55 protein-coding genes, 1 tRNA gene and 1 pseudogene (1 of these 57 cut by a window edge) are annotated in these 56306 nt (G+C 68.1%); 18 read left to right on the plus strand and 39 right to left on the minus strand.

Going from position 1 to position 56306, the window contains the following annotated elements; all coding sequences use genetic code 11:
- Positions 1 to 38: 38 nt before the first annotated feature.
- On the plus strand, positions 39 to 1475 hold the full coding sequence (locus CJ226_RS15265) for an APC family permease (RefSeq protein ID WP_062634290.1): 1437 nt from the start codon (positions 39 to 41) through the stop codon (positions 1473 to 1475).
- A 118-nt stretch (positions 1476 to 1593) separates the two neighbouring features.
- Here CJ226_RS15265 and CJ226_RS15270 read toward each other — a convergent pair.
- From CJ226_RS15270 to dusB, 5 genes are all read right to left on the minus strand, one after another.
- Positions 1594 to 1669, minus strand: a tRNA-Asn gene (locus tag CJ226_RS15270).
- 97 nt (positions 1670 to 1766) lie between these two features.
- Positions 1767 to 2540 carry an ATP-binding cassette domain-containing protein gene (locus CJ226_RS15275; RefSeq protein WP_025103667.1) on the minus strand — a complete coding sequence of 258 codons (774 nt, stop codon included), beginning with the start codon at positions 2538 to 2540 and terminating at the stop codon, positions 1767 to 1769.
- A 36-nt stretch (positions 2541 to 2576) separates the two neighbouring features.
- On the minus strand, positions 2577 to 4445 hold the full coding sequence (gene dnaG / locus CJ226_RS15280) for a DNA primase (RefSeq protein ID WP_102209713.1): 1869 nt from the start codon (positions 4443 to 4445) through the stop codon (positions 2577 to 2579).
- Entirely contained in the window at positions 4445 to 5830 is a 1386-nt protein-coding gene (locus CJ226_RS15285; RefSeq protein WP_060922172.1) for a deoxyguanosinetriphosphate triphosphohydrolase, read from the minus strand. Before CJ226_RS15285 ends, dnaG begins: the two co-directional genes overlap by 1 nt.
- Positions 5820 to 6974: a tRNA dihydrouridine synthase DusB gene (dusB, locus tag CJ226_RS15290; RefSeq protein ID WP_102209714.1), complete on the minus strand. Its 1155-nt coding sequence runs from the start codon at positions 6972 to 6974 to the stop codon at positions 5820 to 5822. Before dusB ends, CJ226_RS15285 begins: the two co-directional genes overlap by 11 nt.
- A 59-nt stretch (positions 6975 to 7033) precedes the next feature.
- On the opposite strand from dusB, the gene CJ226_RS15295 reads away from it, so the two are divergent.
- Positions 7034 to 7528, plus strand: a complete 495-nt coding sequence (locus CJ226_RS15295) for a glutathione peroxidase (RefSeq protein ID WP_025103671.1) — start codon at positions 7034 to 7036, stop codon at positions 7526 to 7528.
- 143 nt (positions 7529 to 7671) lie between these two features.
- Complete coding sequence (locus CJ226_RS15300; RefSeq protein WP_180964617.1) at positions 7672 to 8868, plus strand: metallophosphoesterase family protein; 1197 nt, start codon at positions 7672 to 7674, stop codon at positions 8866 to 8868.
- Between the two features lie 64 nt (positions 8869 to 8932).
- Here the strand turns inward: CJ226_RS15300 and CJ226_RS15305 are convergent, their stop codons facing one another.
- The gene (locus CJ226_RS15305; RefSeq protein WP_102209715.1) at positions 8933 to 9607 is read right to left on the minus strand and encodes a DsbA family protein; all 675 of its coding nucleotides are present in this window, start codon (positions 9605 to 9607) and stop codon (positions 8933 to 8935) included.
- A 52-nt stretch (positions 9608 to 9659) separates the two neighbouring features.
- Here CJ226_RS15305 and CJ226_RS15310 point away from each other — a divergent pair, with 52 nt between their 5' ends.
- A complete protein-coding gene (locus CJ226_RS15310) occupies positions 9660 to 10268 on the plus strand; it encodes an AAA family ATPase (RefSeq protein WP_102209716.1) in 609 nt (202 codons plus the stop codon).
- Here the strand turns inward: CJ226_RS15310 and CJ226_RS15315 are convergent.
- Entirely contained in the window at positions 10211 to 11011 is an 801-nt protein-coding gene (locus CJ226_RS15315) for an isoprenyl transferase (RefSeq protein WP_062634275.1), read from the minus strand. The two genes, CJ226_RS15310 and CJ226_RS15315, sit on opposite strands and share 58 nt — an antisense overlap.
- The gene (recO, locus tag CJ226_RS15320) at positions 11008 to 11751 is read right to left on the minus strand and encodes a DNA repair protein RecO (protein ID WP_102209717.1); all 744 of its coding nucleotides are present in this window, start codon (positions 11749 to 11751) and stop codon (positions 11008 to 11010) included. Before recO ends, CJ226_RS15315 begins: the two co-directional genes overlap by 4 nt.
- A gap of 34 nt (positions 11752 to 11785) precedes the next feature.
- On the opposite strand from recO, the gene CJ226_RS15325 reads away from it, so the two are divergent.
- Positions 11786 to 12478, plus strand: a complete 693-nt coding sequence (locus CJ226_RS15325) for a trimeric intracellular cation channel family protein (RefSeq protein ID WP_025103677.1) — start codon at positions 11786 to 11788, stop codon at positions 12476 to 12478.
- A gap of 66 nt (positions 12479 to 12544) precedes the next feature.
- On the opposite strand, the gene CJ226_RS15330 is transcribed toward CJ226_RS15325, so the two are convergent.
- A complete protein-coding gene (locus CJ226_RS15330; protein ID WP_102209718.1) occupies positions 12545 to 13258 on the minus strand; it encodes a TetR/AcrR family transcriptional regulator C-terminal domain-containing protein in 714 nt (237 codons plus the stop codon).
- Positions 13259 to 13331: 73 nt separating this feature from the next.
- Here CJ226_RS15330 and CJ226_RS15335 point away from each other — a divergent pair, with 73 nt between their 5' ends.
- Positions 13332 to 13619, plus strand: a complete 288-nt coding sequence (locus CJ226_RS15335) for a glyoxalase/bleomycin resistance/extradiol dioxygenase family protein (RefSeq protein WP_102209719.1) — start codon at positions 13332 to 13334, stop codon at positions 13617 to 13619.
- A gap of 73 nt (positions 13620 to 13692) precedes the next feature.
- Here CJ226_RS15335 and leuA read toward each other — a convergent pair whose 3' ends face one another.
- The 15 genes from leuA to CJ226_RS15410 form a co-directional block, all read right to left on the minus strand.
- The gene (gene leuA / locus CJ226_RS15340) at positions 13693 to 15447 is read right to left on the minus strand and encodes a 2-isopropylmalate synthase (protein WP_025103680.1); all 1755 of its coding nucleotides are present in this window, start codon (positions 15445 to 15447) and stop codon (positions 13693 to 13695) included.
- Between the two features lie 234 nt (positions 15448 to 15681).
- Positions 15682 to 16623, minus strand: coding sequence for an NADP-dependent oxidoreductase (locus CJ226_RS15345; protein ID WP_102209720.1), 942 nt, complete (start codon positions 16621 to 16623; stop codon positions 15682 to 15684).
- Between the two features lie 43 nt (positions 16624 to 16666).
- The gene (locus CJ226_RS15350) at positions 16667 to 17137 is read right to left on the minus strand and encodes a hypothetical protein (protein ID WP_062634265.1); all 471 of its coding nucleotides are present in this window, start codon (positions 17135 to 17137) and stop codon (positions 16667 to 16669) included.
- The gene (locus CJ226_RS15355) at positions 17134 to 18114 is read right to left on the minus strand and encodes a hypothetical protein (RefSeq protein ID WP_102209721.1); all 981 of its coding nucleotides are present in this window, start codon (positions 18112 to 18114) and stop codon (positions 17134 to 17136) included. Before CJ226_RS15355 ends, CJ226_RS15350 begins: the two co-directional genes overlap by 4 nt.
- A complete protein-coding gene (locus tag CJ226_RS15360) occupies positions 18114 to 18635 on the minus strand; it encodes an RNA polymerase sigma factor (RefSeq protein ID WP_102209722.1) in 522 nt (173 codons plus the stop codon). The genes CJ226_RS15355 and CJ226_RS15360 overlap by 1 nt, the downstream gene beginning before the upstream one ends.
- A gap of 54 nt (positions 18636 to 18689) precedes the next feature.
- Entirely contained in the window at positions 18690 to 19586 is an 897-nt protein-coding gene (era, locus tag CJ226_RS15365; protein WP_180964618.1) for a GTPase Era, read from the minus strand.
- Complete coding sequence (locus CJ226_RS15370; protein WP_025103687.1) at positions 19579 to 20871, minus strand: hemolysin family protein; 1293 nt, start codon at positions 20869 to 20871, stop codon at positions 19579 to 19581. The genes era and CJ226_RS15370 overlap by 8 nt, the downstream gene beginning before the upstream one ends.
- The gene (ybeY, locus tag CJ226_RS15375; RefSeq protein ID WP_025103688.1) at positions 20868 to 21329 is read right to left on the minus strand and encodes an rRNA maturation RNase YbeY; all 462 of its coding nucleotides are present in this window, start codon (positions 21327 to 21329) and stop codon (positions 20868 to 20870) included. Before ybeY ends, CJ226_RS15370 begins: the two co-directional genes overlap by 4 nt.
- Positions 21326 to 22351, minus strand: a complete 1026-nt coding sequence (locus tag CJ226_RS15380) for a PhoH family protein (RefSeq protein WP_231919667.1) — start codon at positions 22349 to 22351, stop codon at positions 21326 to 21328. Before CJ226_RS15380 ends, ybeY begins: the two co-directional genes overlap by 4 nt.
- 46 nt (positions 22352 to 22397) lie before the next feature.
- Positions 22398 to 22745 carry an HIT domain-containing protein gene (locus CJ226_RS15385; protein ID WP_060922187.1) on the minus strand — a complete coding sequence of 116 codons (348 nt, stop codon included), beginning with the start codon at positions 22743 to 22745 and terminating at the stop codon, positions 22398 to 22400.
- 37 nt (positions 22746 to 22782) lie between these two features.
- Positions 22783 to 23511, minus strand: coding sequence for a 16S rRNA (uracil(1498)-N(3))-methyltransferase (locus CJ226_RS15390; RefSeq protein WP_102209724.1), 729 nt, complete (start codon positions 23509 to 23511; stop codon positions 22783 to 22785).
- A 2-nt stretch (positions 23512 to 23513) separates the two neighbouring features.
- Positions 23514 to 24626, minus strand: coding sequence for a molecular chaperone DnaJ (dnaJ, locus tag CJ226_RS15395; RefSeq protein ID WP_025103692.1), 1113 nt, complete (start codon positions 24624 to 24626; stop codon positions 23514 to 23516).
- A 36-nt stretch (positions 24627 to 24662) separates the two neighbouring features.
- The gene (gene hrcA, locus CJ226_RS15400) at positions 24663 to 25694 is read right to left on the minus strand and encodes a heat-inducible transcriptional repressor HrcA (RefSeq protein ID WP_025103693.1); all 1032 of its coding nucleotides are present in this window, start codon (positions 25692 to 25694) and stop codon (positions 24663 to 24665) included.
- Between the two features lie 109 nt (positions 25695 to 25803).
- Entirely contained in the window at positions 25804 to 27021 is a 1218-nt protein-coding gene (gene hemW, locus CJ226_RS15405) for a radical SAM family heme chaperone HemW (protein WP_102209725.1), read from the minus strand.
- On the minus strand, positions 27021 to 27674 hold the full coding sequence (locus tag CJ226_RS15410; RefSeq protein ID WP_102209726.1) for a DUF1990 family protein: 654 nt from the start codon (positions 27672 to 27674) through the stop codon (positions 27021 to 27023). The genes hemW and CJ226_RS15410 overlap by 1 nt, the downstream gene beginning before the upstream one ends.
- A 295-nt stretch (positions 27675 to 27969) precedes the next feature.
- Here CJ226_RS15410 and CJ226_RS15420 point away from each other — a divergent pair, with 295 nt between their 5' ends.
- The gene (locus CJ226_RS15420) at positions 27970 to 28371 is read left to right on the plus strand and encodes a GIY-YIG nuclease family protein (protein WP_102209727.1); all 402 of its coding nucleotides are present in this window, start codon (positions 27970 to 27972) and stop codon (positions 28369 to 28371) included.
- A 48-nt stretch (positions 28372 to 28419) separates the two neighbouring features.
- On the opposite strand, the gene lepA is transcribed toward CJ226_RS15420, so the two are convergent.
- On the minus strand, positions 28420 to 30288 hold the full coding sequence (gene lepA, locus CJ226_RS15425) for a translation elongation factor 4 (protein ID WP_025103696.1): 1869 nt from the start codon (positions 30286 to 30288) through the stop codon (positions 28420 to 28422).
- 242 nt (positions 30289 to 30530) lie between these two features.
- Here lepA and CJ226_RS15430 point away from each other — a divergent pair, with 242 nt between their 5' ends.
- The 5 genes from CJ226_RS15430 to CJ226_RS15450 all read left to right on the plus strand — a co-directional run bounded on the left by CJ226_RS15430 (position 30531) and on the right by CJ226_RS15450 (position 37031).
- Entirely contained in the window at positions 30531 to 31514 is a 984-nt protein-coding gene (locus CJ226_RS15430; RefSeq protein WP_101845332.1) for an ABC transporter permease, read from the plus strand.
- A gap of 1 nt (position 31515) precedes the next feature.
- Positions 31516 to 32454: an ABC transporter permease gene (locus CJ226_RS15435; RefSeq protein ID WP_062634247.1), complete on the plus strand. Its 939-nt coding sequence runs from the start codon at positions 31516 to 31518 to the stop codon at positions 32452 to 32454.
- On the plus strand, positions 32451 to 34379 hold the full coding sequence (locus CJ226_RS15440) for an ABC transporter ATP-binding protein (RefSeq protein ID WP_062634245.1): 1929 nt from the start codon (positions 32451 to 32453) through the stop codon (positions 34377 to 34379). Before CJ226_RS15435 ends, CJ226_RS15440 begins: the two co-directional genes overlap by 4 nt.
- A gap of 129 nt (positions 34380 to 34508) precedes the next feature.
- Positions 34509 to 36224 (plus strand): ABC transporter family substrate-binding protein, encoded by a 1716-nt coding sequence (locus tag CJ226_RS15445; RefSeq protein WP_062634243.1) that lies wholly within the window; start codon positions 34509 to 34511, stop codon positions 36222 to 36224.
- A 75-nt stretch (positions 36225 to 36299) separates the two neighbouring features.
- Positions 36300 to 37031: an alpha/beta fold hydrolase gene (locus tag CJ226_RS15450; protein ID WP_102209728.1), complete on the plus strand. Its 732-nt coding sequence runs from the start codon at positions 36300 to 36302 to the stop codon at positions 37029 to 37031.
- Here the strand turns inward: CJ226_RS15450 and CJ226_RS15455 are convergent.
- Positions 37023 to 38261 (minus strand): MFS transporter, encoded by a 1239-nt coding sequence (locus CJ226_RS15455; protein ID WP_257996692.1) that lies wholly within the window; start codon positions 38259 to 38261, stop codon positions 37023 to 37025. The genes CJ226_RS15450 and CJ226_RS15455 overlap by 9 nt on opposite strands.
- Entirely contained in the window at positions 38258 to 39631 is a 1374-nt protein-coding gene (locus CJ226_RS15460; protein WP_102209729.1) for a glycoside hydrolase family 1 protein, read from the minus strand. Before CJ226_RS15460 ends, CJ226_RS15455 begins: the two co-directional genes overlap by 4 nt.
- A 220-nt stretch (positions 39632 to 39851) precedes the next feature.
- Between CJ226_RS15460 and rpsT the strand changes: the two genes are divergently transcribed.
- Positions 39852 to 40112 (plus strand): 30S ribosomal protein S20, encoded by a 261-nt coding sequence (rpsT, locus tag CJ226_RS15465; protein WP_025103704.1) that lies wholly within the window; start codon positions 39852 to 39854, stop codon positions 40110 to 40112.
- 68 nt (positions 40113 to 40180) lie between these two features.
- On the opposite strand, the gene holA is transcribed toward rpsT, so the two are convergent.
- Positions 40181 to 41218 (minus strand): DNA polymerase III subunit delta, encoded by a 1038-nt coding sequence (gene holA / locus CJ226_RS15470; protein WP_025103705.1) that lies wholly within the window; start codon positions 41216 to 41218, stop codon positions 40181 to 40183.
- Between the two features lie 252 nt (positions 41219 to 41470).
- Here holA and CJ226_RS15475 point away from each other — a divergent pair, with 252 nt between their 5' ends.
- A complete protein-coding gene (locus CJ226_RS15475) occupies positions 41471 to 42037 on the plus strand; it encodes a DUF5067 domain-containing protein (RefSeq protein ID WP_102209730.1) in 567 nt (188 codons plus the stop codon).
- Between the two features lie 88 nt (positions 42038 to 42125).
- Here the strand turns inward: CJ226_RS15475 and CJ226_RS18500 are convergent, their stop codons facing one another.
- Both CJ226_RS18500 and CJ226_RS18505 read right to left on the minus strand, forming a co-directional pair.
- Entirely contained in the window at positions 42126 to 43100 is a 975-nt protein-coding gene (locus CJ226_RS18500; protein ID WP_257996694.1) for a ComEC/Rec2 family competence protein, read from the minus strand.
- Positions 43089 to 43766, minus strand: a pseudogene (locus CJ226_RS18505) (ComEC/Rec2 family competence protein); the annotation flags it as partial. The gene CJ226_RS18500 and the pseudogene CJ226_RS18505, both read right to left, overlap by 12 nt.
- A 167-nt stretch (positions 43767 to 43933) precedes the next feature.
- Here CJ226_RS18505 and CJ226_RS15485 point away from each other — a divergent pair.
- Entirely contained in the window at positions 43934 to 44881 is a 948-nt protein-coding gene (locus CJ226_RS15485) for a hypothetical protein (RefSeq protein WP_102209732.1), read from the plus strand.
- 383 nt (positions 44882 to 45264) lie between these two features.
- On the opposite strand, the gene CJ226_RS15490 is transcribed toward CJ226_RS15485, so the two are convergent.
- The 7 genes from CJ226_RS15490 to CJ226_RS15520 all read right to left on the minus strand — a co-directional run bounded on the left by CJ226_RS15490 (position 45265) and on the right by CJ226_RS15520 (position 53522).
- Positions 45265 to 45477 (minus strand): helix-turn-helix domain-containing protein, encoded by a 213-nt coding sequence (locus CJ226_RS15490; RefSeq protein ID WP_102209733.1) that lies wholly within the window; start codon positions 45475 to 45477, stop codon positions 45265 to 45267.
- Positions 45474 to 48608, minus strand: coding sequence for a type I restriction endonuclease subunit R (locus tag CJ226_RS15495; protein WP_102209734.1), 3135 nt, complete (start codon positions 48606 to 48608; stop codon positions 45474 to 45476). Before CJ226_RS15495 ends, CJ226_RS15490 begins: the two co-directional genes overlap by 4 nt.
- Positions 48608 to 49780, minus strand: a complete 1173-nt coding sequence (locus tag CJ226_RS15500) for a restriction endonuclease subunit S (protein WP_102209735.1) — start codon at positions 49778 to 49780, stop codon at positions 48608 to 48610. Before CJ226_RS15500 ends, CJ226_RS15495 begins: the two co-directional genes overlap by 1 nt.
- Positions 49773 to 51710: a class I SAM-dependent DNA methyltransferase gene (locus tag CJ226_RS15505; RefSeq protein WP_102209736.1), complete on the minus strand. Its 1938-nt coding sequence runs from the start codon at positions 51708 to 51710 to the stop codon at positions 49773 to 49775. Before CJ226_RS15505 ends, CJ226_RS15500 begins: the two co-directional genes overlap by 8 nt.
- Before the next feature lie 174 nt (positions 51711 to 51884).
- The gene (locus tag CJ226_RS15510; protein ID WP_102209737.1) at positions 51885 to 52163 is read right to left on the minus strand and encodes a hypothetical protein; all 279 of its coding nucleotides are present in this window, start codon (positions 52161 to 52163) and stop codon (positions 51885 to 51887) included.
- Positions 52163 to 53140 carry a caspase family protein gene (locus tag CJ226_RS15515; RefSeq protein ID WP_102209738.1) on the minus strand — a complete coding sequence of 326 codons (978 nt, stop codon included), beginning with the start codon at positions 53138 to 53140 and terminating at the stop codon, positions 52163 to 52165. Before CJ226_RS15515 ends, CJ226_RS15510 begins: the two co-directional genes overlap by 1 nt.
- Positions 53141 to 53150: 10 nt before the next feature.
- Positions 53151 to 53522 (minus strand): TIR domain-containing protein, encoded by a 372-nt coding sequence (locus tag CJ226_RS15520; RefSeq protein ID WP_102209739.1) that lies wholly within the window; start codon positions 53520 to 53522, stop codon positions 53151 to 53153.
- Between the two features lie 145 nt (positions 53523 to 53667).
- Between CJ226_RS15520 and CJ226_RS15525 the strand changes: the two genes are divergently transcribed.
- On the plus strand, positions 53668 to 53868 hold the full coding sequence (locus CJ226_RS15525; RefSeq protein WP_102209740.1) for a hypothetical protein: 201 nt from the start codon (positions 53668 to 53670) through the stop codon (positions 53866 to 53868).
- An 18-nt stretch (positions 53869 to 53886) separates the two neighbouring features.
- Here CJ226_RS15525 and CJ226_RS15530 read toward each other — a convergent pair whose 3' ends face one another.
- Positions 53887 to 54096, minus strand: coding sequence for a helix-turn-helix domain-containing protein (locus CJ226_RS15530; protein ID WP_102209755.1), 210 nt, complete (start codon positions 54094 to 54096; stop codon positions 53887 to 53889).
- Between the two features lie 141 nt (positions 54097 to 54237).
- Between CJ226_RS15530 and CJ226_RS15535 the strand changes: the two genes are divergently transcribed.
- The gene (locus tag CJ226_RS15535) at positions 54238 to 54582 is read left to right on the plus strand and encodes a hypothetical protein (protein WP_146008253.1); all 345 of its coding nucleotides are present in this window, start codon (positions 54238 to 54240) and stop codon (positions 54580 to 54582) included.
- 39 nt (positions 54583 to 54621) lie between these two features.
- Complete coding sequence (locus tag CJ226_RS15540; protein WP_146008254.1) at positions 54622 to 55317, plus strand: zinc ribbon domain-containing protein; 696 nt, start codon at positions 54622 to 54624, stop codon at positions 55315 to 55317.
- A gap of 245 nt (positions 55318 to 55562) precedes the next feature.
- Here CJ226_RS15540 and CJ226_RS15545 read toward each other — a convergent pair whose 3' ends face one another.
- Positions 55563 to 56306, minus strand: the 3' portion of a protein-coding gene (locus CJ226_RS15545; RefSeq protein WP_146008255.1) for a TrlF family AAA-like ATPase. 2004 nt of this gene lie beyond the right edge of the window; 744 of the gene's 2748 nt are visible here — the last part of the coding sequence; its start codon lies beyond the right edge, outside the window; it ends in the stop codon at positions 55563 to 55565.

The following is a 56306-nucleotide window of genomic DNA, read 5'->3' on the forward strand; positions in this document are numbered from 1 at the left end:
CGCGCGGCCCATCCCTGAAACCCGAAACCAGGAGAACCATGTCAGACACCGTCGTCGCCCCGCCCGGCGCTCCGCAGGATGCCGGTCTCCGCACCGGCGTCATGAGCGGACCCGAGCTCGCCGCCCAGGCCATCGCCAACATCGCCCCCAGCGCCGTCATCGCCTTCACGGCCGCCGCCATCTTCCTCGGCGCCGGGAACGGCACCATCTACGCCTTCGCACTGGCCACCATCGTGATCCTGTGCGTCGGCTACTGCGTGGTGGTGTTCGCCCGCAAGCACGCCTCCGCAGGCTCGCTGTACACCTACGTGTCGAAGGGCCTCGGCCCGTTCGGCGCCTTCCTCGCCGGCGTGACGCTGCTGATCGGCTGCTTCGGCATCGCGGCGGCCTCCCTCAGCGGCTCGGTCAGCTACATGGGGCAGTTCCTGAGCATGCTGGGCCTCCCCGCCCAGGGACTCGGCTGGGACATCGGCCTGGCGATCGTGCTCGGCGGGCTGGCGACGCTGTTCACCATCCGCGGCATCCGGCTCTCCGCTCGGGTCTCGCTCGTCCTCGAGCTGCTCTCCGTCGGCATCATCCTCGTGCTCCTCATCGCGGCGCTCGCGTGGGCGGGCCCCTCCGCCTGGGACCCCGCGCAGGTGCTCGCGACCGGCTCGTCGTTCCAGGGCATCGCGTCCGGCATGGTGCTGGGCATCCTGGGCTTCGTCGGCTTCTCCTCTGCAGACGCCCTCGGGCGCGAGGCCAAGGAGCCGTACAAGGCGATCCCCCGCGCGATCATGTGGAGCGCCCTCGGCGTCGGCGTGCTCTACGTCTTCGCCGCCTACACCCAGATCGCGGTCCTCGGAGACGACCTCGCAACCGCCGGGAGCCCGCTGGAGAGCATGTCCGCCCTCATCGGCATGCCGGGCTGGTTCGCGGCCGTGCTCACGTTCGGCGTCTCGGCGTCGTTCTTCGCGGTCGTCGTCGCGCCGCTCAACGTGATCGGCCGCATCGTCTACGTGATGGGCAAGGAAGGCGTCGTCGCGGAGCGCTTCGGCCGCACGCACGAGCAGCACCTCACGCCACACCGCGTGCTCATCCTCGCCGGTGCCGCGGCGATCACGGTCGACATCGTGCTGCTGGTGGCGGGGGCGGCGACGGGCGACATCCTCGTCTGGGTCAACACCTGGGGCACCTACGGCTACATGGTCGCCTACGCCCTGGTCGCCATCGCGTGCGTGGTCTACACGCAGCGGGCGAAGATGCGGAACGGCCTCGTGAAGGTGTGCGCCGCGGTCGCGGTCGTGACGATGGCGTACGTCTTCTTCGCGAACGTGTGGCCCGTGCCGGCCTTCCCGTACAACGTGATCCCGTACGTGTTCCTCGTGACCGTCGCTCTCGCGCTCACCCGGTACGCCTACCTCGCCCGTCGTCGCCCTGACGTGATCGCCCGGATCGGCAACACCGAGACGAGCGCCATGGAGGGCGTCGGCTGAACCGTCCTCCCCGACAGGAAGAGCCCCTCCGCGAGGAGGGGCTCTTCCTGTGTCCCGAGGCGCAGACGAGCGGTCCGGAAACGAGAGAAGCCCCCTCCGTGGAGGGGGCTTCTCTCGTTGGCTCCCCGGCTTGGACTCGAACCAAGAACCTGCCGGTTAACAGCCGGCTGCTCTGCCAATTGAGCTACCGAGGAATGTGCGCCGCGGTGCGGGCAACTCGTCAAGCTTAGCAAACTCGAGACGCTGTTCGTGACACCGGGCCGCCTTCCGCGACCCTCGGGCGTGTCGCGCTCAGCGGCGGGAATCCGACTCCGCATTCGGCACCCAGAGCAGGTCCTTGCCGACGCCCCGCGCGACGACGTGGCCCCCGCGCAGCATGAGCGTCTCGGCGTTCAGCTCCCGGATGAAGTCCGCGTCGTTGGTCACGAGGAGAGCCGCCATCCCCTCCTCCTTGCGGCGCCGGGTGATGGCGTCGAAGACGACAGGTCGCACCTCCAGATCGAGGTTCGCGAGGATCTCGTCGGCGATGAGCACCCGCGGCTCCAGCACGAAGGAACGGGCGATCGCGACGCGCTGGCGCATGCCCGCGCTGAGCTCGTAGGGGAACTTCGCGGCAGTCCCGAGCGGCAGGTGGAGCTCATCCAGGAGCGTCGCCACCCGGATGGAGAGCGCCCGGGTGTTGACGCGCTTCTCCCGGATGAGGATCGGCTCGGCGATGACCTCGTTGACCGTCAGCTGCGGCGGCAGGTCCGCCCCGGCACCCTGCGGCACGAAGCCGGTGCGATAGGTGAGGATGCGGTGCTTGCGACCCGGACGACGGATGTCGATGCCGCAGACCTGCGCCCGGCCGCCGACGACGCGCACCGAGGGATCGGTGGAACCCGCGAGAGCGGCGACGAGGGTCGACTTCCCCGAGCCGGTCGGCCCCGCGACGCAGATGAGCCCGCCGGGGGCGAGCGAGAACGTCACGCCGTCGACCGCGCGATTGGGCGTGCCGTGGCCGATCCGGTCGATGACCAGATCGGAGCACTCGATCGCATTCGAGGATTCGGGCGTGCGGGGCATATGTCCATCCTGCCGTCTCGTCCGGGACCGTTCCGGTTACGACTCGGCGAAGAACCGCTGCCGCTCCACGTCGATGTCCCGCAGCCGCACCCGCAGCGCGCGCCCGCCGTCGGAGTCGGCAGGGACGCGCTGGACCGCGCCCAGCAGCTCTTGCTTCTCGCGCTCGAGCTGCCGCACCACCAGCCGTCGGGCGAGATCCGTCGCCGACGCCACCGCGCCGGCCTCGTCTCGTGCCGGGAACGGCGTCATCAGCAGCTCGCCCGCGAGCGAACGGTACGGCTCGCGCACGCTGTTCACCGCGTCCGTCACCCAGCCGGGGCGGCTGCGGTCGGGGGCCGCGGCGACCGCCTCGCGCACGGCATCGAGGCCGGGCGTGCGGAACGGCTCCGCGAGGGCTCGCGTCAGCAGCGCCGCATCGATCTGGTGACCGTACTGCAGGGCACCCATGAGCGCGTCGCGCTCCACGGCGACGTCGGGCGAACGGGGCAGGCTGGCGAGCGTCACGGCCGCGACGACCGGCCCGCCCGTGGCGGGATCGACCCGCGGCGCGGCCTCTCGACGCGCCTGAGGAGCGGCCGCCTGCGCACCGCGGGCGGCGCGCTCGACCTCCCCATGCACCTCGGTCGGGTCCATGCCGAGTCGGCGTGCGAGCACCCGCTCGTAGCCGGGGCGCAGCAGGCGGTCGCGGATCTCCGCCACGATCGGGGCCGCGGCACGGAGGGCGCCGACCCGGCCCTCGACCGTGGAGAGGTCGAAACCCGCGAGCTTGCGGTCGATGGCGAACTCGAACATCGGCTGCTTCGCGTCCATGAGGCCGCGCACCGCCGCGTCCCCGCGCTGCAGCCGGAGGTCGCACGGGTCGAGGCCGTCCGGGGCGACCGCGACGAAGGTCTGCGCGTTGAACCGGTCGTCCTCCGTGAACGCCCGCAGCGCGGCCTTCTGTCCCGCCTCGTCGCCGTCGAAGGTGAACACCACCTCACCGGACGCGTTGTCGTCGCCCATGACCCGGCGGAGCACCTTGATGTGCTCGGCGCCGAACGCGGTGCCGCAGGTCGCGACCGCGGTCGTGAGCCCGGCGAGGTGGCAGGCCATCACATCGGTGTAGCCCTCCACGACCACGACCCGGCGCGGGTCGCCGCGGGCGATGTCGCGCTTGGCGAGGTCGAGCCCGTAGAGCACCTGGGCCTTCTTGTAGATCGGGGTCTCGGGGGTGTTGAGGTACTTGGGGCCCTGGTCGTCGTCGAACAGCTTGCGGGCGCCGAAGCCGATCGTCTGCCCCGACACGTCGCGGATCGGCCAGACGAGGCGGCCACGGAACCGGTCGTACACACCGCGCTGTCCCGTGGAGACGAGTCCTGCGGTGCTCAGCTCCTCGCGCGTGAAGCCCTGGGCGGTCAGCGCCTTGAGCATGCCGTCCCATCCCCGAGGGGCGAAGCCGACGCCGAAGTGCGCCGCCGCCCCGGCGTCGAAGCCGCGCTCCCCGAGGAACCGGCGGGCCGCCTCCGCATCCGGCGACAGCAGCTGGGACCGGAAGAACTCCGCCGCGGCCGTGTTCGCCGCGTACAGCCGGCTGCGGCCACTGGTCTCCGGCGCCGCGCCTCCGTCCTCGTAATGCAGGGTGTAGCCGATACGGCCCGCGAGCCGCTCGACCGCCTCCGTGAAGCTCACGTGGTCCATCGCGCGGAGGAAGGAGTACACATCGCCCGACTCCCCGCAGCCGAAGCAGTGGTAGTAGCCGACCTGCTGACGCACGTGGAAGCTGGGGCTCTTCTCGTCGTGGAAGGGGCACAGTCCCTTGAGGGACCCGACCCCCGCCGATCTGAGGGCGACGCGCTCCCCCACGATGTCCGCGATGTTGGTGCGGGCCTTGACCTCGTCGACGTCGGCCTGCCGGATGCGGGGCATCAGCGGGCGCCTTCTGCGACGGGCCGCCTCTCGACAGGCGTGCGCGCGCCGGGGCGCGCATGACGCGGCGTCCAGATGCCGACCTCCGCCGGGTCGATCTCCCCGACCAGGCGGTTGTGCCAGTCGATCGCACTCTGATCGGTCAGGCTCGCGATCTGATCCACGACGACCCGCGCCCGCTCCGCGTCGCTCTCGGCGGCGACGAAGTCGGCGGCGAACGCGGGCTCCAGCACATCCGCGCCGGCGGACCACAGGGTGTCGGTCGACCACAAGGCGTCGGCCAAGCGCTTCAGCACTCGGCGCTGCTCCTTGTAGACGCCCTTCCTGGCATCGATCGTGACGATCGCCTGACCCATGATCCCCTTGAGAACCGCGATCTCGACCTCGACGACGCGGGGCACGATCACGTGCGCGTTGTAGCGGACCAGGCGCGTGCCCCCGAAGGCCTCCCGGGTGGCCGCGACCGCCGCGCGCGCGAACCGGCCGATGAGGTCGCTGGTGAGGTTCTTGAGCCGGGCGAGATCCTGTCGGGAACGGTCGAAGGACGCCAGCCACATCGGCTGCGAGGCGAGCCGGTAGAGGGCGTCGGCGAGTTCGTCGCGCGTGAAGTCGTAGCCGACCCACTGCTGGATCCGGCTGAGCAGGGCCTCGTGCGCCGCCGGGTCGGCGAGCTGCGCGACGTCGACGTAGCCGTTGACGATCGCGTCCTCGAAGTCGTGCACCGAGTAGGCGATGTCGTCGGAGAGGTCCATGATCTCGGCCTCGATGCAGCGCAGGCGCCCCGGTGCTCCGTCGCGCATCCAGCGGAACACGGCCTCATCCTCCGGGTACACGCCGAACTTGAGCCGGCCGCCCGGGTCGGGGACGGGGCTGTCGACGGTCCACGGATACTTGCAGGTCGCGTCGAGACTCGCCCGCGTGAGGTTCAGGCCGACGGAGGAGCCGTCGGCGTCGAGCACCTTCGCCTCCAGCCGGGTGAGGATGCGCAGCGACTGGGCGTTGCCCTCGAAGCCGCCGATGGCCGCCGCCCACTCGTTCAGCGCCCGCTCGCCGTTGTGGCCGAACGGCGGGTGGCCGAGGTCATGGCTCAGGCACGCGGTGTCCACCACGTCCGCGGAAACCCCGAGCGCCGCGGCGAGCTCCCGGCCGACCTGCGCGACCTCGAGCGAGTGGGTCAGACGGTTGCGGGCGAAGTCGGCCGTGCTGGCGGGGCTGAGCACCTGCGTCTTCGCGGCGAGCCGTCGCAGAGCCGCCGAGTGCAGCACGCGCGCGCGATCGCGGGCGAAGTCGTCCCGCTCCGAACGATGGGTCTCCGCGATGAAGCGCTCCGCGTCGCGCGGGTCGTAGCCGTCGGCGCGCGCGCCGACCCGGGGGTCATCCGCCACTGTTCTCGATCTCCGCTCCACGCATCATCTCCGACGCCGCCGAGGCGAGCTCGCGCGACTCCAGCCACTTCTCCGGAAGGGCCGTCTTCTTCGGGTGTCCCGCGCGGCCGCGCTGCCCTTCGGCGTCCGCGCCGGGGTACGGAGCCGCACGGTCGAGTCGGCCCAGCAGGTCGTCGATCTCCTGCAGGCTCGACGCGGTGGCGAGGCCCGTGCGGATGTCGCCGCCCACCGGGTAGCCCTTGAAGTACCAGGACACGTGCTTGCGGATGTCGCGGCAGCCGCGGTCCTCGTCCTCGAAGAACTCGACGAGCAGTTCAGCGTGCCGGCGGAAGGCGTCGGCGACGAAACCGAGGGTCGCGTCGACCGTCTTGCCCTCTCCCCCGAAGGCGAGAGCCAGCTGTCCGAACAGCCACGGGCGGCCCAGGCACCCGCGGCCGACGACGACGCCGTCGCAGTCGGTCTCCTCCATCATGCGCACGGCGTCGTCGGCCGACCAGATATCGCCGTTGCCCAGCACGGGAATGCTGGTCACAGCCTGCTTGAGCTCGCCGATCGCGCTCCAGTCGGCGTGACCGGAGTAGAACTCGCTCGCGGTCCGGGCGTGCAGAGCCACGGCGGCGGCTCCGGCATCCTCCGCGGCACGTCCGGCGTCGAGGAAGGTGAGGTGGTCCCGGTCGATGCCCTTGCGCATCTTGACGGTGAGTGGGATGTCGCCGGCGGCCTTGACGGCCTGATCGACGATGTCGGCGAAGAGCTTCGACTTCCACGGCAGCGCCGCACCGCCGCCCTTGCGCGTGACCTTGGGGACCGGGCAGCCGAAGTTGAGGTCGATGTGATCGGCGTGGTCTTCCGCGACGATGATGCGGACGGCCTCGGCGATGGTCTTCGGATCGACGCCGTAGAGCTGGATGGAACGCGGCGTCTCCGACTCATGGTGCCGGATGAGACGCATCGTGGTCTCGTTGCGTTCGACCAGCGCGCGCGAGGTGATCATCTCGCTCACGTAGAGGCCGGCCCCGTACTCCCGGCACAGGCGTCGGAAGGCCGTGTTCGTGATCCCGGCCATCGGCGCGAGGACGACCGGCACGTCGAGGTCGATCGGGCCGATGCGGAGGGGGCGGGCGGGGGCGGTGGCGAGAGTCATGGCGTGTCCATTCTCCCAGACCCGGAGCCGGTGGGGATGCGGCGACCTAAGCTGTGCATATGACCGATCCCGCCCTCCGTTCCATCCCCTTCACCGACGCCCAGGGCCAGCAGAAGACTCTGGACGATCTCGGCGCCGACGTGGTGCTCGTGGTGAACGTCGCCTCGAAGTGCGGGCTCACCCCGCAGTACGAGCAGCTGGAGGAGCTGCAGCGCCGGTTCGGCGACCGCGGCTTCACCGTGGTCGGCTTCCCCTGCAACCAGTTCTTCGGCCAGGAGCCCGGTTCGGTCGACGAGATCCTCGAGTTCTGCTCCACGACGTACGGCGTCTCCTTCCCGGTGAACGACAAGGTCAAGGTCAACGGCAAGAACGCCGCCGAGCTGTACAAGGCTCTCAAGGAGACGCCGGATGCCGGCGGCAAGGCCGGCCGCGTCGAGTGGAACTTCGAGAAGTTCCTGGTGCTTCCGGACGGGGATGTGCTGCGCTTCCGCCCGAAGCAGAAGCCCGACGCTCCGGAGATCGTTCAGGCGATCGAGGCCGCGCTCCCGCGCTGAGCGTCGTTCACCTCCGCGTCACGCGCGCACCGCGTCCCGGCGCTCGACGAGGCCGCCGTCGTTCACCGTCCGGTCTCTCCGCGGACATATGGCGTCCCTAGTCTCACCGCGGCGACACGCGCCGAAGACGAAGGAGACCACGAATGCCCGACCGACTGCCCCTCAGCCGGCGAACTGTCCTCACGGCCGGAGCGCTCGGCGCGCTCGGCACCGCCCTCCCCCTCGGAGCCGCTCCTGCCGCCGCGGTCACCGTCCCGGCATCGCCCGGCGCGGCCCCGGCGCGCACCCTGCGCTTCCGCGCGGACGGCACCTTCAAGCTCGTGCAGTTCAACGACACGCAGGATGACGAGCTCACCGACCGCCGCACCGTCGAGCTGATGGAGAAGGTGCTCGACCAGGAGAAGCCGGACTTCGTGGTCATCAACGGCGATGTGATCACGGGCGGGTGCGAGACGCGGCTGGCGGTGAAGCAGGCGATCAACAACGTCGTCATGCCGATGGAGTCCCGTCGCATCCCGTGGGCGGTCACCTACGGCAACCACGACGAGGACTCGCTGCCGCAGTCCGGCGTCGATGAGGCGGGGATGCTGCAGATCTACCGGTCGTACGAGTACAACGTGAACGCCGAGAACACACGCGGCGTGACGGGCACGAGCAACACGATCGTGACGATCGGCTCCGCCGCGAAGAAGAACCGGGAGGCCTTCGCGCTCTGGCTGATGGACTCGGGCCGCTACGCGCCGGACGCCATCGACGGCCAGGACTTCGCCGGCTACCCGGCATGGGATTGGCTGCGCATGGACCAGGTCGCCTGGTACCGCGACCAGTCGCAGCGGCTGGAGCAGCGCCGAGGGCGCAAGGTCCCGGGCCTCATGTTCCTCCACATCGCCCTGTGGGAGCACCGCTTCATGTGGTGGGGCGGCGTGGACACCCGCACGGCGGCCGATGCCGCCCGCGGCAGGGCCCGCCACGGCATCGTCGGGGAGCGCAACGAGGACGAGTGCCCCGGGCCGTTCAACTCGGGGATGTTCAACGCGATCCTCGAGCGCGGCGACGTGAAGGGCGTGTTCGTCGGCCACGACCACGTCAACGACTACATGGGCGACTACTACGGCGTGATGCTCGGATACGCTCCCGGCACCGGCTTCGGCGCCTACGGTCTGGCCGGCGCGGAGCGCAATCGCCTCCGGGGCGGCCGGGTGTTCGAGCTGACGGAGGCCGGCGAGGAGGTCACGATCGCCACGCGCGTCGTCTATGCGCGGGACCTCGGCATCGACCTGACGGCGAACGATCAGCCGATGGAGCCGCTCCCCCTCGGGCCGCGCCAGCAGCGCCTCTGAGCCCGGGCAGCAGAACGGCGGGGACCCCCGACCCGGGGTCCCCGCCGTCGTCTGTCGATGCGGGTCAGGCCTCGACGGCCGTGCTGCGCTGCGCCCAGAGGTCGCGGATCACGTTCTCGAACGCCGCCGGCGGCTGTGCGCCGCTGATGCCGTACTGACCGTCGACCACGAAGAACGGCACCCCCTGGATCCCGTAGGCGCGAGCCTGCGCCTGATCCTGGCGGACGTCGGCGAGATACTGCTCGCTCTCGAGTGCGGCGCGGGCGCGATCGGCATCGAGGCCCACCTCGGCGGCGAGGGCGACGAGGTCGTCGATGCGTCCCACGTGCTTGCCCTCGGTGAAGTAGGCGGACATGAGCCGCTCCTCCATCTCGTGCTGGCGGCCCTCGGCCTTCGCGAAGTGCAGCAGCTCGTGCGCCTTCACGGTGTTCGTGTGCTGCAGCAGGTCGAACCGGTACTGCAGGCCCGCGTCTGCGGCGACGTTCGTGACGTTGGCCAGCATCTGCTCGACCTGCGTGCGCGGCATCCCCTTGTGCCCGGAGAGGAAGTCGATCTCGTCGCCGTCGAAGTCGACCGGGGTGTCCGGGGAGAGCTCGAAGGAGTGGAAGGTGACCGTGACCTGCGGAGCGTCCTCGTCGGCGGAGACCGCTTCGAGACCCTTCTCGAGGTTGCGCTTGCCGATGTAGCACCAGGGGCAGGCGATGTCGGACCAGATGTCGATGGCGATGGGTTCAGTCACACCGTGGTCAACCGTCCGCGCGTCCGACGTATTCCGTCAGTAGAATCCTCGAATGCTCTCCGCCGACGATCCCCTGCCCTTCCGGCCCACACGGGTGCTCGTCGCGGGCGTCACCGGGTCGGGGAAGACGACTCTGTCCCGACGGCTCGCCGCCCTCTGGGACCTCCGTCAGGTGGAGATCGACGGCCTGTTCCACGGCCCGGACTGGACCCCGCGGGCGGAGTTCCTCGACGACGTGCGCGCCTTCGCCGCGGAGGAGCGCTGGGTGACGGAGTGGCAGTACACGAGCAAGGGCACTGACGAGGTCCTGACCCCGAGGGCGCAGCTCGCGCTCTGGCTCGACTACCCGTACCGCGTGGTGCGGTCGCGTCTGCTCCGGCGCACCCTGAGCCGCAGCCTCCTCCGCACCCGGATGTGGAACGGCAACGTCGAGAAGCCGATCTGGCGGATGCTGGGGGCCCCGCCGGAGGAGAGCATCCTGGCCTGGCAGACGAAGACGCTGCGAACCTGGTCCGAGCGCTTCCCCTCGGTGCAGGAGCGCTTCCCCCATCTCACGATCGTGCGGCTGACGCATCCGCGCGAGACGGAGCGCTGGCTGCGGGCTCAGGCCGAGGTCGGGGTGTCCACGGCGCCGCCGAAGCGTCGGTCGCGGGAGAGGTAGACCCCGATCGCGCGCCAGAGCTCCTCGCGCGAGAAGTCCGGCCACAGCGTGTCGAGGAACACCATCTCGGCGTAGGCCGACTGCCACAGCAGGAAGTTGGAGGTGCGCTGCTCCCCCGAGCTGCGCAGGAAGAGGTCCACGTCCGGCATGTCCGGGACGTAGAGGTGACGACGGATCGTCTTCTCGCTGATCGCGTTCGGCTTCACCCGCCCGGCCGCGACATCGGCCGCGATGGCCCGCATCGCGTCGACGAGCTCGACCCGACCGCCGTAGTTCACGCACATGGTGAGGGTGAGCACGTCGTTGTCGCGGGTGAGCTGCTCGGCGTACTGCAGCTCCTTGATGACGCTCCCCCACAGGCGGGGCTTGCGCCCCGCCCACCGCACACGCACACCCCACTCGTTGAGCTGATCGCGGCGGCGGTGCAGCACATCGCGGTTGTACCCCATGAGGAAGCGGACCTCCTCGGGGGAACGGGCCCAGTTCTCGGTGGAGAACGCATAGACGGAGAGGTGCTTCACGCCGGCCTGGATCGCGCCGGCGACGACGTCGAGCAGCACCTCCTCTCCGGCCTTGTGGCCCTCGATGCGGTTGAGGCCCCGGCGGTTCGCCCAGCGCCCGTTGCCGTCCATGACGATGGCGACGTGCTCCGGGACGGCCGGGAACGCGGGCGGGTACACGCCGGTCCAGTCGATCGGCCGATACGGCACGGCGTCCTTGTGGGTGTAGGGCTTCGGGCTCACCGTGCTCCTTCTCCGGGGGTGAACGACACGTGCGCGAGCGAGCGGATGCCCCGCTCCAGGTGCCACTGGGCGTACGCCGCGACGAGACCCGAGGCGGCGGCGGTGTCGGCGTGCGGGGCCGCGTCGATGAGGTCCCAGTCGCCGCGGATCAGCGCGCGCAGCAGTGTCAAGGTCTTCTCGGCGATCCGCGGGCTCCCGGCGGGTGCATCGGCGTGGCACACGAGACCGCCGAGCTGGGCGACGAAGACGGAGTGCGGCCCCGGAGCCCCGCAGCGCGCGCAGTCCTCGAGGGACGGCGCCCACCCCGAGAGGGACATCACGCGCAGCAGATACGAATCGAGGATGCTGCGCGGAGCGTGCTCGCCGCGGGACAGCGCCCGCAGCCCGCCGACGAGCAGGAGGTACTGCTCCGGGGTGGCCTCGGCGTCGCTGAGCCGATCCGCCGTCTCGACCATGGCGTTCGCGGCGGTGAACCGGTCGTAGTGCGCGGCGATGTCCGTGCCGTAGGCCCCGAGCGACTCGGCCTGCTGCACGATGTCGAGCGAGCGGCCTTCGTAGAGCTGCACGTCGGCGACCATGAACGGCTCGAGGCGGGAGCCGAACTTCGACGAGGTGCGCCGCACGCCCTTGGCCACCGCGCGCACCTTGCCGTGCCGCCGGGACAGCATCGTGACGATGCGATCCGCCTCGCCCAGCTTGTGGGTGCGCAGGATCACCGCTTCGTCTCGGTAGGTGGGCACCCTTCGATTATCCTCCGTGCGCGACAATGGACGCGTGACCGAACCGCTCTTCACCATTCCGCTGTGGGCGGACCTCCTCGGCGTCGGCCTCGGCGGAGTGCAGGGCGCGATGTTCGCCGCCGGGTTCCAGGGCCAGCGCCGGCTCGACTGGCTGGGCGTCGCCATCATCGGGATCATGATCGGCATGGGCGGCGGTCTCATCCGCGACATCCTGCTCGGTCAGACGCCCGCCACCCTGCAGAACCAGTGGTACCTGGTCACGGCCGCGGGTGCCGCCCTGCTCGGCATGCTGCTGGCCGGACTCTTCACGCGGCTCAACACCGCGATCGTGGTGCTGGACGCCGTCGTGATCGGCATGTTCGGCGCCTTCGGGACGAGCAAGGCGCTCGCCTTCGGCATCCCGGAAGTGCCCGCGGTCTTCATCGGGGTCTGCGCCGCGGTCGGCGGGAGTGTGCTCCGCGACATGCTGATGGGCCTGCCGACGGCGATCATGCACGTCGGCTCGCTGTATGCCGTGGCCGCGGCCGCCGGATGTACGTTCATCGTCGTGGCGAACGCCGTCGGGATGCCCATCCCCCTCGCGGCCGTCATCGGCATCGTCGTGACCGCCGTGATCCGGATCCTCGCCGTGACGTTCGACGTCTCGCTTCCGGAGCAGCGCCGTCTCTACCGCCGCAAGGTCGCCGCGGAGACCGGTGCCATCCCGATCGTGAAGCCCCAGGACTGACTTCGAATCGCCCGATTGGCTCCATCCCGCCGCCAAATACGACCAATCGCGCGATTCGAACGACGATCAGGTGGCGGCGAGCCCGTCGATCACGCGCGCGAGGCCGAACTCCCACGCCGTCCGAGCGTCGTAGGGGCCACCCATGGACTCCCCGGCAGCCTGGCCCACCGACCGGGCGAGCGGCAGGTCGTCACCCAGGTAGACCGCCAGACGCGGTGCCGCCTCCGCCCAGGAAGCCGCGAACGACTCGGCACTCTGCTGCTCCCGCATGCGGGCCGCCGCGGAGAGGGTGAAGTCCAGCACGAAACTCAACGCCGCGTCGCGCTCCACGGCGCCGAGGCCGAGACCGTCGAAGGCGTGGAGCTCCCGGTCGTACTTGCCGATGGTGCCGGGGCCGAGTGCGACCCGCGGATCCCGGACGTCGATGAGCCACGGGTGGGTCCGGAAGAGGCGCAGGTTGTCCTCGGCGATCGCCCGGACCCCGTCGCGCCATCCGGAGGCCTGCACAGACGCGACGAGCATCCTGGCATGCATCGCGTCCGCCATCAGGACGAGCAGGTCGGCGCGGCTGTTGACGTGCGTGTAAATCGACATCGGCGTCAGCTCGAGACTCTGCGCGAGAGACCGGATGGTCACCGCGGCGAGGCCGTCGGCGTCCGCCAACGCGACAGCACGGTCGACGACATCATCCGTCGAATGACGCGCCTTCGGTCCGCGCTGTGGGGTCGCGGGAGCCACGGGGCTGTGCCGCCAGAGCAGATCGACGAGGTTCTTGGTCATCGGGAATAGCCTAGACCGCTCACGCCTTAACACTGTACGCTGTACAGACTTTCACTTCGGGTTCGAGGAGGCGATGTCCGCGGAGGGCTTCGTCTCGTTGCAGCATCCGGGGCCGGTGCCGAACGTCATCTTTCTCGAGACGGGGCTGTCGACATTCCGCCCGGAGGAGATCGCCGGGTCCGCCGGTCAAGGCACCCTGATCGTGTTCGTCGTCGACGAGATCGACAAGGAGTTCGCCCGCATCGCCGCCGCGGGCGCTCGCGTGGTCACCCCTCCCGAGACCGAACCCTGGGGCGAGCGGTACTGCCAGTTCGCCGACCCCAACGGCATCATCTGGCAGCTGGTGCAGTGGGTGGACTGACCCTCTACTTCGAATCGCGCGATTGGCCCCATCCGGCGGCCGGAGACAACCAATCGCGCGATTCGAACGAGGATCAGACGGCGGCCAGCTCCTGCTGACGGCTGCGGATCGACCGGTTCACACCGGACACGATCGCCTTGAGCGATGCCGTCGAGATGTCACCGTCGATGCCGACTCCCCACAGGCGCTGGTCTCCGACCTGCAGCTCGACGTACGCGGCGGCCTGCGCGTCCCCACCGGCACTGAGAGCGTGCTCCACGTAGTCGTAGACCGTGATGTCGAAGCCCTGACCACGCAGGACCTCGACGAAGGCGGCGACCGGACCGTTGCCGTTGCCCGACACGGAGACCTCCTGGTCGTCGTCCCGCAGCACGACGTCGAGCACGACGTCACCGGACATGTCGCTCCGGGTCTGCGTGGCGAGCAGTTCGAACCGGCCCCACTTCGCCTCGGTGTCCACGGCGGGCAGGTACTCGTCGGTGAAGATCGACCAGATCTGCTCGCTGGTGACCTCGCCCCCCTCGGCATCCGTCTTGGCCTGCACGACCCCGGAGAACTCGATCTGGAGCTTGCGCGGCAGATCGATCGCGTGGTCGGACTTCAGCAGGTACGCGACGCCGCCCTTGCCCGACTGGGAGTTCACGCGGATGACGGCCTCGTAGGAGCGACCGAGGTCCTTCGGGTCGACGGGCAGATACGGCACGGCCCATTCGATCTCGTCCACCGTCACGCCCTGCGCCTCGGCCCTGGCGGCCATGGCCTCGAAGCCCTTCTTGATGGCGTCCTGGTGCGAGCCGCTGAACGCCGTGAAGACGAGGTCACCGGCCCACGGGCTGCGCTCGGGCACCGGCAGCTGGTTGCAGTACTCGACCGTGCGCTTGACCTGGTCGATGTCGCTGAAGTCGATCTGCGGATCGATGCCCTGCGTGAACATGTTGATGCCCAGCGCGACGAGGTCCACGTTGCCCGTGCGCTCCCCGTTGCCGAAAAGGCACCCCTCGATGCGGTCGGCTCCGGCCATGTACCCCAGCTCGGCCGCGGCGATCGCGGTCCCGCGGTCGTTGTGCGGGTGGAGCGACAGGATCACGTTCTCCCGGTGGTTCAGGTGACGGCTCATCCACTCGATGGAGTCGGCGTAGACATTCGGCGTCGCCATCTCCACCGTCGCGGGGAGGTTGATGATGACCTTGCGGTCCGGCGTGGGCTCGAAGATCTCGATGACCTGGTTGCAGACGTCGACCGCGAACTCCAGCTCGGTGCCGGTGTAGCTCTCCGGGGAGTACTCGTAGTACACCTGCGTGTCCGGGATGGTCTTCTCGAACCGGCGGCACAGCCGGGCGCCCTCGAGCGCGATGTCGATGATGCCCTGCTTGTCGGTGCGGAAGACGACCTCGCGCTGCAGCACGCTCGTGGAGTTGTAGAGATGGACGATGGCCTGCTTCGCACCGGCGATGGCCTCGTAGGTGCGGGCGATCAGGTGCTCGCGCGCCTGTGTCAGGACCTGGATCGTGACGTCATCCGGGATGAGGTTCTCCTCGATCAGCTGACGCACGAAGTCGAAGTCGGTCTGGCTCGCCGAGGGGAAGCCGACCTCGATCTCCTTGTAGCCCATGCCGACGAGCAGCTCGAACATGACGCGCTTGCGCTCGGGCGACATCGGGTCGATGAGAGCCTGGTTGCCGTCGCGGAGATCGACCGCGCACCAGCGGGGGGCCTCGGTGATGCGGGCGTCGGGCCAGGTGCGGTCAGGCAGGTGGACGGCGATCTGCTCGTGGAACGGCCGGTACTTGTGGATCGGCATCGCGGACGGGCGCTGGGTGTTCTGCATGATGGGGCTTCTTCTCTTCGTCACAATGAACGGGCCAACACAAGCGCCGCGACGAGGAAGGCCCTAGTTTGAGGACTCGTCGCGGCAGCTAAGAAGAAGCAGACCGCCAAAAGGCATGGGGTCATGCTAGCAGGATCGATGCAGACATCGCGACGTCGCGGCGTCCGCACCCGATGGAGGGATCGGTCGATGCGAGGGCGTCGTCATCGTGACCGCGGCACTGCGGGAGATCGGCTAGCCCTCGGGGATCAGCGCGAGCTTGCCGCCCGGGTGCCCGGTGGCGAGGAGGCGATGGGCGTCCGGCGCCTCGGCCAGCGGGAAGGTCCGTGCCACTGGGACAACGAGGTCGCCGTTCTGCGCGAGGGCGACGAGTTCGCTGCGCACCTCGTCGCGGAACCGGGCGCTCTCCGGCATCGACCCGGCGATCGCGAGGAAACCCTCGGCGGACGCCCGCGACGGGTTCGCGATCGTGACGATCCTGCGGCGGTCCGTCACCAGGCTCAGGGAGACGTCGACGGCCTCGTCGGTCCCCACGGCATCGAGAGCCGCGGCGACCGGACCGTCCGCCAGCGCGCGCACCCGCTCCGCGAGCCCGGCACCGTGGGCCACGGGGATGCCGCCGAATCGCCGCACCTCGTCGAAGCGCTCCGGGCTCGCCGTACCGATCACCCGGACGTCCCGCAGCCGGGCCTGCTGCAGCACGCTGACCCCCACCGCACCGGACGCTCCGTGCAGCAGGATCGTCTCCCCCGGGGCCGCCCCGGTGACGGCGAGCATCTCGGCAGCGGTCGTGCCGACGAGCAGGAGGTTCGCCGCCTCGGGGTGCGCGAGCGTCGTCGGCTTCGCGAAGACCGTGGCGGCCGGCACCGTGAGCTCCGTCGCGTACCCGCCCCGGACGCGGAAGGCCACGACCTCGTCGCCGACCCCGGCGTCGCCCGAGCCGATGCGGGTCCCAGGGCCGATCGCCACGAGCTCACCCGAGACCTCGTACCCGATGGCGACCGGGAACTCGACCCCCGGCCGAGCGGCCGCCACATGCTTCGCGTCGGCCGGATTCACCCCGGCGGCACGCACCCGGATCGTGACCTCCCCCTGGCGCGGCGGCGCGGGGACGTACTCCTCGAAAGCCCACGACTCGGGAGGTCCGGCCGTCGCCGCCACCCAGTGCTTCGCCATGCCCTCGCCCCTCATCGTCTCCTGTACCGGTCCGCCCCGACGCTCAGAGGAAGCAGCGGATGTTGGTCGCGGAACCCGAGACGTTGCTCCAGGCATTGGCGTTGACGGTCGCGAGCACCGAGGTCCCGTTACGCACCTGCATGTACCCCGAGGTCCGCGCGTTCGCAGCGGAACGTGTGGCGAACGACGAGGGGATGGTGATGGTGGTGCAGCTCCCCCAGCTCAACATGCCACCGCCGAGGTTGGAGGCGTTGTACGCGCAGATCCGGCCGGTCGCACAGGAGCCCACGGAGCGCGCTGCGACCCGCGAGGTCGCCGGGGCCGGTCGGTACTCCATGTCGAGTTTCGGCCAGACGGCGCTTCCGCCGTCGGTCACCACACCGCCGGGAACCTCCTCGAGCAACTGGGAGAGCTGCGGATCGACCGGCTCCTCGGTTGCCGCGACGGCGGGGCCGCCGGTCACGACGAGAGCCAAGGCCACGAGAACCGCGGTCAGCGGGCGCGAGTGCTTCATTGCACGACCTCCTCAGGGATGTCCCACATCCGATAATCCACGACCGCACCGGCCGGGAAGACGCCGTCGTCCTTCAGGACGGTTCGCTCGATGCCGACGATGCGGCCGGTGTCGAGGGACACCAGAAGGTCGTCGCTCACGATGCCGTCCGCGGACAGCACGCGGATACCGGCGACAGGACGCCCGAGGCGGTCTGTGGACTCGCCGAGCGCCTGCGCTCCTCCGGAGGCCTCGATGAGCGTCAACACCTCGGCGTGCTGCGCGTTGGTGAGCGTCCACTGGCCGAAGACCGAGGTGAGTGCGGTCACCACCTCGAAGGCCGTCGGATCGTCCGGCATGCCGAACGCCTCCAGAAGCGCCCGCACGTCGGCGGCGGACTCCCCCGGCGCAGCGACGACCGGGGTCTCGAACTCGCCGGGGGCGAAGGTCACGCGCGAGGCCACCTCGCCGCTGCTCACGATCTCGGAGTCGCCGTTCGCGACCGCGTCCTCGGGATCGTAGGGGACGCCGTTGATGGCGAGGGCCTCCCCGGAGAGGTCTTCCCGCCAGGTGAACGTCGAGAACTGCGGCATGACCTCGGTGCGCCCCGTGTCCATCTCCGCGTTGAACGACCAGGACGCGGTCCGCACCGAGCGCTCCGGGTCGGCGGGCGGCGCGAACACCGTCAGTTCGGTCTCCGCGTCGGCCACGATGTCGCTCAGAGAGCCGGTGCTCTCGAAGACCAGAGGCGACGGAGTACCCGCGACGGCGGACTGCGGCGGAGTGAGGGCCGCGAAGGCGATGACGACCGAGGCGGCGGCGGTCAGCCCTGCTGCCCAGCCGATCGTGCGGGTCCGCCGGCGGCGCTGCGGCGCGGGAGCGGACCGGATGATGCGGTCGCGCGCGGCGATCGCACGCGCGTCCGGCTCGGCGTCGCGCGGCGTGCGCGCGGGATCGGCCTCGACGAGCACGCGCTCGAGCAGGGCATTCTCAGGCATCACGCACTCCCCGTCTCCTCCAGTCCCAGCGTGGTGCGCAACCGTTCCTCGGCCCGCGCCAGCGTCTTCCGTACCCGGGACTCAGAAGTGCGCAGCAGCTCCGCGATCTCCCCCACCGCGAGTCCATCCCAGTACGTGAGCATGATGATACGCCGTTGCCCCGGGGTGAGGACACCCAAAGCTCTGAGGACTTCGCTGCGCCCGAACCCGCCGAGGGTCTCCGGGTCGCCGGAGAGCCCCGCGTGCACGGCATCGATCGCACCGTGCGCGGTGGGAGAACGCCGAGCGCGGGCACGAAGATGGCGGTCCGTCTGTCGGAGCAGCCAGACCTTCCCGGGGGGACGGGTCGGGCGCAGCCGTGACCACGCGACGAGGAACACCTCCGACACGATCTCGCTGACCTCGTCGTCATCGGGGACGGCGCCCTCGATGTGGTGGCGCACCGTCGCCCAGTGCTCGTCGAACACTCGTGTGAAGACCTCGTTCCGCAGCGAGCTCGGGTCTTCGCCGCGGCGGATCATGTCCGTGGGGTCGGCGGTCGGCCCGCCGCCTCCGACGTCCTGCTGCCCGGCATGTCAGAACCCGAGCCGCCCGAGCTGCTTCGGATCGCGCTGCCACTCCTTCGCGACCTTGACATGGAGCCCGAGGAAGACGCGGGTCCCGAGCAGTTCCTCGATGCCGGCGCGGGCGCGCGCTCCCACGTCGCGAAGGCGCTTGCCCTTGTGGCCGATGAAGATCGCCTTCTGGCTGTCCCGCTCCACGACGATGGACGCATGGACGTCGGTGAGGTCGCTGTCCTCGCGCGGGGCGATGTCATCGACGACGACGGCGATCGAGTGCGGGAGCTCGTCGCGCACGCCGTCGAGGGCGGCCTCGCGGATGATCTCCGCGATCCGGTCCTCCGCGGACTCGTCAGTGGTGACGCCCTCGGGGTAGAGCGCGGGCCCCTCCGGCATGAGCTGCAGGATCTCGTCCGCCAGCACCTCGAGCTGATCCCGCGTCAGCGCCGACAGCGGGATCACCGCCGCCCAGTCCTCGCGGAGGGAGTCCACCTCCATCAGTCGCTCGGTGATCTCATCGCGCCCGGCGGCATCGGTCTTCGTGACGATGGCGATCTTCTGCGCCCGCGGGTAGCCGTCCAGCGAGGCGGCGATCCGGCGGTCGCCGGGACCGACCTTCTCGGTGGCGGGCACGCAGAAGCCGATCACGTCGACGTCGCCCAGGACCTGCTCCACGAGATCGTTCAGCCGCTCGCCGAGGAGTGTGCGCGGCTTGTGGATGCCGGGCGTGTCGACGATGACGAGCTGCCCGTCCGGACGGTTGAGGATGCCGCGGATCGCTCGGCGCGTGGTCTGCGGCTTCTCGCTGGTGATGGCGATCTTCTCGCCGACCAGGGCGTTGGTGAGCGTGGACTTGCCCACGTTCGGCCGCCCGACGAAGGTCACGAACCCGCTCCGGGTGTCTTCAGTCATCGCGCCGCTCTCCTTCATCCTGCACTTCTTCGGGCTCTGCCGCCCGTTCCACGAACACCGTCGCGATACCGCGCCCCCGCCCGCGCGAGGCCCCGCCGGTGAGCACGAGGCCGTGGACGGTCGCCGTCGCACCGGGCTGCGGCACCTGGCCGAGCGTCTTGCCGAGCAGGCCGCCGATGGAGTCGACGTCCTCGTCCTCGAGCTCCAGACCGAACAGATCGCCCACGTCCTCCAGCGAGAGCCGGGAGCTCACCCGATAGCGGCCGTCGCCCAGGTCGACGAACTCGGCGGACACCTGATCGTACTCGTCCGAGATCTCCCCCACGAGCTCCTCGATGAGGTCCTCCAGCGTCACCAGGCCGGAGATCCCGCCATGCTCGTCGATCACGAGGCAGACGTGCACGGCGTCGCGCTTCATCTGCTGCAGCAGCGTCTCCGCGCGCATCGACTCGGGGACGAACGTGGCCGGCCGGGCGATCGGACGGATGGAGGCCGCGCGCCAGGCGCTGTCGTCCCGGTACGCGAACTGCACGAGGTCCTTGAGATACAGCACCCCGACGACGTCGTCGGCCTCATCGTCGACGACGGGCATGCGGGACACCCCGCGATGAAGGAAGAGCGACATGGCCTCGTCGGTCGTCGCCTCCGCACCCACGGTGACCATCTCGGTGCGCGGCACCATCACCGCCCGGACGAACTGGTCGGTGAAGTCGAACACCGAGTGGATGAGGTCGCGGTCGTCCTCCTCGATGAGGTCGTTCGACGCGGCCTCATCGACCATGCTCAGCAACTGGTCCTCGCTGGAGAACGAACTGCGTCCGGTGCCCGGCGTGACACGGTTGCCCAGGACGACGAGCCCCTGGGCGATGGGACCCAGGATGATCCGGAGTCCGCGCACGATGGCCGCGCTCCCGCGGATCATGCTCTCGGCGTGCTGGTGACCGAACGTCCGCGGACTCGCCCCGACGAGGACGAAGGTGATGCCGGTCATCAGGATGGCGGCGGCGAGCATCGCCCACCAGATGTTCTCGAAGACGATCGTGAACGCCACCGTGACGAGCACGGCGGCCGTCACCTCCGCGAGGACACGGATGAAGGCGACGGCGTTGACGTGCGCGTCCAGGTCGGCGGCGATGCGCCCGAGGGCCTTCGCACGGCGCCCCTCGGTCGCCATGTCCTCCAGTCCAGCGCGCGAGGTCACGCCGTATGCCGCGTCGATCGCGGCCATGAGGCCGCCGAACGCCACCAGCAGCACCGCGGCGACGAGCAGCAGCAGCTCCGTCATCGCCGGCGGCGCTCGGACGCGGCGAAGCCCTGGATGAGCTGCTTCTGCAGCCCGAACATCTCCCGCTCCTCATCCGGCTCGGCGTGGTCGAACCCGAGCAGGTGCAGCAGTCCGTGCGTGGTGAGCAGGATGAGCTCGTCCATGAGGGTGTGCCCGGCGGCCTGCGCCTGCGTCTCCGCGACCTGCGGGCAGAGGACGATGTCGCCGAGCAGTCCGGGAGGCGTCGGACGGTCCTCGGTGCCGGGCCGGAGCTCGTCCATCGGGAAGCTCAGGACGTCGGTCGGCCCCGGCTCGTCCATCCACTGCACGTGCAGCGCCTCCATGGCGCCCTCGTCGACGAGCACGATGGCCACCTCGGCGTCCGCGCTGACGTGGAGCTGCGCCAGGTTGAAGTCCGTCAGCCGCTGCAGCACGGTCTCGTCGACATCGATGGCCGACTCGTTGTTGATCTCGATCATGAGAGCCCTCGTTTCGGCATGCGGTCGCGTGGTCCGGGTCGCTGGGCGCCGCGGCGCTCGGCGCGGTTGGCGAACTCGTGCGCCTGCTCGCGCTCGGCCCGCTGCGCCACGCGCCGCTCGTCGTACTCGCTGTAGGCGTCGACGATGCGCCCCACCAGGGAGTGCCGGACCACGTCGTCACTGGTGAGACGGGAGAAGTGGATGTCGTCGATGCCGTCGAGCACCCGGGTGACCAGGCGGAGGCCGGAGGCGCCCTGCGGGAGGTCGACCTGGGTGATGTCGCCGGTGACGACCATCTTCGTGCCGAACCCGAGACGCGTGAGGAACATCTTCATCTGCTCGGGCGTGGTGTTCTGCGCCTCGTCGAGCACGACGAAGGAGTCGTTGAGGGTGCGTCCGCGCATGTACGCGAGGGGCGCGACCTCGATGGTGCCCGTCGCCATCAGGCGCGGCACGATCTCCGGATCCATCATCTCGTTGAGCGCGTCGTAGAGCGGCCGCAGGTACGGATCGATCTTGTCGGTGAGCGTGCCGGGGAGGAACCCGAGGCGCTCCCCCGCCTCGACCGCCGGACGGGTGAGGATGATGCGGGTGACCTCCTTGCGCTGCAGCGCCTGGACGGCCTTCGCCATCGCCAGGTAGGTCTTGCCCGTTCCAGCCGGACCGATGCCGAACACGATCGTGTTCTCCTCGATCGCGTCGACGTACTCCTTCTGACCGAGGGTCTTCGGCCGGATCACCTTGCCGCGCGTGGAGAGGATCGCCTCGCCCAGCACCTCGCTGGGCCGCGGGCCGCCGTCCTGACGCAGCATGCGCGCCGAGCTGGACACGTCGCTCGGGGCGAGATCGTGCCCGGCCTTGGTCATCGTGAGGAGCTCGTCGACGAGGGTCTTGGCCTTGGCGACGGCCTCGCGCGCACCCGTGAGCGTGATCTCGTTGCCGCGGACGAGCACCTGCACGTCGCGGTGCTCGCGCTCGAGCATCCGCAGCAGCCGGTCCTGCGGACCGAGCAGCTGCACCATCGCGACGCCGTCGGCGTAGAGCCGTTCGGTGACGTTTTCCTGATCGTCAGAAGCCAACGAGCTTGTTCTCCTCGAGGTTGCCGAGCACATGGGCGTGCACGTGGAAGACGGACTGCGCGACGCTCGCGCCGTTGTTGAAGATGAGGCGGTACTCGCCGTTGGCGTGTTCCTCCGCGATGCGCTTGGCGGCGGCGACCATCTCGGCCAGCAGCGCGGGATCCCCGGCCGCGAGCTCGGTCACGTCGCGGTACTCCTCGGTCTTGGGGATGACGAGCACATGGAGCGGCGCCTGCGGATCGATGTCGCGGATCGCGAAGACGCGGCCCGTGTCGAGCAGGATCTCCCCGGGGATGTCCCCGGTGAGGATGCGCGTGAAGATCGAGGGTTCGCTCATGCTCTCAGCTTACTGGGGGGACGCGCGGTGCGGCCGGTCACCAGCGCCCGAGGGCCGCGGACAGCACGGCGATGGCCGCGGGGCCCGCCGTGGACGTGCGCAGCACGGTGTCGCCGAGCAGCACGCGTTCGGCGCCCGCGGCCGTGAGCTTCTCCAGCTCCTCCGGAGCGATCCCGCCCTCCGGACCCACCACGAGCACGAGGTCACGCTCATCCGGCACCAGGGCGGAGAGCCGCACGGGCGCGGTCGGGTCGAGCAGGAGCACGCGCTGCGTCGCCGCGCGGGTCGCGAGCTGTGCGGTCGTCTCCGGGGCGGCCACCTCGGGTACCCAGGCACGGTGCGCCTGCTTCGCGGCCTCGCGGACGATCGTCGCCCAGCGCTCGCGTCCCTTCACCGCCTTCGGCCCCTCCCAGCGCGACACGCTGCGACCCGCCTGCCACGGCACGACCTCGTCGACGCCGAGTTCGCACGCGGCCTGCACGGCGAGCTCGTCGCGGTCGCCCTTCGCGAGCGCCTGCACGAGCACGAGGCGTGGGCTCGCCGGCTCGTGCTCGACGCGCGCGGTGATCCGGACGTCGACGCGCGACGGCGACACCGCTTCGGCCACGCCGGTCAGCCAGATGCCCCGACCGTCACCGACCGTGACGGCCTCGCCGACGCGCAGCCGCCGGACGACGGCCGCATGCTTCGCCTCGGCCCCGGTCAGGGAGACGAGGCCGCCCACCGCGGCATCACCCGCGGATTCGACGAGGAAGTGCAGCGCCACGATCAGTGGGCGCGGAACCGGTCGCGCAGCTTGGAGAACAGGCCCTGCTGGAACTGCGCGAGCTGCGGGCCCGGCGCCTTGTTCTTCTTGGCGAAGTCCTCGATGAGCTTGCGCTGCGCGGAGTCGAGCTTGGTGGGGGTGACCACCTGCACGCCGACGCGGAGGTCGCCGCGCTGGGTGCCGCGCAGCGGCGTGATGCCTCGGCCCTTGATGGTCAGCACGTCACCGGACTGCACGCCGGCGCGGATCTCCAGGTCGACCTCCCCGTCGAGTCCCTCGATCGAGGTCTCGGTGCCGAGGATGGCGTCGGTCATGGACACCTCGAGCGTGGCGAGCAGGTCGTCGCCGTCACGGCTGAAGGCGGGGTGCGGGTTGACCGTGACCTCCACGTAGAGGTCGCCGTTCGGGCCGCCCGCGCGGCCGACCTCGCCAGAGCCGGGGAGCTGCAGCCGCAGTCCGGTCTCGACGCCCGCCGGGATGTCGAGGGACACCGTGCGGCGCGAGCGGACGCGTCCCTGCCCGCCACAGGTGCCGCAGGGGTACGGGATGGTCGTGCCGTAGCCCTCGCAGGTGCCGCACGGCTGGGAGGTGACGACGTTGCCGAGAAGGCTCCGCACCTGACGCTGCACGTGCCCCGTGCCGCCGCAGATGTCGCAGGTGACGGGCGACGTGCCCTCCTGGCAGCACGAGCCCTGACAGGTCTCGCAGAGCACGGCCGTGTCGACCTCGATGTCGCGGTGCGCACCGAAGACCACATCGCCGAGGTCGAGGGTGACCCGGACGAGCGCGTCCTGACCCCGCTCTCGCCGCGACCGCGGACGGGCGCCGCGTCCGCCACCCTGTGACGCGCCGAAGAACGTCTCGAAGATGTCGCCGAAGCCTCCGAAGCCTCCGAAGTTGTTCGCGCCGTCACCGCCGCCCATGTCGTACCGGCGGCGCGACTCCTCGTCGCTGAGCACGTCGTAGGCGTGCGTGACGAGCTTGAACTTCTCCGCAGCCTCCTCCCCCGGATTCACGTCCGGGTGGAGCTGCCGTGCCAGGCGCCGATACGCCTTCTTGATCTCGTCGGTGGAAGCGTCCCGGGACACCCCGAGAACCTCGTAGTGGTCCGCCACAATCGCCTTTCTGCGTGTGATTTCCGTGGGGCCGCGTCAGCGGCCGGCCTCGTCGTCGTCGAGCATGCGCGACAGGTAGCGGGCGACCGCCCGCGCTGCCGCGAGGTTGCTCGGATAGTCCATCCGCGTCGGTCCCATGACGCCGACCCGCGCGGTCCCCGAAGGCGCCGCGTAGTTGCTGGCGACGATCGACGCCTCGCCGAGCCCGAAGGAGGCGTTCTCGGTGCCGATGCTCGCCGCGAGGCCGTGCTCGTCCGGCACCATCTCGCTCATCAGCCGCAGCAGCGTGACCTGCTCCTCGATGGCCTCGAGGAGGGGGTGGATGCTGCCGCGGAAGTCCTGTTCGCGCCGCGCCAGGGTCGCCGCTCCGGCCATCACGAGCCGCTCCTGCCGGAAGCCGCCGAGTTCGTCGATCACGACGCCGGCGAGGGTGCGGAGCACGCGATCCTGCGGCGTCTCCTCCGTGGCGAGCAGCGCCTGAAGCCGGTCGGAGGCCGCCGCGATCGCCTGCCCGGTGATGAGGGCGGAAAGTCGCGCGCGCAGCACGGCGAGGTCGGCCTCGTCGATCGCGTCCGGCAGAGCGGTGATCCGCTGCGACACCCCACCGGCGTCCGTCACCAGCACCGTGAGGAGCCGGTTGGGGGCCAGCGTCACGAGCTCCACGTGGGTCACGTGCGCCCGCGCGAACGACGGATACTGCGCCAGCGCGACCTGGCCGGTGAGCTGCGTGAGGACGCGGACGGTCCGGACCATCAGGTCGTCGAGGTCGGCCGGGTCGGCGAGGAACGACTCGATGGCGGAACGCTGAGCGGTGGAGAGAGGACGGAGCTGGGCGAGGTGATTGACGAACACCCGGTAGCCCTTGTCCGTGGGGACGCGCCCGGATGACGTGTGCGGAGCCGTGATCAGCTCCTCGTCCTCCAGCTGCGCCATGTCGTTGCGGATGGTCGCGGCCGAGACCCCGAACGAGTGCCGGTCGACGATGGAACGGCTGCCCACGGGCTCGTGCGTCTCGACGTAGTCCTGCACGATCGCGCGGAGGACCTGCAGCCCTCGCTCTGTGACCATGGCTTCCCCTTCCCGCCGACCGGATGCTGGCACTCTGCTGCCCTGAGTGCCAATCCTACCTCCTGCGACCGGGAGATCTCCGAAGGCGGGGCAGCGCCGGTGGAGCCGCTCAATCCGTCAGTTCGCGCACGACGGCGTCGGCGAGGAGGCGGCCGCGGAGCGTGAGCTGCACGCGCCCGCGGATCGCCGCCGGCGCGTCGATGAGCCCGTCGGCGATGAGGCCGGCGATGCGGTCCCGGTTCTGCTCCGGGACGTCGGTCACCGCGATCCCCTCACGGATGCGGCTGAGGAGGAGGATGCGCTCCAGGGTCCGCGCCTCCGGGTCCGGACGTTCGCGCCCGGCCGCCGGCGAGGACGAGGCCGCCAGCCGCTGCGCGTAGGCCGCCGGGTGCTTGACGTTCCACCACCGGAGTCCGGCGACGTGGCTGTGGGCGCCGGGGCCGAAGCCCCACCAGTCGCTCCCCCGCCAGTACGCGAGGTTGTGCCGCGACCGCTGCCCTTCGCTGCGGGCCCAGTTGCTGACCTCGTACCACTCGAACCCGGCGGCGGCGAGGCGCTCGTCCGCCAGCTCGTACATGTCCGCCTGCAGGTCGTCGTCCGGGGTCGGCACCTCACCGCGACGGATCTGTCGCGCGAGCTTCGTGCCGTCCTCGATGATGAGGGCATACGCGGAGACGTGGTCGGACTCCAGGGCGAGGGCGGCGTCGAGCGAGGCCTCCCAGTCGGCGAGGCTCTCCCCCGGTGCGCCGTAGATGAGGTCGACGCTGACCGCGAGTCCTGCCCCCTTCGCCGCGGCGACGGCGGTGCGGACGTTCTCGGGGCGGTGCGTCCGGTCGAGCGCGGCGAGGACGTGCGGGACGGCGGACTGCATGCCGATGGACAGCCTCGTGACCCCCGCCTCAGCGAGGATGCGCGCGACCTCCGGGGTCACCGTGTCGGGGTTGGCCTCGACCGTGACCTCGCCGCCCGGTGCGAGTCCGAACGCCGCGGTGGCCGCTCCCAGCATGCGGGCGAGGTCTCCCGCGGGAAGCAGCGTGGGCGTGCCGCCGCCGAAGAACACCGTGTCCATCGGGCGCAGTGCTCCGGCCTCGTCCAGCACCGTACGCGCGAGGGCGATCTCGCCGATGAGGGTGGACGCGTAGTCCTCCTGCTTCGCCCCGCGGAGCTCACCGGACGTGTACGTGTTGAAGTCGCAGTAGCCGCAGCGCACGCGGCAGAACGGGATGTGCAGGTAGGCGGAGAACGGCGTCTCTGCGGAGATCGGAAGATCGGCGGGGAGTCGCCCGTCCGCGGGCGCCGGATCCCCGAGCGGAAGTGGTCCCGCCATCACACCGGGGTCGCGTAGAGCGGGGAGATCGCGCGGAGGTAGCGCGCAAACAGCTCGCGACGGCGGTGCTTCATCAGGGCGGGGACGAGCCGATAGAGCAGCGTGTTCGGGGCGTCGAAAGCCCGGACCGTGAACCAGACCTCGTCGTTGTCCTCTCGCCAGTCCACGTCGAACGACTCCTCGCCGCTCACGACGGAGCCCCCGACCGTGCCCAGCACGAAACCGATCCGCCGGGTCTCCTCGGTGACCGAGATCACACGCAGCTCGGAGTCGGCGCGCATGCCGCCGACGCGGCCGCGGAGGTGGAGCGTCATGCCCGCGCCCACGAAAGGCATCCCCTCGGCGTCGTAGCGCGGCTCCACATCCCGCTTGCTCGGCGCGATGGGATTGCCCTCGGCGTCGAAGCTCACGCCCGCATAGGCGGGGCCGGGAGCAGGGCGGACGTCTTCCACCGACAGGCCAGCCGCGCGCTGCGCCGTCCACGACAGCAGGGCTTCGCCGGCCGTCTGGAAACGCTCCTCGCCACTGCCGATCCGCCAGGATTCCTCCGCCGGGATGCTGCGCTCCGGCGGGTACTGCATCAGATCGGGGGCGTGGGTCGCACCCACGGCCGCATAGTCCACCGTGTCGTCTCGGAAAGTCCCGCGCCGCATGAGATCCAGCCTACTTCGGGTTCCCTGAGCGAACACCCCCCGCGCCGCACGCCGTCACATCCTTGCCCCCTGACGCTGGGTCCCTGAGCCCGTCGAAGGGTGGGCGCCTGACCCCGTCGAAGGGTGGGTCCCTGAGCCTGTCGAAGGGTGGGTCCCTGAGCCTGTCGAAGGGCCCCTTCCACGCTGGGTCCCTGAGCCCGTCGAAAGGCTCCTCCACAACGGTGGCTCCCTGAGCCTGTCGAAGGGATTCCTCACGCCCCGGGAAACCCGCACGCCCCTCCGCCATGATGGCCCGATGCCATGGACCTACATCCTCGAATGCCGTGACGGCAGCTTCTACACGGGCAGCACGAACGGCGACCTCGAAGCCCGCGTCTGGGAGCACAACCACGACGACGCGTTCGCCGCGGACTTCACCCGGAGACGCAGGCCCGCGGCTCTGGTCTACGCGGAGTGCTTCGACACCGTCGACGCGGCCTTCTTCCGGGAGAAGCAGATCCAGGGATGGAGTCGTCGGAAGAAGATCGCACTGATCGAGAGTCGGTGGGAGGACCTTCCGTCATTGTCGAGGTCGTACGGTGCGCTTCGACAAGCTCAGCGACCCAGCGCGGCTGACCGCTTCGACAAGCTCAGCGACCCAACGGCGACTGACCGCTTCGACAAGCTCAGCGACCCAGCGCCGACTGACGCGCTATGACAAGCTCAGCGACCCAGCGTGGATCGACGGGCTCAGCGACCCAGCGTGCTACTTCTTGTCCTTGGTCTCGACGTCGCCAGAGAGCGCGGCGATGAACGCCTCCTGGGGGACCTCGACGCGGCCCACCATCTTCATGCGCTTCTTGCCCTCCTTCTGCTTCTCGAGGAGCTTGCGCTTGCGGGTGATGTCACCGCCGTAGCACTTGGCGAGCACGTCCTTGCGGATCGCGCGGATCGTCTCCCGGGCGATGATGCGCGCACCGATCGCGGCCTGGATCGGCACCTCGAACTGCTGGCGAGGGATGAGCTTGCGCAGCCGCTCCGCCATCATCGTGCCGTAGGCGTAGGCCTTGTCCCGGTGCACGATCGAGCTGAACGCGTCGACCTTCTCGCCCTGCAGGAGGATGTCGACCTTGACCAGGTCGGCCTCCTGCTGTCCCGACGGCTCGTAGTCCAGGGAGGCGTAGCCCTGCGTCTTGGACTTGAGCTGGTCGAAGAAGTCGAACACGATCTCGCCGAGGGGCATGTTGTAGCGCAGCTCGACGCGCTCCTCGGAGAAGTACTCCATGCCCAGCAGCGTGCCGCGCCGCGACTGGCACAGCTCCATGACGGTGCCGACGTAGTCCTTGGGCAGCAGGATCGCCGCCTTCACCATCGGCTCCGACACCGAGCCGATACGCCCGTCCGGGTACTCGCTCGGGTTCGTCACGGTCACCGTCTCGCCGGTGTCGCTCGTCACGACCTCGTAGATCACGCTCGGGGCCGTGGTGATGAGGTCGAGGCCGAACTCCCGCGAAAGACGCTCGGTCACGATCTCCAGGTGCAGCAGGCCGAGGAAGCCGCAGCGGAACCCGAAGCCGAGCGCCACGGAGGTCTCCGGCTCGTACTGCAGCGAGGCGTCGGAGAGCTTGAGCTTGTCCAGCGCCTCGCGCAGTTCCGCGTAGTCGCTGCCGTCGATCGGGTAGATGCCCGAGAAGACCATCGGCTTGGGGTCCGTGTAGCCGGGAAGCGCCTCCGCCGCGGGCTTGCGCGCGTTCGTGATCGTGTCGCCGACCTTCGACTGCCGCACGTCCTTCACGCCGGTGATGAGGTAGCCCACCTCGCCGACGCCGAGTCCCTTGGTCGGAGTGGGCTCCGGGCTCGACACGCCGACCTCGAGGGCCTCGTGGTTCGCCCCGGTGGACATCATCTGGATGCGCTCGCGGGGCGAGAGGCTGCCGTCGACCATCCGCACGTAGGTGACGACGCCGCGGTAGGCGTCGTACACGGAGTCGAAGATCATGGCCCGCGCGGGTGCGTCCGCATCCCCCACCGGAGCCGGGATCTCCTCGACGATCCGGTCGAGCAGATCCTCGACCCCCATGCCGGTCTTCCCCGACACGCGCAGCACGTCCTCCGGCTTGCCGCCGATGAGCGAGGCGAGCTCCTTCGCGTACTTCTCGGGGTCCGCGGCGGGGAGATCGATCTTGTTGAGGACCGGGATGATGTGAAGGTCGTTCTCCAGGGCGAGGTAGAGGTTGGCCAGCGTCTGGGCCTCGATGCCCTGCGCGGCGTCGACGAGCAGGATGGCACCCTCGCACGCGGCCAGCGAGCGGGACACCTCATACGTGAAGTCGACGTGACCGGGAGTGTCGATCATGTTGAGCGCGAAGACCTCGTCCGGGCCCTGCGCCTGCCCCAGAGCCCACGGCATCCGCACCGCCTGGCTCTTGATCGTGATGCCGCGCTCCCGCTCGATGTCCATCCGGTCGAGATACTGGGCGCGCATGTCCCGCTCCGCGACCACGCCGGTGATCTGGAGCATGCGGTCGGCCAGGGTCGACTTGCCGTGGTCGATGTGGGCGATGATGCAGAAGTTACGGATCTGCGCAGCCGGCGTCGCGGCAGGCTGAAGCGGGGTGAGAGCGCGTGGGGACATGTCCCGTCGATTCTACGGTGAGGGTCCTCATAATCCCCATTCCGACGTATCGGTGATAGTCTCCCGAAGTTGCCCGGGATCAATCCGTGACACCGGATCCCGTAAGCGATACGACTCCGTCACAGACTCCGTGAGGGCTGTCGCGTCGCGCGGAACGGCGGATGAAACCCGATCATCCGCCCGGCTCAGCGTTGCGTCGGCAGACCCCGAGCGCGTCTGGAGAAGAGAAAGACAAATCCCCCTTGATCAAGTACCTCGCGCGCCGTGCCCTCGGCTGGCTGCTCATGATCGTGGTCGCGACGAACCTCACCTACTTCCTCGCGTGGGGCTTCCTCGATCCGCGCAGCAACTACGTCGGTCGCCGCCCTCCGCTCACCGAAGAGCAGATCGTGAACACCCTCGCTCCCCGCAACCTGAGCGACACCGTTCCGCTCATCGAGCGGTGGTGGACATGGTTCACCGGCATCCTGCTCCGCTGGGATTGGGGTGTGAGCCCGACGGGCGGATCCGTCAACGAGCAGGTGGCCTACCGCATGTGGGTCAGCGCGGAGCTCGTCCTCGGTGCGACGATCCTCACGACGGTCCTCGGCATCGCGCTCGGCGTGTACACCGCGTCTCGGCAGTACAAGCTCGCCGACCGCATCGGCCAGGCGACGAGCATCATCACCCTGAACATCCCGATCGTCGTCGCGGCCTTCGCGATCGTCCTCCTCGCGATCGGCCTGAACAACGCCACCGGCACCCGCATCTTCTACGTGACCGGCAATGCCAGCCAAGGGGTCGAGGGCTTCTTCCCCACCCTGATAGACGTCTTGCAACACCTGACGCTGCCGACGATCGCGCTCGTGCTCACGGGGTATGCCAGCATCCACTTCCTGCAGCGGTCGCTCCTGCTGGACAACATCAACGCCGATTACGTCCGCACGGCCCGTGCGAAGGGCCTGACCAAGCAGCAGGCCATCCGCAAGCACGCGCTGCGCACATCGCTCATCCCTGTGGCCACGCAGGTCGCCTTCACTATCCCCGCGATCTTCACCGGCGCGGTGCTGACGGAGACGATCTTCGCGTGGAACGGCATGGGCCGGTACTTCATCGAGACCATCACCAAGAACGACATCCACGGAACCGTCGCGATCGCCGCCTTCGGTGCGGTCCTCACGGCGATCGGCGCCATCCTCGCCGACATCGCCGTCGTCGTCCTCGACCCGCGCGTGAGAGTGAGCTGACATGAGCACCGACATGCTCGACCCGACCATCCACCCGGAGCCGGAGACCGCCGGTCCCGAGACCACGCGCGTCGCCACCAAGCGCCTGTCGAAGTGGACGCTGTACTGGCGGCGCTTCTCCCGCAACCGCGGAGCCCTCATCGGCCTCGTGATCTTCGTGCTCCTGGTTCTCTTCGCCATCCTCGGGCCCTTCATCGCCCGGTACGACCACATCGAGCTCGACTTCCTGAACCTCAGCACGCCCCCGTCGGCAGAGCACTGGTTCGGCACGAACAACGCCGGAAACGACCTCTTCGCCCAGGTCGCCGTGGGCCTGCAGCGGTCGCTCATGATCGCCATCACCGTCTCCGTCGGCGTCACGATCGTCTCGGCACTCGTCGGCACGGCCGCGGCCTACTTCGGCGGCTGGACCGAGCGCATCTCGCTCCTGGTCATCCACTTCATGATGGTGATCCCGAGCTTCCTCATCCTCGCGATGATCTCCAACAAGGCCGGCGGCGACTGGCGGGTCATCGCGCTCATCATGATCTTCGTGATCGGGTGGTATTTCCCCGCTCGTGTCATCTGGACCATGGCGCTGTCGCTTCGTGAGCGCGAGTACGTCAGTGCCGCCCGCTACATGGGCGTCGGCGGCATGCGCATCGTGCTCCGCCACCTGCTTCCCAACATCGGCTCCCTCCTCGTCATCAACTTCACCCTCGGCGTCGTCAACGCCGTGGTGACGGAGACCGGCCTGTCCTTCCTCGGCTTCGGCGTCAAGATCCCCGACGTCTCGCTCGGTGCCCTCATCGGTGCCGGATCGAGCTCGCTCACCACGTCGCCCTGGCTGTTCTACTTCCCGGCGGCGGCGCTGACCCTGCTCACCGTGTCGATGGCGCTGATCGCCGACGGCCTGCGCGACGCCCTCGATCCCACTTCGGCTGCTGGAGGCCGCGCATGACCAACGTCCTCTCCGTCCGCGACCTCAAGGTCAGCTTCGCCTCCGAAGCCGGCCGCGTCGACGCCGTCCGCGGGGTCTCCTTCGACCTCGAGGCCGGCAAGACCCTCGGGATCGTCGGCGAGTCCGGCTCCGGCAAGTCCGTGACCTCGCTCGCGATCATGGGGCTCCTCGATGAGAACGCCAAGGTGACCGGCTCGATCATGTACGACGGGCAGGAGCTCGTCGGCATGACCGACAAGCAGCTGTCGGTCATTCGCGGCAACGGCATGTCGATGGTCTTCCAGGACCCGCTGACCTCGCTCACGCCGGTCTACACGGTCGGCGACCAGCTCATCGAGGCCCTCACGGTCCACCGCGGCCTGTCGAAGAAGGACGCCTGGGACCGTTCCGTCGAGCTGCTCAAGCTCGTCGGCATCACCGAGCCCGAGCGCCGGATGAAGTCCTTCCCGCACGAGTTCTCCGGAGGCATGCGGCAGCGTGTCGTCATCGCCATCGCGATGGCCAACAACCCGAAGCTCATCATCTGCGACGAGCCCACCACGGCCCTCGACGTCACCATCCAGGCACAGATCCTCGACCTCATCGAGAAGGCGCAGGATGAGACCGGCGCCGCCGTGATCATGATCACGCACGACATGGGCGTGGTCGCCCGCACCGCCGACGACGTGCTCGTGATGTACGCCGGCAAGCCCGTGGAGCACGCCCCCGTGCGCGAGCTGTTCCACAAGACCCGCATGCCGTACTCGATCGGCCTGCTGGGCGCCATCCCCCGCGTGGACAAGGCCGAGAAGGAACCGCTCACTCCCATCAAGGGCAATCCGCCGCTGCTCATCGACCTGCCGGACGCCTGCCCGTTCGCCGACCGGTGCCCGATCGTCATGGACGCCTGCCGCGCCAAGGAGCCTGAGCTGCTCCCCGTCCCGACGGGATCCGGCGACCTGCACCAGGCCGCGTGCATCCGCGCCCACGAGATCGAGGACGGCGGCCTTCTCGGCGGGCTTCCCGTCTACCCGGTGCGCCCCGTGCCGGAGAGCGACCTCACGCGGTCCCCGCGCGAGGAGCGGCCGATCACGCTCGAGGTCAAGAACCTCCGCAAGACCTTCCCCCTGCTGAAGGGCGCCTTCCTGAAGCGCAAGGTCGGCGAAGTCCAGGCGATCAAGGGCATCAGCTTCGACGTGCGCGAGGGCGAGACGATGGCCATCGTCGGCGAGTCGGGCTCGGGGAAGACGACGACGCTGCTGCAGATCATGGACATGGTCAAGCAGACCGATGGTGACATCGTCATCGCCGGCACCAGTGTCAACGACATCCACAGCCGCAAGGTCGAGCGCGCCCTGCGCCGCGACATCCAGATCGTCTTCCAGGACCCGATGGGCGCCCTCGACCCGCGCATGACCGTCGCGGACATCATCTCGGAGCCGCTGTTCGCGATCGGCACGCCGAAGGAGGAGGCGCACCGGCGCGTGGACGAGCTCATGGACCTCGTCGGCCTCAACCCCGCGCACAGCGACCGCTTCCCGCAGGCGTTCTCCGGCGGTCAGCGGCAGCGGATCGGCATCGCCCGCGCCCTGTCGACGAACCCGAAGATCGTCGTGCTCGACGAGCCGGTCTCCGCGCTCGACGTGTCGATCCAGGCCGGCGTCATCAACCTGCTCGACGAGCTCAAGACCAAGCTCGGGCTGTCCTACCTCTTCGTCGCGCACGACCTCTCGGTGGTCCGTCACATCGCCGACCGGGTGGCTGTGATGTACCTCGGCGAGTTCGTGGAGCACGGCGATGTGGACCAGGTCTTCGACGACCCGCAGCACCCGTACACGAAGGCGCTGCTGTCGGCGATCCCGGTGCCGGATCCCGACATCGAGCGCACCCGCGAGCGGGTCGTCTTCGATGCCGACACGATGTCCACGAAGCCCGCTTCCGTCTGAATCGAGGCAGGCGGAGCCCTCGGTCACCGTCCGATAACGGTTAGGCGGCATTCACCGTCACGCGGTGTACCGGGATAAAGCGCGAACTAGTCTTCCCCTTATGAAACGCCGAAAGGCGAAAGGAGCACCATGAAGAACAAGAAGTTGCTGGGGGCGGTCGCGGTCGGCGGCGCCCTCGCACTCGCCCTCGCGGGTTGCGCGAGCGGTTCCGGGAACAACGGCGGCGGAGACAACGGCGGCGAGAAGGTCGAGACCAAGACCGCCGACTACAACCCGCAGGACCGCAGCAACCTCCAGGAGGGTGGCGAGGTCAACTTCCCCATCAACGAGATCCCGGAGCAGCTCAACGCCTTCAACGGCGACGGCAGCGCCGACACGGTCCGCCTGTGGTCGTGGTACATGCCGCAGATCCTCCTCGTCTCGCCGGAGGGCGAGGTCACGAAGAACGACGCCTACCTCGACACGTACGAGATCGGCGAGAAGGATGGCAACACCACCATCACCTTCACGTTCACGGACGAGGCGCACTTCAACGACGGCACGGACATGGACTGGACCGCCGTCGACGCGACGTGGAAGGCCAACCGCTCCTACGAAGAGGGTTTCACCCCCAACGCGACCGACGGCTACAAGCAGATCAAGTCCGTCGAGCAGGGCGACACCGCGAAGACCGCCGTCGTGACGTTCGACGGTATCTACGCCTGGCCGTCCATGGCCTTCCTCACGGGTGGGGTGCTGCACCCGGCAGCAGCTGACCCGACCGTGTTCAACGAGGGCTTCATCGGAAACATGCACCCGGAGTGGGGCGCGGGTCCCTACACCGTCGACACGTTCGACGCCAACGGCGGCTTCGTCTCGTTCAAGCCGAACCCCGAGTGGTGGGGCAACGCGCCGCTGCTCGACTCGGTCACCTTCACGGCCATGGAGCCGGACGCCGCTGTCAACGCCTTCAAGAACGGCGAGATCGACATGGTGGGCGCCAACACCAACGACCGCCTCAAGCAGGTGCAGGACGTCGAGGACACCACCGTCCGTCGTGCGCAGCAGACCGCCAAGACCATCCTCATGGTCGACGCCGACAAGCCGCAGTTCGAGGACATCGACGTGCGCAAGGCCTTCTTCCTGGGCGTGAACATCGACCAGCAGAAGCAGATCGCATGGAACGGCCTCGGCTATGACGAGCCGGTCGCCGGTTCGCTGAACCTGTACTCGTTCCAGGATGGCTACGAGGACTCGTTCGCCACCGCCGGCCTGAAGCACGACGTCGACGCGGCCAAGAAGCTGCTCGACGACGCCGGCTGGACCGAGGGCGAGGACGGCATCCGCGAGAAGGATGGCGAGAAGCTCTCCGTCACCTTCCCGGTCTTCGGTGAGGACCCCACGCTCGAGGCGCTCGCGAAGTCGCTGCAGGCGCAGCAGAAGGAGATCGGCATCGACCTGAAGATCGATGTCCGCGCTTCGGCCGACTTCTCGAACGACCTCACCTCGAAGAACTGGGACGTCGTGTCGCTGCGCTTCACGGACTCCGATCCGTTCGGCCCGGCCTGGTTCTGCCAGCTCTACTGCTCGGACAGCCAGCTGAACCTCTCGAGCACGAGCACCCCGGAGATCGACAAGCAGATCGCCGACGAGGTCGAGAGCCAGAAGGACGCCGAGTCCTGGACCTCCGCCGCGATGGAGCTCGAGCCGAAGATCGTCGAAGAGACGTGGGGCGTCATCCCGCTGTACAGCGGCCCCTCGATCTACGTGGTCAAGAACGGCCTGGCGAACCTCACGCCGGAGCCCTACGTCGGCCTCGACCTGTTCGGCGTCACGCCGATCGAGAACGTCGGCTGGGAGAAGTAACATCCTCTGACACATCTCGTGTCGAAGCGGGGTCGGTGGTCCATCCACCGGCCCCGCTTTCCTTATGCTGAAGGCGTGACCGTCCAGACCGTCCTCGTGCACGGCATCCGCACGTCGTCCACCATGTGGCGGTCGCAGATCGAGTACCTGGAGGCGCACGGGCATCCCGTCACCGCCGTCGACCTCCCCGGCCACGGCAGCCGGATGGACGAGGACTTCACCCTCCACGAGGCGCTGCACACGATCGACGCCGCCGTCCGCGCCGCGGCCGAGACGGGCCCCGTGCTGCTCGTCGGCCACTCCATGGGCGGGCTGCTCTCGCTCGCGTACACCGGTGGCGCAGAGCCTCCGCCCGTCGACGGACTCGTCGCCGCCGCGTGCACCTCGCTCCCCCGCGGCGCGGGGTTGCGCGCGTACCGACTGTTCGCCCGGGCCGTCGACTCCCTGCCCGACCGCGGCATGTGGCTGACGCAGCGCATGCTCGCCGCGACGATCCCCGAGGAGAATCGCGGCGACTTCGCCGCCGGCGGGTACGCCCTCGACGTCCAGGACCAGACGCTGCGCAGCCTCGCCGCCCTGGATGTGGCCGCCGCGGTCCCCCGCATCCAGGTGCCCCTCTGGTTCGTGAACGGCCAGTACGATCAGCTCCGGCTGAACGAACCCCTGTTCCGGCGCCTGGCCCCGGAGGCGGAGCTCATCGTCGTGCCACGGACCACGCACCTGATCACGGCCATGCGCCCGCGGGTGTTCAACGCCGTCCTTTCCCTCGCGATCGCGACGATCGAGCAGCGCACGGCGTCAGGCTGAGAGCACCCGGGGTCGCGCGGCGGCGGTGAGCGCTCCGCCGACGAGCGACAGGACGGCTGCCGCGAGGAAGACGAGCCAGAACCCGCCGGCCAGCGCGACGAGCCCCGCCCCGAGCACGGGACCGATGAGCTGTCCGAGGGCGGCGGTCACGTTCACGATGCCGAGATCGCGCGCGTGATCCTGCTCGTCCGGGAGGAGATCGGCCGCGAACGCGAGGCCCACCGTCGAGAAGGCGCCGTAGCCGACGCCCATGAGCGCGGCGGCGACCATCGTCATCTCGAAGGTCGGCGCGGCCACGATCACCACACCCGATGCCGCCTGCACGATCGTGGCCCCCACGGCGAGCCGGCGCCGCTCCCCTGTGCGGTCGGAGATGATCCCGGTGATCACGGAAGCGAGCACCACGAAGACCGTGTAGACGACGATCAGCAGGAGGAGGTTGTCCTGTGCGGTCGTGCTCTCCTGTCCGAGACCGTGGAGGAGGAAGAAGAGGAACAGCGCCGTGCCGAGGGCGTTGCCGATATTCGTGACGAGCCGGCCCGAGAGCATCCAGGCGAAGTCGCGGTCGCGGAGCGACGCCAGGCGGGGCCGCCCGATGCGCGGGGGACGCAGCGCCTCCGTGCTCGGCGGGTCCGGCAGCAGCAGCGCCGCCGCGACGCCCACCACCGCGATGATGCCTGCGAGGAGCAGATACCCGGCGACGATGCCGAGGCCGAGCAGCACGACGAGTCCGACCCCGAGCACGATGCCGACCGCCTGGCTCGACCCGACCGCGGCGGAAGCGGCACCGCGCTGCGTCGTCGGGAGCTGGTCGGCGATGAGCGCGGTGAACGCGGCGGAGGAGACGGCGACGCCGATCGAGACGCCGACCCAGCCGGCGCCGATCGCCCACGGGCCGTCGGCGAATCCGGTGAAGACGAGACAGACGGCCGTGAGCGCGACCCCTCCCAGAGCCCACGGCCGCCGCCGGTGCGCGCCGGCGCGGGCGCGGTCCGAGAGCGCCCCGGCGAGCGGCCCGGCGACGACGCCGGCGAGACCACCCACTCCGAGCACGATCCCGGAGGAGACGACGCCGCGGATCCAGTCGTCCTCGGGAGTGTCGAGCTGCAGCGGCAGGAGGAGCTGGACCGGTGTGAGCTGGACGGTCCAGATCGCGAGCCAGGAGAGGGTGAACAGCGACATCCACCGCAGGCCCGCTCGGCGGGTGCCGAGGCCCGGGGTCGCGCTCATGCGCGTGCTGCCTCGGCGTCCCTGGCCGCGCGAGCACCCGCGATGAGGTCGCGATACCAACCGTAGGAGGCCTTCCGGGTTCGTTCCCCCGTGGAGAAGTCCACGTGCACGAGGCCGAACCGCTGCGTGTAGCCGTCCGTCCACTCCCAGTTGTCGAGCAGCGACCAGACCGTGTATTCCTCGACGGGGACGCCGGCGCCGATGGCCTCGCCCACCGCGTCGATGTGCGCGGAGAGGTAGGCGATCCGGTCGGCGTCCTCCACGGGGCCGGCGACGTCGGGCTCCGGGAAGGATGCCCCGTTCTCCCCGATGATGATCGGAGGCATGCTCGGGTGGCGGCGGTGCAGATCGATCAGGAGGTCGCGCAGCGCGGACGGCATGATCGGCCACTCGGGACCGAACCCGGTGACGGGCACCCCGGGAGTCGGAACGATCTCGAACGGGATCTCATCCTCGGCCGCGGCGGCGGTGACCGTGGTCGGGTTGTAGAAGTTCACCCCGTAGAAGTCGATCGATCCCGCGATACGTGCGAGATCGTCTCCGAGGACGGGTAGCGGCGGGAGCCCGAGCGCCTCCAGGTCTGGTGTCGTCCCGGAGAGCAGCGGCTCGCTGAACAGCCGGTTGTGCAGGAGGTCGTACACCGCGGCCGCGGCCTGATCCTCCTCGGTGTCCCGCAGCGGCAGGACCCAGGTGTGGTTGTTGACGAGTCCCACGCTCGCCGCGCCACGGGCATGCAGCGCCTCGGCGGCTCGGGAATGGGCGAGCAGCTGATGGTGCACGGTCGGAAGCGCGCCGTAGAGGAGCTGCCTGCCGGGTGCGAGCGCGCCGACGGCGTAGCCCTGCAGAGTGGTCATCGCGGGCTCGTTCAAGGTGTACCAGGACGACACCCGGTCTCCGAGGCGGGCGGCGACGAGGGCGGCGTACTCGCCGAAGCGCTCGGCGGTGTCGCGGGCCAGCCAGCCGCCGTCGGCCTCGACCGCGCTTGGCAGCTCCCAGTGATAGAGGGTCGGGAACGGGGTGATTCCGGCCTCCAGCAGGCCATCGACGACGCGGGCGTAGTGGTCCAGCGCCGCGACGTTCCCGGGGCCGCGTCCATCCGGCTGCACGCGCGCCCAGGGGATCGAGAACCGATACCGATCGAGCCCGAGACCGGCCACCAGGGCGACGTCATCCGCCACGCGGCGATAGCTGTCGCAGGCCGGCTCCGCCGTCGAGCCGTCCCGGATGCGTCCGGGCTTGGCGATCTCGTCGTCCCAGATCGACCGGCCCGCGCCGTCGGCACGGCGGGAGCCCTCGATCTGGACGGACGAGGTGGCGGCGGACCAGCGGAGCCGCGCACGCGCGGCCGGGTCGGTGCTGAGGGGGGTCATCGGGCTCCTGACGTCGTCGTCGTTGTGGATGATTCTGCACCCGGTCCCACCTCCCGCGCGACGGCGTCTCGCCCGAGTGGCGTCGTTTCGCACGATCCCGCCCGGTACTGGTAGACTCGACTCTTGGCTTGCGTGTGGGTTCTTCCCTCACGACCGCCGTGCAGCAGCCCTCTTCTGCTGCCGGCACTCCGAATCACTCCTGTACAGAAAGCGTCCACACGTGGCAAACATCAAGTCGCAGATCAAGCGCAACAAGACCAACGAGAAGGCTCACGAGCGCAACAAGGCCGTGAAGAGCGAGCTGAAGACTCTCGTCCGCCAGACCCGCGAGGCCGTCGCCGCCGGCGACAAGGCCGCCGCCGAGAAGAGCCTGAAGAAGGCCTCGGTCAAGCTCGACAAGGCCGTCAGCAAGGGTGTCCTGCACAAGAACCAGGCATCGAACCGCAAGTCGGCGATCGCCAAGCAGGTCTCGGCTCTCTGAGCTTCCGACTTCCGGAAAGCCCGTCTCCTCGTGAGGCGGGCTTTCTGCTTTCCCGGGAGGCGGGAGCCCTAGCCCCCGAACGGCTCACGGGTGGCGATGACCGTCACCATGCGCTCGAGCGCGAAGATGGGGTCGCGCGCCGCGCCCTTGACCTCGGCGTCGGCGCGCGCGGTCGCCTGGATCGCCATCCCCAGGGAGCGCTCGTTCCAGCCCGCCAGGTCGCGACGCGCGCGGTCGACCTGCCAGTCCTTCATCCCGAGGCGCTGGGCGAGCTGTCTGCTGGGCTCGCGGTTGCCGGCGACGCGCGCCATCGTGCGCAGCTTCATCGCGAACGCGGCGACCATCGGCACCGGGTCCGCGCCAGAGGACAGGGCATGACGGAGCGCCACGAGAGCCTCGCCGTAGCGACCGGCGATGGCGGTGTCGGCGACGACGAATGCCGACACCTCGACCCGGCCGCCGTAGTACTTCGTGACGACCTCTTCGGTGATGTCGCCCTCGACGTCGCCGATGAGCTGCTGACAGGCGGCGGCGAGCTCGGTGAGGTCGTCGGCGAAGGCCGAGACGAGGGCTCGGAGTGCCGGCGGAGCGATGCGCTTCTTCGCCGCCTTGAACTCCCCCGCCGCGAAGTCGACCCGGTCGCCGTCGCGCTTGATGGCGGGGCAGGCGATCTCGATCCCCCCTCCCGTCCCCGCGCGCAGCGCGTCGAGGAGTTTCTTCCCTCGGACGCTGGCGCCCGTATGGCGGAGCACGACCGTGGCCCCCTCCTGCGGGTTCTCCAGGTACCCGATGGCCTCCTGGAGGAAGGCGTCAGAGCACTTCTCCACGCCGGACACGCGGACCAGGCGCGGCTCTCCGAACAGCGACGGCGAGGTCAGGGAGAGCAGCGTGCCGGGCGCGTAGTCGTCGGCACGGACATCGCTGACCTCGAGCGCCGGATCCTCCGCACGGAGGTAGTCGCGCACCCCGGCGATCGCGCGCTCGGCGCAGACCTCTTCCGGGCCCGAGACGAGCACCAGCGGCGCGGGGTGCGGCTCCCGCCACGACACCTGCGGGATCTTCGTGGCCTTCGCGCCGCCGCGGGAGGGAGGACGGGAAGCTGCCATGGGACCAGCCTACCGGCGGCGTCGGACACCCGACTCAGGGCGGCGCGACGTCGGTCCAGACCCGGGGACTTGCGCCACCTCGAATCGTGTTCCGCCCGAGGTTGAGCCGGAGACGATGCGCCCCAAATGATGACGTGCTGATAACGATCGCCCGGCCCGCTCATCTGGCGATCTCTCACGCGTCCATCCGCCACTAGCGTGAGATTGCTGACGTCGCGTCAGCGATCACACTTACGCTTGGGGGACGCGCTGATGCGCCTGTCAAAAAACAACTCCGCTGTGCTCGCTCTGGTGACCACGGCACTCCTGCTCAGCAGCTGCTCGGCACCTGCGGCCGAGCCGAAGCCTCAGACGACCACTGCGGTGTCGAGCGATGACACCGCGGACGAGTCGGAGACGACCACCGAGGCATCGTTTGCCGACAACGTCCTCACCCTGCCCGAGTACACGATCACGATCACCGACACGAAGAAGATCGCCGTCGGCCAACCGGGCAATGAGTATGGCCAGAAGCCCGTCATCGCGTTCTGGTACGAAGTCACGAACAACTCCGATGACACGATCGATCCGTCCATCGCGTGGATCGGCACGTTCACCGCGATCCAAGACAATGACCCGAACGCCGTCAACGAGCTCGGCGTCGGCATGCTCCCGGATGAGCAGTTCCTCGACTCCCAACTGCAGGACATCAAGAAGGGCGGCACTGTCGCCAACGCTGCTGCCTACGAGCTGGACGACGAGACCACTCCGGTGGAGCTTGTCGCCTCTAACGACCTCGGCATGACCGAGATCGGACGCGCAACGTTCACGCTGCAGTGACCCACTGAGCACGACACCGAACGGCTCCCGGCGCACGCCGGGGGCCGTTCGAAGTCAAGAGCCAGGTGTGTCGCCTCGTGGATGACACTCAGGGCGGCGCGACGTCGGTCCAGACGCGGAGGGCATGGTCCTCGATGCCGAGCAGAGTGCGACCGTTGCGGTCGGTGCGGTACACGTGGGCGCCGAGAGCCGACAGCATCTCCAGGGTCTCCCGACGCGGGTGTCCGTAGTCGTTCCCCGCGCCGACCGCGATGAGCGCCACGCTCGGATGCAGAGCCTCGTACAGAGCGGACTCCTGATCAGCGCTCCCGTGATGGGCGACCTTCACCACGTCGTATCCCGTCAGCGGTGTGCGGCGCAGCAGCGCGCGTTGCGGGGCCGCGGAGAGATCGCCGAGGAACAGGGCCCGCGGCACTCCTCCCCCGGCGAACTCGGTGACGACGCTCGCATCGTTGCCCGGCGGGAAGGCGACGCTGTCCTTCAGCGGCCAGAGCACCCGCCACGATGCTCCGCCGAGAGTACCCCGGTCTCCGCCTCCAACCGCGCGGAGGGCTGCGCCTGCCCGCGCCAGGCCGTCGAGCACGCGCGCATCGGCATCGTCGGCGGGTGGTCCGTGCAGCACCGTGCCCACTCGCCCTTCGAGCACGGCCGCACCCCCGACGTGGTCCGCGTCGAAATGCGTGAGCACGAGCAGGTCGATGCGATCGACGCTCAGCGAGCGGAGGCAGGCGTCGAGCGCCCCCGGGTCCGGACCGGTGTCGATGAGGGCGATCGCGTCGTCGGAACGGACGAGGAGGGCGTCTCCTTGGCCCACAGCGCAGACGGCGACCGCCCAATCCTGTGGCGTCCGCAGCGCGGCGAGCGGCCCGTCGATCAGCGCACGGGAGGCTCCGACAGCCGCGAGGACGATGAGGAGGGCGGCCGCCGCGCCGCGGACGATGGGGACCAGGCGGCCGGCAATGTGAGCCCGCCTCTGACGAGCCGGCTCTGCCTCCTGAGCCGCCGGCGCGGCGCGCTGGCGAGGGCGTCCGCAACAGCAGACGACCGCGATCGCGGTGCTCACCGCCGCGACCAGAACAGCGCTGACGACGCCCGCCGGCAACAGCACCTGCGCGCCCGGGAGCCCCGCGGTGACATGCGCGACCGTCGCGATCCACGCCGACGGCAGCCAGGCGGACGCGGCGAGCAGATCGGCGAGAAGCGGAAGAGGGGCGGTCAGACACGCAAGCAGCCCGATCACCGTCGCGAGCGGCGCGGCCGGCTCGGCGAGGAGGTTCGCGACGACCGAGACGAGCGACTGCTGCTCCGCGAACAGCGCGATCACGGGCGCGCACGCGAGCTGCGCCGCCAGAGGCACCGCGATCGCGAGGGCGAGCGGACGGGGCAGCCAGCGCGCGATGCCGTTCGCCAGCGCCGGGGCCAGGAGGATGAGTGCCCCGGAGGCCACGGCGGACAGCGCGAATCCCGGCGTCGATGCGAGCCAGGGATCAACGATGAGGAGAGCGGCCACGCATAGGGCCAAGATGCCGGCCCCAGCGCTCGGACGCCCGACGAGGATCGACAGCATGCCCGCGGCGGCCATCGTGGCGGCCCGGATGACGCTCGGCTCGGGCGTCACGAGCACCACGAAGGCGGCCAGCGCCACGATAGCGAGAACGACCCGCAACGCCCGTGCCCCTCCGCACAACGCGACGATCCCGAAGACCGCAGCGACGACGATCGCGCAGTTCGCCCCTGAGACTGTTGAATCATGAGGTGGGTCCTTGGCCGCGACCCGAGCAGGTCAAGTCTTCACACAACCTCCACCCCAGCGTGTGGTGCGCCGACTTCGTCGAGCGTGTGTGGGCTCCTTAGCGTGATCGCGTCAGAACGATCTCGCAACGCGCGGGAGCCGCCATGTTCAGCGTCACGGAACGAATCAAGAACTACAACTCGACCGTGGGGCAGCCTCGCGGTGGTTTGCTGCCGCTCAAGCTGATGGACGTCGTCGAGTACCCGGAGCTGGGCGGTGTCCTCGATGGGGCCGAGGAGAACCTCCACGGTTCTGCGATGGGTAACACCGTCGACCTTCTGCTGCGGCTGCGAGACGTGTGCGTCCGCGCGCATCACACGTGCGTCAACCAGGCCCATCAGGACGCCGGCACCTGGCAGTCAGAGTTCGTCAGACGCGCCAGCGAGGTCTTCAAGGGATGCCTGGGCGGCGCACTGGTGATCTCGGCGGAGCTGGAGGCGTCAGCAAAGGATCTCGTCACTGACGTGCTCGTCGCATCCGTGTTTCACACCGTGCGGGGCGAGTTCGACGACCTGATGCGGGACGAGGTCGTGATTCACTCCACGTACAAGCTCTCGACGTTCCTCATCGGCGCGTACGGGCATGCCGTCCACTACAACCCGGCGACCACCGAGACGCTGCCGGATGAGTTCACGACGCAGCGCATCATCGAGCTGGTTCAGCGGGCCGTCCATGTGCTGGAGTCCTTCGGCGGTGCCACGAAGTCCGGGTTCGTCTTCGCCGATCGCGAGCGATACGTTCTCGGGGACCGGGGTGGGTATACCGATCTTGTCAGCCGAGGGGACGGCGACTTCCTCACGCGGGACACGCTGTGGGACTGCAAGGTCTCGATGGCGAAGTTCACCAAGGACTACACCCTGCAGGTGCTCATGTACTTCCTCATGGGTAAGGAGTCCGGTCTAGAGGAGTTCGCTGAGCTCACGCACATCGGCCTGTTCAACCCTCGTCGCAACGAGGTCGTCCGGATGGCAGTGGCTGACATCCCCGCGGAGATCATCCAGACCGTGCGCAGGGACGTCATCGGGTACGACCTCGAGGAGGTCGTCGCGTGAGCGCGCCACGGCTTGTGGTCACTCGATGCTACGTCGAGGAGTACACATCTCCGAACGGCGGTCGTGCAGCACGACTTCGGGACAAGGCCACCGGGCGCAAGGTGCGTATCTGTGTCGACAATGCCGAACAGAAGCTGAGGTTCCTTGCATTTCTCTCGGCGATCGGCTCGCAAGAGCACGATGGCCAGGCTCTACGACCGGCACTCCGAGACAGGGTGGGTGGTCGTCTCCGGTGAGGTGGACCACGAGAGTGCAGAGGAGATCTGGTATCTCCACAACGACCGCTTGTCCTACCTTGTCGAGTGATTCTCGGTGAACAACAGTCGACCCCCATCCCTGTCCCGGGATGGGGGTCGACGTGCATGACTGGATGATCTGATCGATCAGTCCTCGTCCTGCCTCAGCTCGAGCTTGAGCCCGAGGGCGCTGGCCACCTTCGCGATCGTCGCGGTCGTGACGTCGTTGTTCGCCTCGATGCGTGCGATGGTCGGCCTGGAGAGTCCAGCCGCCTCACCGAGCTCGATCTGGGACCAGCCCTTCGCCTTGCGCGCCTCACGGATGACGTCGCCGAACCCCGGCGACTCCTCGGCGTTCATACGGTGCCCTCCTCACTCGTGTCGTGCGCAACGGGCCTGTGCTGAGCGTGCAGAGCATCAGCGGCGATCTCGGTCAGCTGGTCGAGGAACGCGGGATCGGTCAGGTATGACTGGATCTCCTGAGCCTCGCTCACCGTACGCAGCACGGCGACGCCGACGGCATTGTTGAAGTCCGAGGACGCCTTGAGCTGGTCGGCGCTGTTGTGCGTCGCCATCGCCACAGCCTCCTCGTTGGCGTCCAGGAAGCCCCAGAACGTCGTGATGAAGCCCGAGATGGACTCCGGGCGCACATCGACGCCCTTGACGGCGAACAGCTCGTTGACCTTCTCGATGGCCTCGTCGAGGGGGCCACGAACAGGGGTCGGGCTGGAGGTGTGCTCGCCGTCGAAGCTGGGGATCTTGAGACCAACCTCGCTGCCCTCGGTCAGGGAGTAGTCGCTGTTGATCGCCGACGGCACCAGCTTCACTCCTGAGAGCTGAACGCCCGCCAGGTAGGAGTCGTCGTAGTCGTTGCCGTCCAGGTGCAGGTTGCGTCCGAGCAGCGTTGCCAGGATCGCCCGCCGGTGAAGCATCGGGTCCTGGTAGTCCACGATCTGGCTGAGGAACTGCCACGCGTTGCGGTAGCTGATGACGTCGGAGACGAAGCCCTTCAGCGCCTCCTTGGCCTGCTTGTCCTTCGTGAGCACAGCCTGGGACCACTGGCCGTTCCAGTAGTGCTTGATCGGCGAGATGGCCTTGGCGATCGCCTCTCCCCCGGCGTCGGACAGGAACGCGTCGGCGACGGCATCGAGCTGGTCCATCGTGTAGATGCCGGCCGTGTCGAGACGCTCGGCCAGCGTGATGAGCGTGTTCGGGTCGATGTCACCGTCCACGTGAGCGTCGGAGTAGTAAAGCTTGAAGTCCTCCTGGACGTGCTTCGGGGAGTTCCTGAAGTCGACGACCATCGGCGCGGTCTTGCCCGGGTAGATACGGTTCAGCCGAGAGAGCGTCTGGACCGTGGTCACACCGGTGAGGACCTTGTCGACATACATCGCCATGAGCCGTGGCTCGTCGAAGCCCGTCTGGAACTTGTTCGCGACGATGAGCACCCGATAGACGCCCTCCTCCCGGAACGCCTTGGCCGTGTCGCTACGGTCGTTGAGCGACGCCTCGGTGACGGTGTCGCCTGCCTCGTTGGTCAGCGATCCCGAGAACGCGACCAGCGTCTCGAGGTCGTCGTAGCCGCACTGGGCGATGTAGGCGTTCATCTTCGTCGACCAGTTGTAAGCCTCCATGCGGCTTCCGGTCACGACCATCGCGCGGGCTTCGCCGTCGAGCATGTGCATGACGTTGCGACGGAAGTGCTCCACGACGATCTGGACCTTCTGCGCGATAGCAGTCGGGTGCAGACGGCTGAAGCGGACGATGTTCGAGACGGCTTCGCCGGTGTTCACCTGGATCTCTTCATCCGGGCCGTCAGCCTCGAGCGCATTCTTCACGCGCAGGAACATGTCGTAGGTGGAGTAGTTCGCCAGGACGTCGAGGATGAACTCCTCCTCGATGGCCTGAGCCATCGTGTAGGTGTCGAACGCCTCCCAGCGTCCATCGCGTTCGGTACCGAACAGCCGCAGAGTCTTGGCCTTCGGGGTCGCCGTCAGCGCGATGAACGTGATGTTCCGCGCCGTTGCGATCGCCGAGTCCTTCGCACGCAGCAGGTCGTCCGCGCTGAGCTCAGCGGCCACGTCGTCCTCGTCGAGCTCGAACCCGACGTCGGCGAGAAGCTCCTTGAGCTGGCGTGCGCTGGAACCGGTCTGGGAGGAGTGCGCCTCATCGGCCACCACCGCCCAACGCCGCCCGCGCAGGTCCTCACTGTTCTCGATGAGCTTCATCACCTCAGGGAAGGTCTGCAGCGTGCAGGTGATGATGTGGTCGCCGTCGAGCAGCGCCTTCTTCAGCTGCGGGGACTTGGCCCCCGACTTCTCCCCCACCGAGACGACAAGGCCCTTGCTGGACTGGACGAGGTTCATGTCGTCGCGGATGTTCTCATCGAGCACGGTCCGGTCAGTGACCACGATGACCGAGTCGAAGGTCGAGGACGAGTCAGCGCCCATGTGGCGGATGAGCCGGTGGCTGAGCCACGCGATGGTCTTGGTCTTGCCAGAGCCTGCCGAGTGCCAGATCAGGTAGCGACCGCCGGTGCCGTTCGCCTCGATATCGGCGACGATGCGCTCGACAGCGCGCAGCTGGTGGAAGCGCGGGAAGACGAGCCGACCGTCCTTCTTGCCCTGCCCCGACGGCTCGAACAGCGCGAAGTCCTTGAGGATGCGCATGAACATCGGCCGCGCGAGGATCTCGCGCCAGAGGTAGTCGGTCGAGGAGCCGGTCTCGGAGGGCGGGTTGCCCTGGTGGCCGTCCGAGCCCTGGTTGAACGGCAGGAACGTGGTGTCCTCGCCAGCGAGCTTGGTCGTCATGAAGACCACGTCGTTCGACACCGCGAAGTGGACCAGCGCACGACCCGGCGCGAGCAGCGGCCGGTTCTTGCTGGGCTTGCGGTCCTCCTTGTACTGCCGGATCGCGTGCTTGATCGACTGGGTGTTGTCGGTCTTGAGCTCCATCGTGACCACCGGGATACCGTTGGCCGTGAGCACCACGTCGATGGTCTCGGTGCTCGTGACGTCGAAACGAACCTGACGCAGGATCCTGAGCCGAACAGCGTCGGCCGCCTCGACGACCTCGGTGAGGTTCGGGTTCGCCGGCGGGAACGCCATCATCGGACCGAACTTCGCCGTCGGCCGGCCGATCTGGGCGTAGGAGAACCCCTTGCGCAGCACACCGAGCAGACCTCCCACCGGGTAGCCGGTGGTCGGGTCCATCCGGGTCACCTTGCCCAGCTCCTTCGTGATGTGCACGAGCAGGTCTCGCTCAGCCTTCACCCGCGGCTCGCCAGTCACGTCGGATGGCACAGCCTTCTCGTACTCGTCCGGGTACTGGGTTGCCAACCAGGCCAGCGCGTCACCGGGGACGAGGGCGAGCCCCACGTCCCACCCAGCGGTGCTCACGTTGCCGTCGTTCTCGTAGAGCCAGCCGCGCTCGGCGAGCTCCTCACACAGGTTGGTCTCGAACTCGAGCTCCATCAGCTGTGCGTGTCCCATCAAGCCACCTTCTTTCGTCCGGTCACTACGTCGGTGATGAGCGCCGCTCGGCGCTCGATGAGGAGCGTCTTCAGTTCGGCCACCTTGGCCAGCATGGCGTCGATACGGCCGGTCACCTCGTCGAGGTGATCGGCGATCTTCGCGGAATCGGAGAGATTCCTGGGAAACGGCACCTTTAAGCGCCAGAGTGCCTCCGCCGTGAGCTTGGGCTGCGCGCTGCCGGTGATCGCGTCCTGGATGTTTGTGATCGCGATTGCATACGAAATCAGGCGACCGTCCACGTTCTGATCAGGTCGCAGAACGTGGGCGTGATTGTTCACCCAGTACTGCCCTCGCGCAAGGAACGCGATCGGGTGTCGGCGAGCCACAAGATTTGCTCCATCCTCAGAGACGAGGACCCTGACCTCGTCATCCCAGATGAACGAGTCGATACTGTCGATGACGCCCGATGCGCCGAAGTATGGGTACGGACCAGGAATCTTTGCTCTATCTTCGGCCTTGAGCGGAACGCGGCGGTGATCCTCCGAGGATGCAAGGGCGAACATCGGAGTTGGCCGACAGACGTCATCGCTGCCGAGCACTGATGCAATCGTGAGGAGTCGACGGGCCGACAGGACCGCCGTCAACTCGTCCATCTTCGCAACCATCGCGTCGATCTCGCCCACCTCACGATCGAGGAAATCCGCGATCGCACGCTGCTCGAGGAGCGGCGGCACCGGCAGATACATCCGCGAGAATCTGGGGTAATTCACCGTCTGACCATCTCGCAGCTGGAAAGTCAGATTCGCGAGTTCGCCGATGAAGCCTTTCGACTTCATCAAGTATGCAAAATAACCCGCGCACATCGGTCGCGTCGGCTTGAGAACCGTGTAGGCGGAACTAACCTTTCCGTCGACGCTTGAATACTCAATCCCGCCCTGGAAGCTTCGCAGATGAATGATGAAGTCCCCCGTGCGAACGGACTTCATGTTGTCCTGCCCCGCCAAATTGAGGACAACACGGTTACCCGTTCGCGCCATGTACTCGTCCTGTGCAAGCACACCAAAGACCTGCGACGGCGTGAGATGCACGTCCCCCGGACTCGACTTCTCGCCCCGCTCGATGAACACCGACCACGCAGGGTCTACCGACCAATCTTCCGGCACGTGGTCCAACCAGCGGGCGTCAGTCATCTGCCTTCACCCCCTGGAACATCTCCGCGAGCTCGCCCATAAGGCGCTGGACATCCGCGTCGATCTCCGCCAGTGGACGCGGCTCTTCGGGAATGTAGAAGATGCGGGTGAAGGGAATCTCGTTGCCGTGCTTCGCCTTCGAGGCGTCCCACTGCGCGTCGGGAGCGAATGGCAGGACCTCGCGGGCCATGTGCTCCTCGAGGCTCTCGCTCATCGGAACGCGCTCGGTGATCTTCCAGCCGTCCGCCAGCACCGGGTTGCCCTTGCGGTCCACGGCCGGCGGCGCACTGTCGTCCGGCTCAGCCATCGCCTTCATCACCGCGTCGACGAGGCTCGTCGACGCCTTGAGACCAGCAGCCTTCGCGGCCTTCGGGAAGGCACTGACGAGCTCGTTCCATTCCGTGCCGTCGAGCGCGCGCATGATCTCGGCGTGCTCGTCCGTAAAGTCGCGGCGCTCACGCAGGAGATCTGCGGACTCCTCGGAGTAGCGCGCGACGAATCGAGCCTGCTTGAACACGGGCACGTCGCGGAACATGAGGTCCGCCGGCTCAAGGATCCGTGAGATCGCAGAGTCCTCGAACGCGCCGTATGCCTTGACGACCGTGGCGCGGTGGTCATCGGTGATCTCGCGGCGCTTGTCACCGAGGCCCTTCTTCATCGGCTCCCACAGGCCGGTGGCGTCGATGAGCTGGATCTTCCCCTTGCGGTGCTCTTCCTTGTTGGTGTCGAGGATCCAGACGTAGGTCGCGATGCCGGTGCCGTAGAACATCTGCGTCGGCAGCGCGATGATCGCGTCGATGAGGTCGGAGTCGAAGAGCCACTGGCGGATGGAGTTCGGGCCGGTGTCCGAGCTGAAGAGCGGCGAAGCGTTGGAGACGACCGCTGCGCGTCCGCCGTGACCGCCCTTGCTCGCAGGGCTGAGCTTGGACGCGCAGTGGGCGAGGAACAGCATCTGGCCGTCGGACTTGCTCGGCAGGCCATGGCTGAACCGGGAACCAGGAGTCTTGGCCTGCTCGCGGACCGACTTCTCCTCCACGGACCAGTCGCCGCCGAACGGAGGGTTGGACAGCACGTAGTCGAAGGTCTGGTCCTCGTACTCGTCGTGCAGGAGCGTGTTGCCCTGACGGATCGCGTCAGGCCTTCCGCCCTGGATCAGCAGATCGGCCTTGCCGAGGGCGTAGGCCGAGTCCATGAGCTCCTGGCCGAACACCGTCACGGAGATGTCGGGGTTGAGCTCCTTGAGCGCGTTCTGCGCGACGAGGAGCATGCCGCCAGACCCGGCAGTCGGGTCGTAGATCGAACGGAGCGTGTTCTTGCCGGCGAGGGAGTCCTCGTCGGAGGCGAACAGGACGTCGACCATGAGGCGGATCGCGTCACGCGGGGTGTAGAACGCACCAGCCGCCTTGCCCTTCTTGTCGAACGCGCGGTACATGACGTCCTCGAAGATGTCACCCATGGCAGAGTCTCCGACCGCAGCCGAACCGAGGGGAAGCGTCGAGAAGTGCTTGACGACGGCGTGCAGACGGTTGGCAGCAGCGAGCTTCGCGACGAGCTTCGGGAACTCGAACGCGGTCCAGATGTCCGCGATGTTGTGGGAGAACCCTGCGACGTAGCTGAGCAGCGACTTGTCGACGTTGTCGTCGACGGACGCGATCGTGGCGAGGTCGAGCGGCGAGACGTTGTAGAAGCCGAGGCCGAACTTCTCCTTCACCGCCACGTCGATGAGGTGCGGCGGCAGGTTCTTGAACGTCTCGACGTAGGAGATGACCTCAGGCTTCGTGTCCGCCAGGAGGCATTCCAGACGGCGCAGGACCGTGAACGGGAGGATGTAGTCGCCGTACTCCTGCGGCTCGACGACGTTGCGGAGGAACTTATCCGCGGTGTCCCAGACGACCTTGGCGGTCGCGCTCCTCGATGTCAGCTCTGCCATGCCTTCTCCTACGGGTTGCCGTCGCGTTTGTATCAAAGATGATACATCGAAGACTGTATCAGAAACGTGACATCCGAGCGAAGGCCAGGCGGGTGAAGTCCGCGGGTGCTCTCGTTCAACTCACGAAGAAGGAGCCCGGCGATGACAGGCTGGAACCCCTGTTGGGCAGACGCGTCAAGAGAGGATGTCGATGACGGTCGGCAAGTACTTGTGCACCTGCTCCCGGTCACTGGCTCGTTCCTCGGGCGACAGCTCGGCGTAGGGCGTCGCTATCTGAGACTCCCAGCGCTCCGCGAGCTCAGCCGGGATTACGAGTGAACCATCTGCTCGCCGTTCGCACTGATCGTGGACATAGCGCTGCCAGTGCGCCCAACGCTCATGCTCCAAAGCGGCGAGGCGGTCGACGGCTTCGGCGCTCGACAGGGTTTCGCGAATCCGATCCGATGATGGCATCAGAGGAGCCCCTCGTTCACGAGACGCCAGTAGTGCTGACCCAACGCCGTGAGCTCGCAGGCCTCCGATTGCATGGCCGCATGCCACATGTGCGGCGCACCCACAGGGCGGACCAAATTCACGCTCTCCATGGCCTGCAAGACGGCGAAGTCCGCGTTGAGCGCAGGATCTGGCAGCGGCGTGCCCTTCGGCTCATGGCCCGATCGTTCTGGCTCGTATGACGGATTAAGCTGCAGGATGGTCGTCTGGTCCTGAAAGAGGTGGGTGAGCTTCTGAAGCTGACTTAGCTCAATCGGTGCAGCAGCTTTTCTGAGTGAGACGAAGTTCCTGACGTTGGTCTTGAATACTGGCCGCTGTGCCCACGAGCCCAGGGACTGGTCAATGTGCGCGTAAACGCTTCCCGGCGTCACATCTCCCACCAGGTTTGTGGCAGCCCCATTCAGCGCGTCCACCAGGAGGGTAGTGAAAAGGCCCGACCCGTTGGACTCTGATGCGTACTGATTGATCGTCGAGGCCGTCAGGATGGTGATGCCCTCTTTGAGCTCAGCCAGCGAACTCGTGGTCATACCTCCGGCAAAACCGCTGTGACAGCTGTCGAGGATGATGACCTTGTTTGTGGCTGGAGAATCGTTAGCCATGACAAGCACCTCTGACAAGGCAAGACCATCCCCGTCGTCTCCGTAGTCGCTGGTGCACAGATACCCACCGACGCTGTCGAGCGCGCCGTGCCCTGCGAAATAGAAGAGTGCGATCTCGGCCTTGTCCTCGAAAAGCTCCTTCACTGCGCGGCGAAGGGTGCTCTTCGAAATTGCAGAGCCCGCATCGGACGCGATCATCAGATTTGGCTGAGCGAAGTTGACTCGGTTGTCAGCATGCCGCTCCAATACAGCGTTGACGGCGTAAGCGTCGCTCACTGCACCGTATAGCGGGTTGATCTGGTCGTAATAGTCGATCCCGACGATCAAAGCCTTGCGCATGGGTACGCGCTCAGAGCGAGTCGATGAAGGAGACGATGTTGGCATCGCTCCACGCGACAGTCCTGACTCCGCTCAACGCCGTGCGGTCGGTGCTGTATGCCCAGATCCCGAGCAGCGGCTTGCCCTCCTCTTGCGCACACTGGATCTCCCACTTCTGTCCCGTGGACGTCAGCGAGTTCTTGCTTACCAGGACGATGACGCCGTGCGAACGACGGATACGAGTACGCACCTTGTTCTTCCAGTCGGACTCATATGCCTCCTTCACCGACATGTCGATGAACTCGTACGGGGCGCGGGGGCTCAGAGTCTGCCCCTTCAGGAAGTCGCGCTGACGCTCGTCCTCAATGGCGAACGCAACGAACACAGTCTTCTTCTCAGCCATCTCGATCTCCTCTGACCCAGTGAGTCGTGACCACCTAGTGTGGCCACCGCGAAACTCGGCATCAGGATAGCCGGGGCCTGGGACATTGCCTCATGGTCGACGCGCGACACCCCACGGCACAGCGTCGCACCCTAGGCTCGAACAAATGGACGCGGAGCACATCGAGGGGCCGGACGGACTGAGGATCAGCCTTCCTCGCGACGATGAGTACCGGACGTGCTCCGTCTGCGGTGGTGACTGCGAGCCGGAGCCGAACGTCGTCGAAGGCTTCGGTGTGCGGGTCGCGTTCGTCTGCCCGGAGCACGGCGCGCAGAGCATGGTGGATCCGTTCAGCGACCTGCGCTGAGCAGGCGCTGCACGCCGATCAGGCAATCAGCGACGCAGCGTCGACCTCGAGCTGAGCGGCAAGGGCATCGACGGAGTCGAGGGTCAGGTTCCGTTCGCCGCGTTCGATTCCTGCCAGATAGCGTGGCGTGACGCCGAGCTGTTCAGCGAGTCGTTCCTGTGTGAGCCCTCGAGAACGGCGAAGGTCGCGTACGCGAGCTCCCAGTGCCGCTTTGAGTGATTCAGCCACCATTCAAGCGTTCCGGTAGGTAGCCATCACTTCCAGGTACTTATGGCTTCCGGTATGCTTCGTCTCTCCGGTCGATACGGCGGGAGGTCGCCAGAGATGTCTGCCCCTAGGGCTTGCGAGCCGCACCGCGAGGAGCCCGCGTTGACCGAGCTCCGAGTGCAGCTCGATCGTGTGAGCCGAGCGGCGCTGAACGTGCTGATAGCGGACGGCATCAGCATTCCCGACGCAGTCCGGCGCGCGTTGGTCGAGGCTGCCGAGCGGTATCCAGAACCAGACGAGAGCGATGACCACGATGCGGGCACAGCAGGACTCGTGAACTGGATCGCTTCGCAGGTCGCCGACGCTCCCCCACTTACGGACTTCCAGACCTACGTGCTTCACGCCGCGTTCGTCGAGCGACGATCGAGATGGCTCAGCGAGAAGGAGTGGGCCGCCTCGCGGGACAGTACGGACAACCGGAGCGCTCGCGGCTCATCGACAACTTGACGGGACGGGCGACTCAGACCATGCGGGAGACTGTTGAGCATGGTGGCGGACGCAACAACGATCCCGAGGCGACGCGGTCGCCCGGCACGCTATCTGCTGAGCGGCATCGCGACCTGCGGCGTCTGCGACGCCCCCTTGCGGATCGGCTCTCAGAACGGGGTATCCCCTGCCGCCGGCAGCACCGCCAAGCCTCTCCGGTACCGGGTGTACGAGTGCGGCGGTGTTCCCGGGAGAAGCGGCTTCCATGTCTCTGTGCGGCAGAGCCACCTTGACGCTCTGGTCCGGGACGCAGTCCTCGCTCGGGTCACCTCCACTGGCTTCGTTGTCCCCAAGGCACTCCGTGACGACGTGGACGGCCGTGAACAACAAGCACTGCGGCTTGAGATCAAGAGCCACCGCGTGTGGCTGACCGCCGTGCGGAAGGAAGCTAGGCGGCGAGGCGTTCTCGAGGAGTACGTCGCACAGCAGCGACTGGTCAACCCGAAGATCCAGAAGGCCCAAGACAGACTCGATGCGCTTGCCGCCGAAGACGCAGTAGTACGCGAGTTGCTGGCCGGCGACTCTGTTCGGCTGCGATGGCGAGACATGACGCTCGCGGAGCAACGACATGTCGTGCAAGCGCTTCTGGTCCCCCGCGTGAACCCGGTGGATCTCGCAGAGCGCGGCCAGCACGGGCGCAACGACCGCCGGGTCGACCTCGTCTGGCACGGAGAGACGCACCCACCCCGCGGTTGAACGTTGGTCTCGAGGCCGTTCGACGGGGATTAACCAGGTGGGTCAGGTCTAGGGTTTCAAGGTGGGTTGCAAATGTCCTTTGATCGGGACAAATGATGTGCGCGAGCGTTTGAGCTTCTTGACTTGCGAGACCCATAGGTTTTTGCCGGATACAGTTTGTCAAAGAGGTGGGTAGCTAACCGAATGACGCTACCCCTGTGCCGCCCAAGGATGATGGGCGACACAGGAGCAGCGCTATCAGCTACCTAGCTAGGCACGCCGACCAATCGCATGAAGCGCGTGCGGATTGCGTCCTCTCCGCCTTCGAGGATCTCGCGAACGCTGTCCTTGACGTCGGGGTGCTGCAATGTTCCAGAAGCTTCGATAACGGGCAACGCCGCGTCGTGTTCGAGCACCAGGATGTTCTCGGCTCCGGAGGTCACAACCACATTAGCGTTATGTGTGGACACGATCAGTTGCCGGTTCTGTTTGATCTTCTTGAGGGTTTCCACAGCGAGGTACCTGATCAGCTTGTTCTCAAGGTCGTCCTCAGGCTGGTCGAGCAAGAGGGGCTCGTCCCCCATCTGAAGGATCACAGCCAGAAGGGCTGCAGTTTTTTGACCAGGCGATCCTCGATCGACGGCCACGAAGTCTGCCTGCCCGTTCGCCTGGTACATCACACGAATGAGGTCGTCGGGGAACCAAAGCATGATGTCGGTGACCAGATCGAAGCTGTCAGAAGTAGCTAGCCTGGAGTAAAACCGACCATCGATCCTCACTGCGCTGGCAATCTCCGATTCAATGCCGGCCTCAACGAGCTGAATCAACTTGCCCTTGAAGCCCGAAACGTCCTGCGGGAATCGCGAGTCTTGCGGCACCTTATCGCTCACTAACAACGGGATCCCATCCTGAGCGAACGCTCCTTCGAACGAATCAGGTGTCCGCAACAACGTGCGCAACTCATCACCGAGGCCTGCAACGCTTCCCTGTTCGAAGACCTCCAGCTTCGT

Origin of the sequence: Microbacterium sp. UMB0228 (genome assembly GCF_002871415.1) — a bacterium.
Taxonomy (GTDB): Bacteria; Actinomycetota; Actinomycetes; order Actinomycetales; family Microbacteriaceae; genus Microbacterium.

Coding starts and splice junctions, on each gene's coding strand:
- CJ226_RS15410 (WP_102209726.1), bottom strand. CDS start 27,674: ATGCGGCGCGGGACTTTCCGAGACGACACGGTGGACTATGCGGCCGTG.
- CJ226_RS15500 (WP_102209735.1), bottom strand. CDS start 49,780: ATGACTGACGCCCGCTGGTTGGACCACGTGCCGGAAGATTGGTCGGTA.
- CJ226_RS15265 (WP_062634290.1), top strand. CDS start 39: ATGTCAGACACCGTCGTCGCCCCGCCCGGCGCTCCGCAGGATGCCGGT.
- CJ226_RS15510 (WP_102209737.1), bottom strand. CDS start 52,163: ATGCCATCATCGGATCGGATTCGCGAAACCCTGTCGAGCGCCGAAGCC.
- CJ226_RS15515 (WP_102209738.1), bottom strand. CDS start 53,140: ATGCGCAAGGCTTTGATCGTCGGGATCGACTATTACGACCAGATCAAC.
- CJ226_RS15300 (WP_180964617.1), top strand. CDS start 7,672: ATGCCCGACCGACTGCCCCTCAGCCGGCGAACTGTCCTCACGGCCGGA.
- CJ226_RS15505 (WP_102209736.1), bottom strand. CDS start 51,710: ATGGCAGAGCTGACATCGAGGAGCGCGACCGCCAAGGTCGTCTGGGAC.
- CJ226_RS15355 (WP_102209721.1), bottom strand. CDS start 18,114: ATGCCTGAGAATGCCCTGCTCGAGCGCGTGCTCGTCGAGGCCGATCCC.
- dnaG (WP_102209713.1), bottom strand. CDS start 4,445: ATGCCCCGCATCCGGCAGGCCGACGTCGACGAGGTCAAGGCCCGCACC.
- CJ226_RS15490 (WP_102209733.1), bottom strand. CDS start 45,477: ATGAACGCCGAGGAGTCGCCGGGGTTCGGCGACGTCATCCGTGAGGCG.
- CJ226_RS15540 (WP_146008254.1), top strand. CDS start 54,622: ATGGTGGCGGACGCAACAACGATCCCGAGGCGACGCGGTCGCCCGGCA.
- CJ226_RS15475 (WP_102209730.1), top strand. CDS start 41,471: ATGCGCCTGTCAAAAAACAACTCCGCTGTGCTCGCTCTGGTGACCACG.
- CJ226_RS15445 (WP_062634243.1), top strand. CDS start 34,509: ATGAAGAACAAGAAGTTGCTGGGGGCGGTCGCGGTCGGCGGCGCCCTC.
- dusB (WP_102209714.1), bottom strand. CDS start 6,974: ATGACTCTCGCCACCGCCCCCGCCCGCCCCCTCCGCATCGGCCCGATC.
- CJ226_RS15275 (WP_025103667.1), bottom strand. CDS start 2,540: ATGCCCCGCACGCCCGAATCCTCGAATGCGATCGAGTGCTCCGATCTG.
- CJ226_RS15360 (WP_102209722.1), bottom strand. CDS start 18,635: ATGATCCGCCGCGGCGAAGACCCGAGCTCGCTGCGGAACGAGGTCTTC.
- CJ226_RS15420 (WP_102209727.1), top strand. CDS start 27,970: ATGCCATGGACCTACATCCTCGAATGCCGTGACGGCAGCTTCTACACG.
- CJ226_RS15460 (WP_102209729.1), bottom strand. CDS start 39,631: ATGACCCCCCTCAGCACCGACCCGGCCGCGCGTGCGCGGCTCCGCTGG.
- CJ226_RS15385 (WP_060922187.1), bottom strand. CDS start 22,745: ATGAGCGAACCCTCGATCTTCACGCGCATCCTCACCGGGGACATCCCC.
- CJ226_RS15495 (WP_102209734.1), bottom strand. CDS start 48,608: ATGGGACACGCACAGCTGATGGAGCTCGAGTTCGAGACCAACCTGTGT.
- CJ226_RS15335 (WP_102209719.1), top strand. CDS start 13,332: ATGTCCGCGGAGGGCTTCGTCTCGTTGCAGCATCCGGGGCCGGTGCCG.
- CJ226_RS15440 (WP_062634245.1), top strand. CDS start 32,451: ATGACCAACGTCCTCTCCGTCCGCGACCTCAAGGTCAGCTTCGCCTCC.
- CJ226_RS15330 (WP_102209718.1), bottom strand. CDS start 13,258: ATGACCAAGAACCTCGTCGATCTGCTCTGGCGGCACAGCCCCGTGGCT.
- CJ226_RS15525 (WP_102209740.1), top strand. CDS start 53,668: ATGGACGCGGAGCACATCGAGGGGCCGGACGGACTGAGGATCAGCCTT.
- era (WP_180964618.1), bottom strand. CDS start 19,586: ATGACTGAAGACACCCGGAGCGGGTTCGTGACCTTCGTCGGGCGGCCG.
- CJ226_RS15345 (WP_102209720.1), bottom strand. CDS start 16,623: ATGGCGAAGCACTGGGTGGCGGCGACGGCCGGACCTCCCGAGTCGTGG.
- ybeY (WP_025103688.1), bottom strand. CDS start 21,329: ATGATCGAGATCAACAACGAGTCGGCCATCGATGTCGACGAGACCGTG.
- CJ226_RS15435 (WP_062634247.1), top strand. CDS start 31,516: ATGAGCACCGACATGCTCGACCCGACCATCCACCCGGAGCCGGAGACC.
- leuA (WP_025103680.1), bottom strand. CDS start 15,447: ATGCAGAACACCCAGCGCCCGTCCGCGATGCCGATCCACAAGTACCGG.
- hrcA (WP_025103693.1), bottom strand. CDS start 25,694: ATGGTCACAGAGCGAGGGCTGCAGGTCCTCCGCGCGATCGTGCAGGAC.
- CJ226_RS15455 (WP_257996692.1), bottom strand. CDS start 38,261: ATGAGCGCGACCCCGGGCCTCGGCACCCGCCGAGCGGGCCTGCGGTGG.
- CJ226_RS15350 (WP_062634265.1), bottom strand. CDS start 17,137: ATGAAGCACTCGCGCCCGCTGACCGCGGTTCTCGTGGCCTTGGCTCTC.
- CJ226_RS15310 (WP_102209716.1), top strand. CDS start 9,660: ATGCTCTCCGCCGACGATCCCCTGCCCTTCCGGCCCACACGGGTGCTC.
- lepA (WP_025103696.1), bottom strand. CDS start 30,288: ATGTCCCCACGCGCTCTCACCCCGCTTCAGCCTGCCGCGACGCCGGCT.
- CJ226_RS15520 (WP_102209739.1), bottom strand. CDS start 53,522: ATGGCTGAGAAGAAGACTGTGTTCGTTGCGTTCGCCATTGAGGACGAG.
- CJ226_RS15380 (WP_231919667.1), bottom strand. CDS start 22,351: ATGGTGCAGCTGCTCGGTCCGCAGGACCGGCTGCTGCGGATGCTCGAG.
- CJ226_RS15485 (WP_102209732.1), top strand. CDS start 43,934: ATGTTCAGCGTCACGGAACGAATCAAGAACTACAACTCGACCGTGGGG.
- hemW (WP_102209725.1), bottom strand. CDS start 27,021: ATGGCGGGACCACTTCCGCTCGGGGATCCGGCGCCCGCGGACGGGCGA.
- CJ226_RS15370 (WP_025103687.1), bottom strand. CDS start 20,871: ATGACGGAGCTGCTGCTGCTCGTCGCCGCGGTGCTGCTGGTGGCGTTC.
- holA (WP_025103705.1), bottom strand. CDS start 41,218: ATGGCAGCTTCCCGTCCTCCCTCCCGCGGCGGCGCGAAGGCCACGAAG.
- CJ226_RS15295 (WP_025103671.1), top strand. CDS start 7,034: ATGACCGATCCCGCCCTCCGTTCCATCCCCTTCACCGACGCCCAGGGC.